Origin of the sequence: Nonomuraea sp. ZG12, assembly GCF_052068115.1 — a bacterium.
GTDB lineage: Bacteria > Actinomycetota > Actinomycetes > Streptosporangiales > Streptosporangiaceae > Nonomuraea.
The window spans coordinates 56,621-103,591 of record NZ_JBQHCW010000031.1; the positions used below are offsets into that span (position 1 = coordinate 56,621).

The window sequence follows — 46,971 nt, forward strand, 5'->3', positions numbered from 1 at the left end:
CGGGGCTTCGACCCGGCGAGCGCCCGCGAGCAGGGCGGCGTGGGCCTGGCCTCCATGCGGGAGCGGGCCGCGCTGCTCGGCGGCCGGGTCGTGATCTCCAGCACGCCGCGCGGCGGATGTCTGGTCGAGGTGTTCATCCCACTCAAAAGGCAAAACGGTGGACCCGACGACGGCTGAGGCGAGCATCTCCATCGCGCTGGTGGACGACCACGCGCTGTTCCGGGAGGGGCTGCGCGAGATCCTCGAGTCCGTCGGCGACATGCGGATCGTCGGTGAGGCCGGCGACTCGATGGCCGCCGTCGCCCTGGTCACCGGCGCCCGCCCCGACGTCGTGCTGCTGGACGTGGAGATCCCCGGCGACGAGGTCACCGAGACCGTCTCCCGGATCCGCGCCATGTCACCGGAGACCCGGATCATCATCCTGAGCATGTACGACGGTCCGCAGCTGCTCAGCAGGCTGCTGGCCGCGGGGATCCGCGGTTACCTGCTCAAGAGCGTGCACCGGCACGAGCTGATCGCGGCGGTGCGCAGCGTGCACGAGGATCCCTCCAGGGTGGTGCTCGCCGTCTCGCGCAACAGCGTCGCCCAGGTGGAGGCCGCGGCCGCGCCGACGCTGTCGGAGAAGGAGCTGGAGGTGCTCCAGCTCGCGGCGCAGGCGCTGAGCAACAGCCAGATCGCCCGCAGGCTCGGCCTGGCCGAGGCGACGGTGAAGCGCCACATGCGCAACATCTTCGTGAAGCTCAACGCGGTCTCGCGGATCGACGCGGTGAACAAGGCGCTGGCCGCCTCCCTGATCATGCCGCAGAGCAGGGCCGACCTGGACTGACTCGCCGTGTCAGATCAGCGGGACGGGTGAGTGCGCCAGCTCGGCGGGGAAGCGCCCGGGGAACAGGCCGGTCAGCCGCTCGCGGACCTCCGGCGGCAGCTCGACCGCCGAGGCCGCGATGTTCATCTCCAGGTGCACCTGGTCACGGGTGCTGGGCACCGGCACGATGTGCTCGTCGCGCGTCAGCAGCCAGGCCAGCGCGAGCCGGCCCGTGCCCAGGTCGAGCCGTGCGGCCACGGTTTCGAGCCGCTGGAGAGGCCCGGCGTGCAGCCGCAGCCGCTCGGGCCTGAACCTTGGGTCGGAGCGCCGCCAGTCGCCCGGGGCGAGCCGATCGTGGGTCCTGATCCGGCCGGTCAGGAAGCCCCGGCCGAGCGGGCGGACCGCCACGATGGAGACGCCCAGCTCGCGCGCCGTGGCCAGCAGTGACGCGTCGATACAGGTGCCCCAGAGGGAGTATTCGATGGCGAGCGCGGCGATCGGGTGCACGGCGCAGGCCCGCCGGAGCTGCTCGGGCGTGGCGTTGGACAGCCCGATGTGCCGGATCTTGCCGGCCCGCACCAGCTCGGCCAGCCGGGCCACGCTGTCCTCGATCGGCACGTGGGAGCCTCGGCACTGCAGGTAGTAGAGCCCGATGTGGTCGATGCCGAGGCGGCGGAGCGACGACTCGCAGGCGCGTTCGAGGCAGCCGGGCCGGTCGTCGAACTCCACCGGCTCCTTGGGGCCGCGTACGCGCACCCCGCCGCGGGTGGCCACCACGATCTCCGCGGACCGCCCGGCGACGGCCCGGCCGACCAGCCGTTCCACCTCGCCGGCCGCGTAGAAGTCGGCCGTGTCGAAGAAGGTGACGCCCGCGTCGAGCGCCCGGCGGACCAGCCGGCTCGCCTCGGTGGCGTCGACGTGGCCGTAGGCGCCGCTCAGAGCCATCGAGCCGAGTCCGATTGCTGAAATGACCGGCCCGGTTCGGCCTAGCCTCGTGTAACGCACCGAATTCCCTTCACGAGTCCCCCCGGCGGTTGACTGCTCCAGTCAAAGTGCGTTGAGCCGTCAAGTCAAATGGGACTGTTTCGATGGGTGCCTTGCCGACGAACCCGCTGTCATGATACGGCCGTGATGTGCAAAAGCACGATTTCCCCCTACGCCGTCGTAGGGGTTCCAGGGGTACTACGTAGATTGTCATGGGTCCGGACCCCTGGTGACCCTTAATTCCCGCAAGAGTGGCCCGCGTATTTCTTTCAGGGCGACATGGAATTGTGGAAATTAGTTACTGTGCGAGTGAATCCCGCACGAGGAGACGCATGGTGAACACGGAGATCCTGCCCGTGACGGTCCCGGCCCTCCGGTTCGGCGTGGTGCTCATCACCGAGGACTGCTCCAGAGCCGAGTGGGTGGCCAAGTGCCGACGGGCGGAGGCGCTGGGTTACGACGTGATCGCCGTGCCCGACCACCTGAACCTGCTCTCGCCCTTCCCGTCGGCGATCCTGGCCGCCGAGGCCACCGAGCGGACGACCATCGGCACCTACGTGCTCAACGCCGCGTTCCACCACCCCGTCCTGCTGGCCAGGGACGTCACCACCACCGACCGGCTCATCGGCGGACGGCTGGAGCTCGGACTCGGGACCGGCTACGTCACATCCGAATTCGCCGCCCTGGGCCTGCCCGACGACCCGGCCTCGCGCACCCGCCGCCTGGTGGAGCTGGTCGGCGCGCTGGAGACGCTGCTGACGCACAAGGGGCCACCGCTCATGATCGGCGGCCACGGCGACCGCGTGCTCCGGCTGGCCGCCCGGCGGGCCGAGATCGTCAGCTTCACCGGCGCCCCCTACCGGGCGGAGTACGGCAGGACCGCCCTGGTCGACGCGGAGGAGCTGCTCGGGCGGGTCGAGTTCGTCCGCGCCGCGGCCGGGCCGCGCGCCGCACGGATCGAGCTGAACGTGCTGTCCAAGGCCACGGTGCTGACCGGCGACCGGCGGGCCGGCGCCGAGAGCCTCCGCCGATACGCCCCGGATCTGGCGCCCGAGCGGCTGCTGGAGCTGCCGACGCTGTTCGTGGGGACACCGGCGCAGATCGCGGAGCAGGTGCGCGGGCACCGGGAGAGATTCGGCCTGTCCTACTTCACCGTGATGGAGTCGGCCATGGAGGACTTCGGCAGGGTCATCGAGCTGCTGCGGTGAGCCGGTCGGCGTGCGCCAGGCCGTGCAGGCAGCTGACCAGGGTGCGCGCCTCGACGTTCAGGTAGTAGCTGTGCCGGAGCAGCTCGTCCAGCTGGTGCAGCGCCACCCAGCGGAAGCCGGGGTGGCCGGGCAGCGGGTCCTCGGCGGTCTCCACCACGAGGTAGCGGTTGCGCGCGTGGTAGAAGCGCCCGCCCTCCTCCGCCAGCACCGTGTCGAAGCGCACGCTGTCCGGCCCGGCGCTCAGCACCTCCGCCAGCAGCGGCGGCCTGGCCCGGGGCGGCAGGTGGTCGTAGTTGCCGGGGGTGCACTGCACGGTCGGCGCCAGCTCCACCACGTCGGTGTAGCCGGGATCGACGCGCGCGTGCGCCAGGGCGTGCAGCACCCCGCCGATCCGCCTGACCAGGAACGCGGCCACCCCGATGCCCACCGGCGCGATCATCGGCTGGTCCCACCCGCCGACCTCGCGCCCGCGCGCCCGCACGCGTACGCCGATGACCTCGAAGAACCTGCCGGTGTCGTGCGTGATGCGGCCCTCGGCCCGTCGCCACGCGCGCAGCCGCCCGAGCGCGAGCGGCCGGGCCTGGATGTCGACCGTGGAGCGCAGGCCGCTCAGCCAGCTCAGGATCTCGCCCGTGGCGTGCACGGCGGGGCCGCCGGGCAGGCGGGAACGGGCTACGAGCGCGCCGAAGCCTCTGAGGCCATCGGACGGCGGCCGGGGCTGGGGCGGCAGGCAGGCCAGCACCGTACGGGCGTCCATGTTCACCAGCTCCGGCACGGACAGCAGCTCGTGCACCCGCCGCAGCGGCAGCCAGCGGAACCCCTCGGCCGCCTCGACGTGCGCGCCGACCTCGACCACCATGTTGCGGTTGCGCTTGCGGTAGAACCACGCCCCCTGCTCGGACTGGCGCACGTCGGCGAGCACCCGGCCGCGCGGCTCCCGGAAGAAGTCGAGGTACGGCACCGGCCGTCCCTCGTGCACCCGCGTGTAGTTGCTCCTGGTGGCCTGCACGGTGGGCGAGAGCTGCGGCCCGTCGGGATTGCCCGGCTCGTTCTTGGCCTGCATCAACAGGTGCGGCTCGCCGTCCACCCGCTTGAGCAGGATGCCGAGGATGCCCGCCTCGGGCTGGTTGATGATGGGCTGCGTCCAGGCGGTCACCGGCCCCGCGGGATGCCGGACGTCGAGGCCCTCGACGGTGAAGAACCGCCCGCTCCGGTGCCGGATGTCGCCCGTCACCGGGTCCGCCCGCCACCCGGCCAGCTCCTCCAGGGGCACCCGCGTCACCTCCATGAAGGTGTGGCCGGCGACCTCGTCGAGCCAACCGCGAACGTCGATGATGGCAGCCTCCTCAGGGCTCCTGATCACGGTCCGTCATGGCCGAACCTGCCACGGGGCCGCCACCCCGCTCAACCCCTGCCCCCGGCCTGGAACCCCTGTGGAATAGGGGTTTCTGCGCCGGTACGACCTTCATAGGCTTCTAGGGTGGACGCCATGACCGAGCAGCCGGACATGCGAGCAAGTGACCAGGATCGCGAGAGGGTGGCCGAGATGCTCCGCGTCGCGGTCAGCGACGGGCGGATCACCCTCGACGAGTTCAACGAGCGGGTCGACCGCACCTTCACCGCCCGCACCCGAGGGCAGCTGGACGTGCTGGTGGCGGACCTGTGGCAGACCAGGGCCGTGCCCCCCATGGCCCCGGCCGTCCCCACGGCCGCCATGGCCGTGCCCAGCGCCACCGGCGCGCTGGAGCTGCACACCCGCAGCGGCAAGGTCGTGCACGACGGGCGCTGGACGGTGCCGCCGTACATCAGCGCCCGGGCGGGCCGGTTCGGCACGGTGAGGATCGACTTCACCAGGGCGGACTGCCCGCACCAGGAGGTCGTGATCGACATCGGGGTCACCTCCTGGTTCGGCGACGTCATCCTCATCGTCCCGCCCGGCTGGATCGTCCGCGACGACGAGGTTGTGCGGCGCTGGATGGGTGCGGTCTTCAACCGCCCGCCCGTGGCGCTGGCCCCCGACGGCGTGGTGATCCGGCTCACCGGATACGTGAAGACCGGCGACGTATGGGTGAGGTACCGCCACCCCTGACGCGGGCCGCACGCTCTAGGAGGATCGCATGGAGTGCCGGATCTGCTCCGGAACGCTGCACCAGGTCGCCGACTTCGGGCGGCAACCGATCTCCGACGCCTTCGTCACCCCCGGCGACACGGCACCGGAGTTCTTCTTCCACCTGGCCGTGGGGGTCTGCGCGGACTGCTCGATGGCGCAGCTCCTGCACGAGGTGGACAGGGAGCGGATGTTCCACGACGACTACCCGTACCTCTCCTCCGGGTCGGCGGTGATGCGCGCGCACTTCGAGGCCATGGCCAAGCGCCTGCTCGCCACCGAGCTGGCCGGGCCCGACCCGTTCGTGGTCGAGCTGGGCTGCAACGACGGCACCATGCTCACGACCGTCGCCGACGAGGGCGTCCGGCACCTCGGCGTCGAGCCCTCCGGCGGCGTGGCGGACGTGGCGGCGGCCCGGGGGGTGCGCGTGCGCAAGGACTTCTTCGAGGCCGGCGTCGCCGCCGAGATCCGCGCCGCCGACGGGCCCGCCGACGTCGTCTACGCGGCCAACACGCTGTGCCACATCCCCTACCTGGACTCGATCATGAGCGGGGTGGACACGCTGCTGCGGCCCGGCGGCGTGTTCGTCTTCGAGGACCCCTACCTCGGCGACATCGTCGAGCGGGCCTCCTTCGACCAGATCTACGACGAGCACTTCTACTTCTTCTGCGCCACCTCGGTCCGCGCCATGGCCCGCCGCCACGGGTTCGAGCTGGTGGACGTGGAGCGGCTGCCGGTGCACGGCGGCGAGGTCCGCTACACGCTGGCCCGGCGCGGCTCGCGCACGCCGAGCGCGGCGGTGGCGAGCCTGCTGGCGGCGGAGGAGGCCGGAAGCCTGACGGAGCCGGCGACGCTGCGCGACTTCGCGGCGCGGGTCGCCGCCAACCGCGACGACCTGGTGGCGCTGCTGACGAGGCTGCGCGAGCAGGGCGCGCGGGTGTACGGCTACGGGGCCACCGCCAAGAGCGCCACCGTGCTCAACTACTGCGGCATCGGGCCGGACCTCGTCTCCCTCGTCTGCGACACGACCCCCGCCAAACAGGGCAGGCTCACGCCCGGCTCGCACATCCCGGTGCGCGGGCCCGAGGCGTTCGCCGCCCCCTACCCCGACTACGCCCTGCTGCTCGCCTGGAACCACGCCGAGGAGATCATGGCCAAGGAGACGGCGTTCCGCGAGGCGGGCGGCAACTGGATCCTGTACGTCCCCGAGGTCCACACCGTAGGGCACTGACGGCCATGACCGGTTTCTGCGGGGCGCGGCCGTGAAGCACCGCGAGCTGGCCGTGACCGGCGCGTACGCCTTCGACCCCGCCGTCTTCGGCGACGAGCGCGGCACCTTCGCCTCGCCGTACCAGGAGAGGGCGTTCGTGGCGGCGGTCGGGCGGCCGCTGTTCCCCGTCGCGCAGGCCAGCCGGAACGTCTCCCGGCGCGGCGTGGTGCGCGGCATCCACTACACGCTCACGCCGCCCGGCACCGCGAAGTACGTCTACTGCTCGGGCGGCCGGGTCCTCGACCTGGTGGTGGACCTGCGCGTCGGGTCGCCGACGTTCGCCCGGTGGGACGCGGTGGAGCTGGCCGCCGACACCGGCCGGGCCGTCTACTTCCCGCCCGGTGTCGGCCACGCCTTCGTCGCGCTGGAGGACGACAGCGTGGTGTGCTACCTGCTCTCGGCGGAGTACCGGGCCGAGAACGAGCTGACGCTGTCGGTGTTCGACGAGGAGATCGGGCTGCGGCTGCCCGGCGGGCCGCCGCCGATCCTGTCGGAGCGCGACCGGACCGCGCGCACGCTGGGCGAGGCCGCCGCGTGCGGCCTCCTGCCCGAGTACGTCCGCTGAGCCGGACGGCCGGTCACAGCACCTCGCGGAGCGCGGCGATGACCTTCTCCTGGACGCCGAGCGGCAGCGACGGGTACATCGGCAGCGAGAAGATCTCCCCGGCCAGCGCCTCGGTGACCGGCAGGCTGCCCGGGGCGTAGCCCAGACGCGCGAAGCCCGTCATGGTGTGCACCGGCCACGGATAGCTGATGTTGAGGTGGATGTCGTGCTCGCGCAGCGCCTCGATGATCTCGTCGCGGCGCGGATGCCGCACCACGTACAGGTAGTAGGCGTGCTCGTTGCCCTCGGCGGTCTCGGGCAGCACCAGGCCGGTGCCGGCCAGGCCGTCGGCGTAGCGGGCGGCCACCGCCCGCCGCCCCGCGACGTAGTCGTCGAGCCGGGTCAGCTTGCGGCGCAGGATCTCGGCCTGCACCTCGTCCAGCCGCGCGTTGTGGCCGGGCGTCTCCACCACGTAGTAGGTCCGCTCCATGCCGTAGTAGCGCAGCCGCCGCAGCGCGCGCTCCACCTCGTCGTCGGAGGTGATCGCCGCGCCGCCGTCGCCGTACGCGCCCAGCACCTTGGTCGGATAGAACGAGAACGCCGCCGCGTGCCCCATCGAGCCGGCCGTCCGCCCGTGGTGGCGGGCGCCGTGGGCCTGCGCGCAGTCCTCCAGGATCACCAGGTCGTGCCGGGCCGCCAGCCGCTCCAGCGGCGCCATGTCCACGCACTGGCCGTACAGGTGGACGGGCAGCAGGCACCGCGTCCGCGGCGTGATGGCGGCCGCCACCTGGGTCACGTCCATCAGGTACGTGCGCGGGTCGACATCGGTGAAGACCGGCGTCGCCCCCACGGCGTCGATGGCCACCACGGTGGGCGCGGCGGTGTTGGAGACGGTGATGACCTCGTCACCCCTGCCCACGCCGAGCGCCTGCAGGGCCAGCTTGATGGCGTTGGTGCCGTTGTCCACGCCCACGCAGTGGCGCACCCCGTGGTAGGCGGCGAACTCCGCCTCGAAGGAGCGCACGCTCTCTCCCAGCACGAGCTGCCCGGAACGGAACACGGTCTCGACCGCGTCGAGAATGTCCTGGCGCTCGGATTCGTATTCGGGCAGATAGTCCCAGACGCGCGTGGGCATCGTCGTCCTCCTCATGATTGCCGCCAGGGTAGGCATGGCCGGCCATCGCGCGGAACCCCTAGAACGGACATCGGATCAGGGGGAGATTAGGGGTCCTTCATCGCGGCCGCCGTTAATAGTTTGAGGTGGCTACCTATACGTGGATCCAGCGAAAGACTTCACATGACACGACACTATCTTTTTATGTGTCAGCCCGATCACGGCCATGTCATTCCGCATCTCGCCGTGGTCGCAGAATTGGTTCGCAGGGGAAACCGGGTCACCTATTTGACCGCGCCCGCGACGGCGCGGCACGCCGAGGGCGCGGGCGCGACCGTGCTCAGCTACGACTCGGCCTATCAGTCCGTGGACCTGCGCAAGCTGGAGGACGACCCGCTGGGGCTGCTCTCTCTGTTCCTGGACGAGAGCGCGGCGATGCTGCGGGCGGCCGAAGGGCTGCGCGACCGGCCGGACCTGATCGTCTACGACATCTCGATCCTGCACGCCGGGCGCATCCTGGCCAGGAAGTGGGGGCTGCCGGCCACGCAGCTCATCCCCGTGTTCGCCTCCAACGAGCACTTCTCGTACCTGTCCGCCATCTACGGCGGGCAGGAAGCCGCCCGCGAGCTGCCCGGCTGGGTGGACGGGATGCTCGCCAGGACCCGGGAGCTGGCCCTCGCGCACGGGGTGCGGGCCGACCCCGCCGAGCTGTGGTGGGAGGTCCAGGATTCCAACCTGGTCAACCTGCCGCGCTCGTTCCAGTTCGCCGGCGAGACCTTCGACGAGCGCTTCGCCTTCGTCGGCCCGTGCCTGGGCGAACGCGCCTTCCTGTCCGGATGGGAGCCGCCGGGCGACGGGCTGCCGGTCGCGCTGCTGTCCTTCGGCACTGTCGCCAGCGGGCGGCCCGACCTGGTGCGTACCTGCGTGCGGGCCTTCGCGGAGCTGCCCTGGCACGGCGTGGTCACGCTGGGCGACGGCATGGACCCCGCCGACCTCGGCCCGCTGCCGCCCACGATCGAGGTCCACCGGTGGGTGTCCCACATGGCGGTGCTGGCGCACGCCTCGGCGTCGGTCACCCACGGTGGCATGGGCACCGCCATGGAAGCCCTGTACTGGGGCTGCCCGATGGTCGTGGTGCCCGCCACCGCCATCGACCGGCCGCCCGCCCGCCGGATCGCCGAGCTGGGGCTGGGCCGGGTCGTCGAGCCGGCCGAGCTGACGGCGCGGCGCCTGGTCGACTCGGTGCTCGCGGTGGCCGCCGACCCGGAGGTGCGGCGGAGCGCCGAGGCGATGCGCGCCGACGTCCGGGCCGCCGGAGGCACCCCGCGGGCCGCCGACGAGCTCGAACGCCACCTGGCACGGGCGGCCTGATGAGCGCGCCGACCACCGGGCAGGCGCCGGGATCCGTCTTCGAGTTCCACGTCCTGGGGCCGCTCAAGGTGCTCAAGGACGGCGCCGAGCTGCCGATGAGCGCCAACAGGGAGCTGGCCATCCTGGCCTGCCTGCTGCTGAACGCCAACCGGGTGATGAGCGTGGAGCGGCTCGTCGAGGCGGTGTGGGCCGGCTCCGCCCCGAGCAGCGCCTGGCGGCAGATCGCCATCTGCGTGTCGCGGCTGCGCCGCAGGCTCGGCGCGGGCGTGATCGAGACCTCCAGTCCCGGCTACCTCCTGCGTGCCCCCGCCGACAGCATCGACTGGCTCAGGTTCAGCGCCATGGTGACGCGGGCGCGCGAGCAGGCCGCCCACGACCAGGAGGGCGCCGTCGCGCTGCTGCGCGAGGCGCTCGCGCTGTGGAGCGGCACCCCGTTCGAGGACCTCAGAGGCCTGCGGTACGACGTGGCGCGGATGGCCGAATGCCGGCTGGAGGCGCTGGAGACCTGCCTGGAGCTGGAGATCGGGTTGGGCAGGCACCACCAGGTGATCCCCGAGCTGCTGGCCCTGGTGGCCGAGTCGCCGTTCCGCGAGCGGGTACGCGCCCAGCTCATGCTGGCCCAGTACCGTGCCGGCCGCCGGGCCGAGGCGCTGCGCACCTACCAGGAGACGCGGCGGTTCCTGCTGGAGCAGATCGGCCTGGAGCCCGGACCCGCGCTGCGCCGGCTGCACGAGCAGATCCTGCGCGACGAGGCCGTGCTGATGCGCTCGCCCACGCCGCGCCCCGCACCACGGCCCGCGCCGCCCGCCCTGGTGGTGCCGTGCCAGCTGCCGCCGCAGGTGCTGCCGTTCGTGGGCCGCGCCGCTGAGCTGGCCGGGCTCGACACCGCCCTGCGGCCCGACCCGGAGACCGCGACGCCCGGCGCCATGGTGCTCAGCGGCGCGCCGGGTGTCGGCAAGACCACGCTGGCGCTGCGGTGGGCGCACGCCCGGATCGACTGGTTCCCCGACGGACAGCTCTTCGCGGACCTCGACGGCATCGAGCCGCACGACGGACCGGACCGCCTCCTACGGGCGCACGACGGACCGGACCGCCTCCCGCGGGCGCACGCCGCACCTGACCGCTTCCTGCGGGCGCACGCCGTGTTGGACCGTTTCCTGCGGGCGCTCGGCGAGCAGGACCTGCCCGCCGACCCTGCCGAGAAGCTGGCCCTATACCGCAGCCGGACCGCCCGCCGCCGGCTGCTCGTGGTGCTGGACAACGTCCGCGACGGTGACGAGGTGGCGTCCCTGCTGCCGGGCGGGCCGGGCTGCCGGGTCGTGGTGACCAGCGCCGATCCGCTGGACGAGCTGGTCGCCAGGCAGGGCGCGCACCGCGCGTTCCTCGCGCCGCTGGAGGAGGACGCGGCCCGGGAGCTGGCCGACATGCTCGTGGGCGCGGCGGGCCCCGCCCTCGGACCGCAGGCGGTGACCGACCTGGTGGCGACCTCCTGCGGCAACCCGCTATCCCTCCGCCTGGGCGCCGCCCGCCTCCGCTCCCGCGTCGCCCACGCCTGACCCCCGGCCGGCCCCTCACCCCCGGGAGGCCGGCGGGGCCTCCCGCCGTCAGATGCTCGTCGACCTGCTGGTCAGCCAGGCGGCCGGTGGGTCAGGCGGTGGCGAGGATGGTGGTCAGGGCTGTGGTCAGGTCGTGTTCGGGGGCGGTGGAGGGGAGCGGGGTGCGCCAGGCGACGTGGCCGTCCGGGCGTACCAGGACCGCGCCCGCCGCGCCGACGCCGTACTCCACGGCCCAGGTCGCGGAGGTGTACGTGCCCCGGTCGGGGAGGATCTCGACCGCCGTCAGGTCGCACCCGGTGCGGTGGGCCGCCGGGAGGGCGGCCCGCGCCCAGGCGGGGCTCGCCGTCATGAGGGTGAAGCGGGGACCGAGCAGGTCCAGGGTGGACACGGGACCGTCCGGGCCCGCCAGCCACACGTGCGGGGCGCGGTGGCCGGGCCGGGCGGACGGGACGTAGACGCGGTAGGGGTCACCGGGGGCGGGGGCCGGCGTGCCGTCCGGGATGACCGCGGCGGACTCGTAGCCGAAGCCGAGGACCAGCCCCTCGCAGCTGCGCCGGCCCGCCTGCTGGTCGACGGCCTCCCGCATGGACAGCCGCCCCTCCATCATCCGGAAGGTGATCAGCGCGTTGTTCAGGCTCTCGTCCACGGTACGGGCGGCGATCGGCCGCCGCTCGGCGGTGTAGGTGTCCAGCAGCGCCGGCCCGGCCGCGCCGCGCAGGACGGCGGCCAGCTTCCAGGCCAGGTTGTGGGCGTCCTGAATGCCGCAGTTCATGCCGAACCCGCCCTGCGGGGTGGCCACATGCGCGGCGTCCCCGGCCAGGAAGACCCGGCCCGACTGGAAGCCGTCGGCGACCTTGGCCTGCTGCAGCCAGGGCAGCACGCCGAGGATGCGCACGGGCAGGTCCGGCACCCCGACGGCGGCGCGCACGGCGGCCAGGCACGCCTCCTCGGTGAAGTCGGCCGGGCTGCCGCCCTCCTCGGGCTCGTACCCGGTCTGCACCATCCACCGCCGCCCGTGATCGACCGCCTCCACGGCGCACGGCGGATCGCGCAGGAAGGACAGCGCGGCCCGCCGCTCGGGCGGCAGGAAACCCAGGTCGGCCTCGAACATGATGCTGATCATGTGGCCGAGCACCGGCGGCCCTTCGACCTTGATGCCGAGCCGCTCGCGGACCCCGCCGCGACTGCCGTCGGCGGCCACCAGATAGCGGCAGCGCACCAGGACCTCCCGGCCCCCGGCGGACACGACGGCCTCGACGCCGCCCGCGACCTCGCGCATGGCGGTCATGGTGGCCCCGAACCTGACGTCCGCGGCCGGGCCCGCCTCAGCGCGCCGGCGCAGGATGACCTCCAGCAGGTCCTGGGAGCAGAGGAAGGTGTAGGTGGGGCTGTGCGGGGCGTCGCGGTGCAGCGCCGCCGCCGACCTGACGAAGTCGTCCGCCGTCAGGGAGCTCCCGACGCCCACCGCGAGGAACTCCTCGCGCGGCATTCCGGCGCTCTCCACCTCGTCCTGAATTCCCCAGGACCGGAGAATCTCCATGGTCCGGGTGGTGATGAGCCGGGCTTTCGGGAAAATCGCCGTGCCCGCATGCTTTTCGACCAGCAGCGTGGATATTCCGTGGCGGGAAAGTTCGATGGCGGTGGACAACCCGACGGGCCCGCCCCCGACCACCAATACATCCACCTCATGCTGATCCATGGCGTCAGGATCGAATATGCCGATTACCTCAGTCAATACGAGGATATCCGCATGATGTAGGCGTGATATCCCGACTTAGTAGCTTATGTAGGGAAGATCCAGATAAGTCATTTCTGCGCTTGCCGAATTCCTGGAGACGCTGATGCTGTTCACCCAAGGCTCCGTGGCCCTGGTCACCGGCGGGTCGCGCGGGATCGGCCGGGCCGTCGCGCTCGACCTGGCCAGGGAGGGCGCCCACGTCATCGTCAACTACGCCAACTCCGAGCAGGACGCCAAGGAGGTCGTCGCCCGGATCGAGGAAGCGGGCGGCAGCGCGACGAGCGTGCGGGCGGACGTCACGGACGAGGAGTCCGTACGCCGCGTGTTCCGCGACATCCGGGCCGACCACGGCCGCCTCGACGTGCTGGTGACCAGCGCCGGCATCACCCAGGACCGCTTCCTCATCGCCATGAGCCTGGAACAGTTCCGGGCCCCGGTGGACACCAACCTCGTCGGCACCTTCCTCGCCTGCCGGGAGGCGCTGAAGCTGATGCAGCACCAGCGCAGCGGATCCATCGTGACCCTGTCGTCCTCCAGCGGCCTGGACGGCGGCTTCCCCGGCCAGACCAACTACGTGGCGTCCAAGGGCGCGATCATCGCCTTCACGCACGCGCTGTCCAACGAGGCGGCCCCGCACGGGGTGCGGGCCAACGTGGTCGCGCCCGGGTTCGTCGCCACCGACATGACCCGCAGGGTTCCCGCCGACATCAGGAAGCAGTACGAGTCGCGCATCCGCCTCGGCCGGATGGGACGCCCCGAGGAGATCGCCTCGATCGTCACCTTCCTGGCCTCCGACAAGGCGTCGTACATGTCCGGCTCGGTGGTGGTCGCCCACGGCGGCGGCCTCGGGTGAACCACCCACCTCTCCCTCTCGCAAGCCCCGAGGCACCAGGAGGAATCATGACCATCGACGAGCTGCGCGCGAAGGCCGCCGAACGGCAGCAGACCTGCAGCCAGATCAAGAAGATGATCGTCTCCCGGCTCGACCTGGAGATCGAGCCCGACTGGATCACCGACGACCAGCCGCTGTTCGGCCGCGGCCTGGAGCTGGACAGCCTCGACGTGCTGGAGCTCTACGTGGCCATCGAGGCGGAGTTCGGGGTCGCGCTCTACGACAGTGAGATGGCCGTCTTCGGCTCGGTCTCGCGACTCGCGGACGAGGTCAACCCGGCCCTGCGGGCCCAGGGATGACCGTCACGCAAGCGCAGCCCGCCGCCCTGCCGGTCGTCTCCGGGCTGACCCACGACCAGGTGCGCGCGGTCCTGCCGCACCGCTGGCCGATGCTGCTGCTGGACCGGGTCGGCAAGGTCGAACCCGGCGTGAAGGGCACGGCCACCAAGAACGTCGCCGGCACCGAGCTGTGGTTCCAGGGCCACTTCCCGAACGAGGCGGTGCTGCCCGGCGTCGTCATCACCGAGGCGCTGGCCCAGCTCGCCGGCGTGGTCTTCGCCCTGGCCGGGGCCAGCGAGATCAGCTACCTGGCGGGGATCAAGTCGATGCGCTTCCGGCGCCCGGTCGTCCCCGGCGACCAGCTCACCCTCACGGCCGAACGCGCCGGAGGCGGCGGCGGATTCGCGGAGTTCCGCGTGTCGGCCCGGGTGGCGGGTCAGGTGGCCGCCGAAGGAATCCTCACGATCGCCGATCCGGCCGGTCAACGTTCTGTGCGAAAGGTGTGAACCATGGTCAACGTCCTCGCGGCCACCCATCCTGAGGGAACCGTCTACGGCGAGGTCGGCGATGTGACCGTACCGCTGCGTTTCTCGGCCGCGCCCGGCGCGCTGTCGGAGGAGTACGCGGCACTCAGGGAACGCGCCGCCGTGATCGACCTCAGCGGGCACCGGCTCATCGAGGTCACCGGCCCCGACGCGCTCGGGTACGCGCAGCGGGTGCTGGCCCGCGACGTGGAGTACCTCACCTCCGACCGCTGCATGATGAGCCTCGTCCTGGACGACGCCGGACAGGTCGTGGACCAGGTGCTCGCCTTCGGCCGGGAGGACGGCATCCTCCTGGCGAGCTCGTGCGGCGCCGGGACACGTCTGCTGGAGCACCTGCGGGCGCAGGCCGGCGACGGCATCGAGATCGCCGACCGCTCCCCGGAGCTGGTGCTCGTCGGGCTGGAGGGCCCGTACGCCTGGGGCGTGGTCGGCCGGCTGATCGACGGTGAGCTGGCCTCGCTGCCGTTCGAGTCCGTGGTGGAGACCACCTGGGACGACGTGGACATCGTCTTCGCCAGGACGGGCTTCACCGGCGAGTACGGCTACCAGATGATCGTCCCCCGGGAGGCGGCAGCCGGTCTGTGGCGGCTGTCCCTGGAGCACGCCCGCCCGGCCGGCCAGGAAGCCCTGGAACTGGCGATGCTGGAGGTACGCCAGCCGATGCCGCGCCACGAGGCCACTCCGGGCGCCACGGTGATCGAGATCGGCGCCAACTGGCTCGTCGACGTCACCAAGGAGGCGTTCGTGGGCCGCGAGGCCGTGCTGGAGGCGTTCGAGTCGGGGACCGGGCGGCGCACCGTCGGATTCACCTGCGCCGACGGCGTGCCCCTGGCCGGCACCCGGGTCATGGCCGGCGACCAGGTCATCGGCGAGGTCGTGCACGCCGTGCACAGCGTCGGCCTCGGCACCACGCTCGGCCTGGCCCGTGTGGACCGCGACCTGGCCGCCGCCGGGCTGGAGCTGTCGGCAGGCGGCGTCGGGGTCACCACGCTGACCAGCCCCTACATCGTGCCCAAGAGCTGGAGCATCCCGATCATCTGATCGGCCTGCCCGCTTCTCGCGAGAAGGAGACAAGCATGGCGCTGCGGCCCGTCGTCGTCACCGGCCTGGGCATCATCTGCGCGGCCGGCCGCGACCCCGCGGACTTCTGGTCGCGGCTCACCACCGGCCAGGGGGGCCTCACCCCCGTGCTGGACGAGGCGTACGCGGTCTTCGAGGCCAGGCACGCCGGCCAGGTGCCCGAGGAGTGGATCACCTCCCAGCTGCCCGGCGCCGACGCCGGGCTCGACCGGACGGCCAAGCTGGCGCTCGTCGCCGCGCGCCAGGCGATCGCACAGGCGGGCACGGTGACCGCCGAACCCGAGCGGTTCGGGATCATCCTCGGCAAGTGCCAGGCGACCCCGGACGTCGCGGGCCGCTACCAGCCCATGCACCGCACCGGCGACGTGCTGGCCGAGCGGCTGGAGCTGCGCGGGCCCCGCATCCTCGTCTCGACCGCGTGCGCGGCCGGTGGGAACGCGGTCGGGCTCGCCATGGACAAGATCCTGACCGGCGAGGCGGACGCCGTCCTGGCCGGTGGCGTGGACCCGCTGCTGTTCGGCACCTACGCGGGCTTCGCCGGGCTGCAGGCGCTCAGCACCGGCCCGTGTCGCCCCTACAGCCGCTCCGACGGGCTCAACCTGGGCGAAGGGGCCGCCTTCCTGCTCCTCGAACCGCTGGACCTGGCCCTGGCGCGGGGCGCGGTCCCGCTGGCCGAGGTCGCGGGCTACGGCCTGTCGGCCGACGCCTACCACGCGACCGCGCCCGACCCGACCGGCAGGGGAGGGGCCGCGGCGGTGCGCCGCGCGCTCGCCGCCGCGGGCCTGTCACCGCAGGACGTGCACTACGTCAGCGGCCACGGCACCGGCACCCCGGCCAACGACGCCATGGAGGCCAAGGTCATGCGCCTGGCCTTCGGCGAGCGTGCCGGGCAGGTGCCCACCAGCAGCATCAAGTCCTTCCTCGGCCACACGCTGGGGGCGGCGGGCGCGGTCGAGGCGGTGGCCGCAGTGCTGGCGCTGCGCCACGGCGTCGCCCCGCCCACGATCGGCTTCGACACCGAGCCGTCCGCCCCCGACCTGGACTTCGTGCCGAACGTGGCCCGTCCCATGACCATCGAGACGGTCGTGTCCAACAACTACGCGTTCGGCGGCAACAACGTCTCTCTCGTGCTGACCCGGCCACATGTCCAGGGCGGCCCGCGCCCGTACGAGGACCTGCCGCGCCGTGACGCGGTGATCACCGGGCTCGGGCCGGTCACCGGCGCGGGCACCGGCATCGCCGAGGTGAGCGCGGCCATCGCCGCCGGACGGCGGGCCGCCGGGCGCGCGCCCTCGCTGGACGGCCGGACCTACGCGCCCCGCTCGCTGTGGCGGCACATGAACCACCTGTCCCGCATGGCGATCGCCGCCTCCCGCCTGGCCTGGGAGGACGCCGGGCTGAAGCTGCCCAGGAAGGCGCTGGACGACGTCGGGCTGATCTTCGCCACCGGCGCCGGCTCGACCGAGAGCACCGGCGGCTTCGACCAGAGCATCGCGCTCAACCCGAACAAGCCGGCCGTGCTGAGCTTCTCCAACGTCGTGCTGAACGCCACCGGCGGGGCCGTCTGCCAGACGCTGGGCCTGCGCGGGCCGACCACCACGATCTGCAACGGCGGCGCCTCGGCCTCGATCGCGCTCGACTGCGCCCTGGAGCTGATCAGGGCGGGCAAGGCCGAGGTGGTCCTGGTGGTCGCGGCCGACGAGCGAGCCGGCGGCACGCCCGCGTACGAGGACCAGGAGAACGTGCCGACCCCGTACGAGACGGGCGCGGCGGAGCCGGTGCCGGGGTCCGCCGCGGTGGCCTTCGTGGTCGAGTCGGCCGACCACTGCGCGGAACGCGGCGGCCGGGCATACGCCCGAGTGCTGGGCACCGCCCACGCCACCCACCACCCAGCGGTTCGTCACGCGGTGGCGCGGGGCATCGCGGCGCTGCCGGAAGCGGCTCCCGGGGTGGTGGTCGGTGCGGGTCAGGACGGCGAGGCGGCGGCCGTGCTGGCGATGGCCTCCAGCGCGGCGCTCACCTCGTCCGCCGCGCTGATCGGCGACTGCCAGGCGGCGAGCGGGGCGATGAACATCGCCCTGGGCGCGCTGGCCGTACGCGACGGGATCGCGCCCGCGCTCGACGGGCTCACCCGGCCGGTCGCCGGCGACCCCGGCCACTATCTGACCGACCCCGCCCTGCCGGAGCCGGTGGCGCAGGCGCTCGCGCTGACCGCCGCGCCCGGCTCGGTGTGCGGCGCCGTCCTGCTGGGGGCGGCATGAGCACCCTCCCCTTCGACGTCGCCGAGACCGACCGCCTGCTGACGACCACGCGGTCCGTGCGCCGCCGGCTCGACCTGGACCGGCCGGTCCCGCGTGAGGTCATCCTGGAAGCGCTGGAGGTCGCCGTCCAGGCGCCGACGGCCAACAACCACCAGAACTGGCGCTGGCTGGTGATCACCGACCCGGCCGTCAAGCTGAAGCTGGCCGAGATGATCCGCTCGTCCTGGACGTTCCACCGCAACGACATCTGGACCAACGCGGGCCGCCGCCGCAACGACGCGCAGGCCAAGCGCAACTACGCCTCGGCGCACGCGCTCACCGAGACGCTGGAGGCGGTGCCGGCGCTGGTCATCCCGTGCGTGCTGGGCCGCCCGCCGAACGTCACGGCCATCAACGAGGCGTGGCGGACACGGATGGCGGACAAGCCCGACGAGGACCCCGGTCACCTGGTGCGCCACGGCGAGACCAGGGCCAGCATCTTCTACGGCTCGATCTTCCCCGCCATCTGGTCCTTCCAGCTCGCGCTGCGCAGCCGGGGCCTCGGCAGCACCATCACCTGCCTGCACGTCCCCCACGAACGGCAGGTCGGACAGCTGCTCGGCATCCCCTCGGGGGTCACGCAGGTGTGCATGATCCCGGTCGCCTACACGCTGGGGACCGACTTTCGCCCGGCCGACCGCTACAGCGCGGAAGAGCGCACCTACTGGGAGAGGTGGGGGAGTTGACGCAAGTGTTCGAGCAGCCCGACGTCGTCATCGTCGGCGGCGGCATCGCGGGCGCCTCGGCGGCCTGCAAGCTGGCCGCGGGCGGACTGTCCGTGGTGCTGCTGGAGAAGCAGGACGCCTACAAGGATCTGGTACGCGGTGAGTGGCTGGCGCCCTGGGGCATCAGGGAGGCCGGTCGCCTGGGCGTGGACGAGTGCTTCTGGAACGGCGGCGGCTGGGAGATCCGTGAGTGGATGACCTGGGACGAGGCCGTCACCGAGGACGAGGTCGAGGCCGTGGACATGACCGGGTTCATCCCCGGCATCGGCGGCCCGATGTCCTTCCCGCACCACGCCGTGTGCGAGCTGATGTCGGAGCAGGCCGTACGGAGCGGTGCCCGCCTGGAGATGGCCGCCTCGAAGATCGACGTGACGCCGGGCCCGCGCCCGGTCGTCTCCTACCGCACCCCCGACGGCCCGCGCGAGCTGCGCCCGCGGATCGTGCTCGGCGCGACCGGCAGGGGCTGCACGGTGGGCCGCCAGGTGGGCATCACCATGCGCAACTCCATGCACCACTGGGGCGGCGGCATGATGGTCGAGGGCCTGGACGCCTGGCCGCCCGACGTGCAGGCCATGGGCACCGAGGGTGACCGGATGTTCATGGTCTTCCCCCAGGGCTACGGCCGGGCCCGGCTCTACCTCAACTTCCCCACCGTGAACAAGCACCGCTATCGGGGCCCCGGCGGCGTGTCGCGGTTCCTGGCCGCCTTCGAGCTGGAGTGCCTGCCCGACCGGGGCAAGGCGGTGACCGAGGCGATCCCGGCCGGGCCGCTGTCGGTGTGGCCGTCGGTGTCGAGCGTCCCCGAGGGGCCGCCGATGACCGAGGGCGTGGTGCTGATCGGCGACGAGGCGGGCAACGCCGACACCGTGCTCGGCACCGGCCTGTCGTGCGCGCTGCGCGACTCCAGGACCGTCTGCGACATCCTGCTCGGCTCCGCCGACTGGTCGCCGTCGGCGTTCACGCCGTACGCCGAGGAGCGGGCCTTCCGGATCGAGCGGCTCGACTTCGGCGCCTCCATCATCAGCAGGCTGCACGTCGAGTTCGGGCCCGCCGCCGTCGAGCGCAGACGCCGGGTCCGCAAGCTGATGGCCAAGAACTTCGCCGCGCAGGTGACCGGGCTGCTCAACATGGTCGCCCCCGAAGAGGTACCCGAGTTCGGCTTCAGCGAGTTCTTCGCTGAGCGGTTGTTCAGGGAGACGGCATGATCGAGAAGAAGACGGTTCACGTCAACGGCGTCGACATCGCCTACGTCGACGAGGGCGAAGGCGACCCGGTCGTCCTGCTGCACGGCTTCCCCGACTCCTCCTACCTGTGGCGGAACCAGATCCCCGCGCTGGTCGAGGGCGGCTTCCGGGTCATCGCGCCCGACATGCGGGGCTTCGGCGACTCCGGCAAGCCGCAGGAGGTCGAGGCGTACGGGATGCAGACGATCGTCAACGACATCGTGGCGCTGACCATCGAGCTCGGCGTCCGGCGGCCGCACCTCGTCGGCCACGACTGGGGAGCGGCCATCGCCTGGATGTACGCCTTCCTCATGCCGCGCAGGCTCGATCACCTGGTGGCGCTGTCGGTCGGGCATCCCGGTGTCTTCGCCACGCCGTCGATCGAGCAGCGGGCGGCCTCCTGGTACATGCTCTTCTACCAGTTCCCCGGCGTGAGCGAGGAGCTGCTGCGCCGCAACGGCTGGCGGCTGTTCAAGGAGATCATGGGGCGCGACGGCGACCACGACCGCTACGTACGCGACCTGGCCAGGCCGGGCGCCCTGACCGCCGGACTCAACTGGTACCGCGCCAACCGCTCGCCCGCCTCCGAGCTGCGTACCTCCCGCCCCTTCCCGCCGGTTTTGGCGCCGGCGCTGGGCATCTGGGGCGCGGGCGACAAGGCCCTGCTGGAGGAGGGCATGGCCGGGTCCGGCAAGTTCGTCAAGGGCCCCTGGCGCTACGAGCGGATCGAGGACGCCGGCCACTGGCTGCCCCTCGACGCCCCCGACGAGGTCAACAAGCTGCTGCTCGGCTTCCTCGGCACCGAGCGCCCGGCACACGAGGAACGCCGGCCGCGCCGCCGCCTGTGAGCGAAAGGGAGTGCATGTCATGTTCGGCTATCTCTTCCCCGGCCAAGGCACCGTGCGCGTCGGCCTGGGCGCCTGGCTGCGCCGCAGGCCGGTGGCCCGCGACCGGCTCGACGAGATCGACGCGCTGCTGTCGCGGCCGATCTCCCCGCTGTGCGCGCGCGGCCCGCTCGACCGCCTGGTGTCCACCGAGCACGCCCAGGTGGCGGTGACCGCCTGCAACCTCGCGGCCCTGGCCGTGCTGACCGAGGAGGGGTACGAGCCCGCCGTCGTGGCCGGGCACAGCGTGGGCGAACTGACCGCGCTGCACGCGGCGGGCGTGCTCGACCTGGCCGGGACCGTACGGCTGGTGGAGACGCGCTCGCGGCTCATGGCGGCCGCCGCCGTGGCCGGCAGCGGCGGCATGCGCGCGGTGATGGGCCTGGCCGTCGAACGGGTGGAGGAGCTGGCCGCCGACGCCGCCGCGCCCGGCGAGCCCGTCGTGGTGGGGCTGGAGAACGCGCCCGGCCACGTGGTCGTCTCCGGCGCGGCCCCCGCCCTGGACCGTCTCGAGAAACTCGCCACCGATGCCACCAAGATCATTGCGCTCAAGGTGGGGGACGCCTACCACTCCCCGCTCATGGCCGCCGCGGTCCCCGCGTGGGCGGCGGAGGTCGCGGCGGCCGCGATGCGCGAGCCCCGCGTCCCCGTCGTGCCGAACGTCACCGGCGAGCCCACCACCGACCTCCGCACGCTCCGCGAGGCGCTGGTCGCCCAGCTCACCGGCAGGGTCCGATGGACCCGTACGATCGGCGCGGTCGACGCGATCGCCCCCGGGGTCGAGGTCGGCGACAGCAAGGTGCTGGCCGGGCTGTCCCGCCGGGCCGGGGCCCGCTGCCTGAGCATGGCCGATCCCGGCACCCTCCGCCGCCTGGCCAAGCAGGTGGCCGCGTGAACCGCTGGGGCAGCGCCGCCGTCGCCTACACCGGGCTGACGCGGCCGGTCGAGCTGCTCGGCGGGCTGCGGGTGGCGGACGTCTTCACCCCCGCCGAACGCGTCAGGTCCACGGCGGGCACGCTGGAGCACTGGGCCGGGCGGCTGGCCGGCAAGCGAGCGGTGCTGCGCCTGCTCGGCCTGCCGCCCACCGCCGGGCACCTCGGCCGGGTCGAGATCCTGCCGCGGCCCACCCCGGCCTGCCGGGGCGACGCCGCCTGCCTCGACGGCCACCCACCGGCCGTACACCTGAGCGGGGCACCCGCCACCCGGGCCGACCCCCACCGGCACATCCGCGTGTCGATCACCCACACCCGCGACCACGCCCTGGCCGTAGCCCTGGCCTCAGCCCTCCTCCCAGAGGACGCACAGCGTGCTGTGGTCCTTGCCTCTTCTCGCCTTTCCGAGGGTGCGGTGGGCGTGCGGGGTCGAATGGGGCATGGGGGAGGGCGTCGTGGGTGACCTGGACGTACGGAAGATCGCGGAAGAGCATCTGGCGGCGTGGAGCGCCGGCGACCCGGACGGGGTGGCGGCGAGTGTCGCGTCCTACGCCGACCCCGACTCCGGGGGCGTGCTGGCCGGTGACGCGCTGGTGGCGTACGCGGCGGGTGTGCTGGCACGTTTCGCGGGGCCGCGCTTTCTCGTGGACAGGGTGACGGGCGGGGAGGACGCGGTCACCGTCTCGTGGACGCTGCGGGCCGACCACCGGGGCGCGTATCTGGGCATGCCGGCGACGGGCGGGACCGTCGCGGTGTCCGGCACCGACCTGGTGACGCTCGCGCGGGACGGCGCGCACGTCCATCGGACCTACGACAGGCTGGCCCTCGCGGAGGCGCTGGGGTACGCGGCGCGGTTCGTGCCGGCCGCCGACGAGACGCGCGAGTACGGACTGAGCGCCCGGGTCGCCGCCGGGCGCACCGAGCGTCCCGGCGCGCTGGTGCTGACCTGGCTGGAGATCCGAGACGACGCCGAGGCCGCCGACGTGGACCTGCTCAGCGTGGAGATCGTCAAGTCGCTACGGGCGTCCCGCGGCTTCCTCGGCGCGACGACCTTCGACGCCGGGGACCGCAAGTTCACGCTGAGCGCCTACGACCGGCCGGAGTCGCTGCGCGCGGTCCATGCCCGGCCTCATCAGCGGGCCATGCGCCGCTTCTTCAAGGGCGGCCTGTGCACCCGCGTGCACACCAGCGTCTGGTACCCCGCCTCCGCCCGCGACTACGCCCGCTGCCCCACCTGCGCCACCGTCATCGCCACCGAAACCGACACCACGTGTCCATGCGGCTGGACCCCCGAAGACGCCGCCACCTTATGACCCCGCCCCCGCCCACGCCCGGGACCCCGACCCCGCGTCTGCCCCCCACCCAGTGTCTGCCCCCCGACCGAGTCCTCCGCCCCCGCGCCCGCCCTCCTGCCCACCGCGCCCCTGTGTTCCGCATTGCCCCCCGCCCATCGAGCCCCCGCGATCTGTGACCCCGAAGACGTAAGTGACTGGAGCGTTGATGATCGACTTCACCGCTGAGCATCGGCTCGGCGACAGCGCCAGGCCGGCCGTGGTGTTCATGTCCGCGCTGTTCGCGGGTGGCTGGATCTGGGAGCACCCCTACCGCCGGCTGGAGGCGGCCGGCCGGCCGGTGTTGCGTACCAATGAGGCGATCTGCGCGCTCGACCGCCGGGTCGCCGGCTCGATCGAGCAGCTCGGCGACGCGCTGCTGCGCGCGTGTGACGCGGCCGGGGTGGCGGAGATCGTGCTGTGCGCGAACTCGCTGGGCGGTCTGGTGGCCATCGACCTGGCGGGCCGCCGCCCCGACCGGGTGCTCGGCATCGTGGTCAGCGGCGCACCCGGCCTGACCGCCGACCCCGACGTCGGGCTCAGCTTCGATCGGAGGGGGAGCGTGCGGCCGTTCGGTGACGAGTTCGGCGAGCGGATGATGGCCGCGCTGTTCCACGGCGGGCAGAGCCTGTTCTCGGCTGAGCGCATGACGGAGGTCGGCGACATGCTGCGGCGTCCGGAGTCGATGGTCAGCATGGCCCGAAGCCTCAAGGCGACCCGCAGGTACCAGGTCAGGGCCGCGCTGGACCGAGTGGCCTGCCCCGCCATGTACGTCTGGGGCAGGCACGACCGGATGACGCCCGTGGATCCGTGGCTGGAGGTGCTGGCCGAGTACCCACGCAACGAGGTACTGCTCGTGGAGGACAGCGGGCACATCCCGATGGTCGAGCGGGCCGAGGAGTACACCGCCGTGCTGGAGCCCTTCGTGGCCCGCTGCGCCGGAGCGCCGGTGTGAACGCCGCCGTGGCCTTGGGCGCGAACGGCGCGGTGCCGGTGGGTGCCGATGGTGCCGTGGTCCTGGACGTGGACGTGGACGTGGACGGTGCGGTGCTGGTGGGTGTGGACATCGTGGAGGTGGATCGGATCGTCCGGGCGGGCCGGCGGGGTGGTGGCGTGTTCGACCGCCGCCTCACCACCGCCGCCGAACGTGACCTGGGCCTCGGGCCGGCCGCGTTCTCGGTGAAGGAGAGCCTGATCAAGGCCGTGGGTGGCCGCCCGCCGGGGTTCGCCTGGCACGACTTCGAGGCCGCGTCCCGGCCGCCCGCCGGTCGGGGCGCTTCGTTGCTGGAGGAGGCAGCCGGGGAGCTGGCCGCTTCGACCGGGCTGTCGTTGACCGAGGGCGCCGCGTACACCGTGCGTGGCGCGAGCGGCCGGGCGGCCCTGCGCCGATTGCGTCCCGAGGGCGGCGCGGACGGGACTGTGGCCGGCGCCGCCCGCTGGGGGATCGGCGACGGGCTGTTCGTTTCGCTGGCGATCGTGTACGTGGAGGGGAGCGTGTGATGTCGCGGATGGTGACCGTACGACCCGGAGAGTCGATCCAGCGGGCGCTGGACGAGGCGGGCCCGGGGGCACGAATCGTGCTGGAAGAGGGCGTCTACCCGCAGAACGTGTGGATCAGGCACTCGGGCGTGACCCTGGTCGGCGCCGGACCGGACCGGACCGTGCTGGTCCCCGGCGAAGGCGGGCCCGCGGGCGTGCCCCGGCTGCACGACGCGGCCGAGGACGTGGTCAGCGGCGTGACGGTGCACGGCGAGGGCACAGGCGGAGGCACAGGCGAGGGCAGCGGCGGGGGCACAGACGAGGGCACCGGCGCGGGCATCGGTGACGTGCGCGTGGAGGGGCTGTCCGTGCGCGGCTTCTCCGGCGCGGGGATCTACGCCCACACCGTCGCCGGCGTCACCGTGCGCGAGGTGACCGCCGAGGACAACGCCGTCTGGGGCGTCTACCTGCGCGAGTCGAGCGGCTGCGAGGTGGTGCGCTGCCGGGCCTCGGGCAGCCAGTACGGCGGCGTCGCCCTCAGCTTCTGCGCCCGCTCCGGCGGCCTGATCTCCGGCAACGAGACCTTCGCCAACGCCTTCGGCATCTTCGTGGACAACTCCTCCGGCGCGCGCGTCGTACGCAACGACTGCCACGGCAACGCGATCGGCGTGCTGCTGCTCAACCAGGTGTACGAGGGCGAGCCCGAGGGCGGGGTGCGCGACTGCCTGATCGCCGGCAACGAGCTGCACGGCAACGACCTGGCGAGCGGCGCCGAGCCGGACGGGCTCGGCGCGGCGGGGCCGCCGATCTCCGGCGTCGGCCTGGCGCTGATCGGCACCCACCGGGTCAGCGTCGTCGACAACCACATCCACGACAACCACCCCAGCGGCGAGTCCGTGATGGGCGCCGGCTTCGTGATCGGCTCCTCCAAGGAGTGGGGCGGCGACGACGCCCTGGACAACCACGTGCTGTGGAACCGGATCACCGGGAACAGCCCGCTGGACTTCCAGCTCGGCGCTGACCTGACACGGCAGGCGTTCGCCGGCAACATCGCCGACAAGGGCGACCCGCCGGGGCTGACGGCCGCGGCGGGCTGGGGCCCGCGATGATGCCCACGCTGGCCTGCGAGGGCCTGTCCAAGAGGTACGGCGACGTGGTCGCGGTCGATGACGTCGGCTTCGCGATAGCGCCCGGCCAGGCGTACGGACTCCTCGGACCGAACGGCGCGGGCAAGACGACGACGATCTCCATGCTCGTCGGGCTGCTGCGCCCGGACGCCGGGACCGTCCTGGTCGGCGGCACGGACCTGGCGGCCGATCCAAGGCGGGCCAAGGCCCGGATCGGTTACGTGCCGCAGGAGATCGCCCTGTACCCGGAGCTGACCGGTCGCGAGAACCTGCGCTTCTTCGGCAGGCTGTTCGGCCTGCCGCGACGCCGGCTGGCCGGGCGGATCGAGGAGGTGCTGGACCTGATCGGGCTGACCGACCGGGCGGACGGCCGGCTGGACACCTACTCCGGCGGCATGCGGCGGCGGATCAACATCGGCGCCGCCCTCCTGCACCGCCCCGACGTGCTGATCCTGGACGAGCCGACCGTCGGGGTGGACCCGCAGAGCCGCAAGGCGATCCTGGACGGGCTGGAGCTCCTGGTTCAGGACGGCATGTCCCTGCTGTACACCTCCCACTACATGGAGGAGGTCGAGCGGGTCTGCGAGCGGGTCGCGATCATCGACCACGGGCGGATCGTCGCCGACGGCACCAGGCGCGAGCTGGTCGCCATGGTCGGCAGCGCCGACAAGATCGAGCTGGTGCTCGACGGCGACGTGGAGGCGGCCTTCGCCAAGCTCCGCACCGTCGAGGGCGTCATCGAGGCGGCCAGGACCGGCGCCGGCTCCGTACGGCTGATCGCCGAGGGCGGCAGATACCTGCTGCCCGCGCTGATCACCGCCGTCGAGGGCAGCGCCACGGTCACCGCCACCCAGGTCATCGAGCCCGACCTCGAGGCGACCTTCCTGCACCTCACCGGCACCACCTTGCGGGACTGACATGTGGCGGGCGATTGTCACGGTGAGCGCGCTCGAACTGCGCACCCGGCTGCGGGACGGCACCGCGATCGTCATCGCGCTGATCGTGCCGGTGACCCTGGCCACCCTCTTCGGCCTCGCGCTCGGCGGCGACGACCCGCCGCTGCGCGCCACCGTGGGCTTCGTGGACCTGGACGGCGGCGAGTTCCCCGCCTCCGTGCGCCGTGAGGTGCTGGCCTCCGACGAGCTGAAGGAGGCGGTGACCCTGCGCGACCTGCCCGGACAGGAGCAGGCGCGCCGGGCGCTGGACGCGGGCGAGATCGGCTCGGCCATCGTGTTCCCCGCCGGGTTCAGCCAGAGCGTGGGCGCCGGGCGCGGCGGCGGCGTCTCGGTGCTGACCTCCCCGGAGGCGCCGCTGGCCGGGGTGGTGGCGAGCGCCATCGTGGACCGGATCTCGGCGGTGGTGGACGCCAGGACCCTCGCCGTCCGCGCGGTCCTGCGCGCCGGAGTGCCCGGCGAGGAGGTCAAGGAGCTGGTGGAGCGCAACGGCGCGGCCGGCCCCGCCCTCACCCTCGCGGAGGACCCGCTCTCCGGCGGCAAGGTGGATCTGTCGGTCTACTACGGCTCCGGCATGGCGGCACTGTTCGCCTTCTTCGTCGTCGGCGCTTCTTTCCGGGGCCTGCTCACCGAGCGCAAGCTCGGCACCCTCGACCGCATCCGCGCGGGCCCGGTCGCCGCCTGGGTGCCGGTCGCCGGCAAGGGGGTCGTCGGGGTCGCGCTGGCGGTGGTCAGCGTCTGCGTCTGCTGGGGCTCCTCCACGCTCATCTTCGGCACCACCTGGGGCGAGCCCGTCGCGGTGTTCGCGGTGCTGGTCGCGCACGTGCTGGCCGCCGCCGCGATCACCATGCTGGTGGCCAGCCGGGTGCGGACCGACGCCCAGGCCGACGGCGTGATCATGGTCGTCTCCTTCGTGGCGGCGTTCTTCGGCGGCAGCCTGGTCCCGCTCTACGACCTGCCCGAGCCGCTGCGCGCGGTGGCCATGCTCACCCCGAACGGCTGGACCTCCACGGCGCTGACCGAGCTGGCCGGCTCCGGCGCGGCGGGGTCCGTCGGCGCGGTGGCCGGGCCGATCGGCGTGCTGTGCGCCATCACGCTGGTGGCGGGCGGGCTGGCCGTCGCCGGGTTCAAGAAGGGACTGCTGCTTTGAGCCCGTTCCCCGGAGGCCGGCCGCGGCCGGTGCTGGCGCTGGTGGCCGCCAACCTGCGACGTCACACGCGTGACCGGGTCGGCCTGTTCTTCATGGTGATCATGCCGTTCGTGTCCATCGTCTTCGTCGGGATGGCGCTCGGCGGTGGCACCACCGGCTCCGCCCGGCTGCCCGTGGGGGTCGTCGCCGAGGGCTCCGACCCGATCACCACGGCCGTGCTGGCCGAGCTGCGGCGCCACCCGGATCTGGAGGTCCTGCCGATGGACACGGCGGCCGAGCTGCGCTCCGGCGTACGCGAGGGCGCCCTGGCCGCCGGCCTGATCATCCCCGCGGCCTCGACCCGGCTGGAGCTGGTCATGACGCAGACCAACGGCAGCGGCATGGCGGCCCGCAGTGCCGTGGACGTCGCGGTGGGCAAGGTGGCGGCGGTCCTGGAGGCCACCCGGGCGGCCGGCGTCGCGGGCGCCACCCCCGCGCAGGCCGCGGAGTACGTGCGCCAGGCCCAGGCCGAGGGGGGCCGGGTCGCGGTGACCGACTCGGCGACGGCCGCCGGCGACCCGCACGGCTTCGCCTACACCGCCCCGGCCAACCTGCTGCTGTTCACCTTCATCAACTCCATGGCGGTCGCCGCGGCGCTGGTGGAGAGCCGCAGGCTGGGCATGCTGCAGCGCTCGCTGACCGCACCCGTGCACCAGCGGTCGGTGCTGCTCGGGGAAGCGCTGAGCAGGTTCCTGGTCGCGGCCGCCCAGGCCGTGCTGATCATGGTGGTGAGCTCGCTCGCGTTCGGCGTGACGTGGGGCGACCCGCTCGCGGTGGCCGTCGTCGTGGGCGTGTTCGCGCTGGTCGCCACCGGTGCCGCGATCCTGGTCGGCACGCTGCTGCGCTCACCCGACCAGGCGCCGGCGATCGGCCCGCCGCTCGGGGTCGTCCTGGGCATGCTGGGCGGTTGCCTGTGGCCGCGCGAGGCCTCCGGCGAGCTCATCAACGCCATCGGCCACGCCTTCCCGCACGCCTGGGGCATGGACGCGCTGCTCGCGCTCACCAAGCCCGGCACCGGGCTCGGCACGGTCCTGCCCGAGGTGGCCGTGCTCTCGGGGATGGCCGTCCTGCTGCTGGGCGGCTCGCTGATCCTTTTCGACCGGCGCACTCGGGTCACCTGATCGCCACAAGGGGGATGGTTCGGATGAAGGGGATACTTCTCGCGGGAGGGCGCGGCACCCGGTTGCTGCCGGCGACGCTGGCGGTCTCCAAGCAGCTCCTGCCCGTCAACGACAAGCCGCTGATCTACTTCCCGCTGTCGGTGCTGATGCTGGCCGGGATCCGCGACATCCTGCTGATCACCACGCCGGAGGACCTGCCGCAGATCCGCCGGCTGCTCGGCGACGGCTCCCGGCTCGGCCTGCGCCTGGACTACGCCGAGCAGGCCGAGCCCAACGGCATCGCCGAGGCGCTGGTGCTCGGCGCCGACCACATCGGGGACGACCCGGTCGCGCTGATCCTGGGGGACAACGTCTTCCACGGCTACTCCTTCCAGGAGCGGCTGCGCCAGGAGTGCGACACCGTCGACGGCTGCGTGCTGTTCGGCTATCCGGTACGCGATCCGCACCGGTACGGCATCGCCGAGACCGACGCCGACGGCCGCCTGCTGTCCATCGAAGAGAAGCCGCGCACACCCCGGTCCAACCGGGCGATCGTCGGCCTCTACCTCTACGACCCCGACGTCGTGGACATCGTCAAGAACATCACCCCTTCGGCGCGCGGCGAGCTGGAGATCACCGACGTCAACCGCGCCTATCTGGACCGGGGGAGGGCGAGAGTGGTCGACCTCGGCCGCGGCTTCGCCTGGCTGGACGCCGGCACCCCCGAGTCGCTGCTGCAGGCGAGCCAGTACGTCCAGCTGCTGGAGCAGCGGCAGGGCGTACGCATCGCCTGCCTTGAGGAGATCGCCCTGCGAATGGGCTACATAGACGCCGAGGCCTGTCACCGGCTCGGCGTCGAACTCGAGAAGTCCACCTACGGCCAGTACGTCATCTCGGTGGCCGAGCAGTTCATGAACAGGTGAGAGGAAGACCGATCCATGAGTGTGACCACATTATTCACCGGCAGATCGCCCGCCGACGGCGACCCTGTGACGGACATTTACCGCTATGCCGCGCGCAAAGGTGTGATCGAGGCGGTCGAGGTGGCCGCCGAGGATCTCGGCCTCAGCCTGCGCGAGGCGCACGAGGCGGTGGCCAACCTGGTGGAGAGCCGGCTGCTCAGAGTGGACGACAGCGAGGGACGCCGGTTCGTGCCGGTCGATCCCGAACTGGCCTCCGCCTCCCTCGTGTCCTCCGTGGAACGTGAGATCTACCAGCGCCGCGAGCTGATCGACCAGATCCGCGAGCGGATGGGGGCCTTCCGCTCGGAGTACGGGGACGCCGGCCGGAGCTCGGCCGCCAGCGCCGTGGAGTACCTCGTGGGCGCCATGGAGGTGCGCGGCTTCCTGAAGATGGCCGGGGACGCCTGCCGCGACGAGGTGCTGGCCATGCAGGCCGCCGGCGGCGACGTCGAGGACCTGTCGCAGATGTACCTGACATTGCTGGCCAGAGGGGTCACGGTGCGCATCATCTGCCAGCACCGCAGCCGCGCCGACGTGTCCACCCGCATGCTGCTGAAGCGGCTGACCGACGCGGGCGCGGCCGTCTTCACCGTCAGCCACGTGCCCAGGTCGGCGGTCGTCTTCGACCGGGCGCTCGTCGTCATGTTCGGCGTGGAGGGCGACGGGGAGGACGGTGTGGCGGACAACGGGGAGGCCAGCGTCGCCCGCGTGCACAACCACGGCATCGCCAAGTTCCTGCTGGACCTGTTCAACCACCTGTGGGAGACGGCCACGCCGCTGGAAGGCGTCGAGGTCGGCTACGCCAACGTGGCCGACGACCTCCAGCAGGCGATCGCCTCGCTGATGGCCAAGGGCTACACCGACGAGGTCGTGGCCAGGAAGCTCGGCATGTCGGTGCGCAGCTGCCGCCGGCACATCGCCATGCTCATGCGCGACCTGGACGCGACCAGCAGGTTCCAGGCCGGCGTGCAGGCGGCCCGCCGATATCTCGGGGCCGCCGGATGATCCCGCGTCCCCCGCGTCCCGCGAGCGGGACGCGGGGGAACCCGCTAGACGAGCGTTTCCGGTACGCGGTGTCCGTGCATCGCCACGACCACGTCGGCGAGGGCACGGGCCCGCTCCAGGACCAGCTCGACGCCCAGCACCAGGTCTTCCGTGGCCATCCCGGGGTCCAGGCAGAACCGCACGGAGCTGTTGGCGTCCTCGGCGGCCAGGCCGATGGCGGTGAGCACGTAGGAGGGCTCCTGGGAGCCGGAGTTGCACGCCGACCCGGTGGACAGCGCCACCGAGCGCAGGCTCGACACCAGGCTCTCGCCGCGCACGCCGGGCAGCACGACGTTCAGCACGTGCGGCACGCCGCCGTCCGGGTCGCCGTTCACCCGGACGCCGGGGAAACCGGCCATGAGCAGGTCCAGCGCCGTCGCGCGCAGCTCACGCGCCCGCCGCCACCCGGCCTCCAGCCCGGCCAGCGCCAGCTCGCACGCCTTGCCCATGCCGACGACCAGATGGGTCGGGATCGTCCCGCTGCGCAGCGCGTACTGCCCGCCCCCGAACAGCACCGGCCGCAGCCGGTGCCGGATCTCCGGCCGTACGTACAGCGCGCCGACGCCCTTGGGACCGTGCACCTTGTGCGCCGAGACCGACATCGTGTCGACGCCCGCCTTCCGCACGTCGATCGGGATCCGGCCCGCCGCCTGGGCGCCGTCGACGTGCAGCATGGCGCCGGCGTCGTGGCAGAGCGCGGCCATCCGCGCGACGGGCTGGACCGTGCCGATCTCACTGTTCACCCAGGCGGCGGTGGCCACCCGGGAGAACGGGTCCAGCAGGCCGGCCAGGTGGCCGAGGTCGACCTGGCCGTCCGGGCCCACCCGCATCGTCCCGACGTCCAGGCCGCGGGCGGCCAGGGCCCGGCCGATGGACAGCGAGGACTTGTGGTCGGTCGGGCAGACGGCGGCGTTGACCGGGGAGCGCTCGTCGTGGCCGAACATGCCCAGCAGTGCCAGGTTGTTGCTCTCGGTCGCGCCGGAGGTGAACACGAGGCTCTCGGGGTCGGCGCCGATCAGCCGGGCCACCGACTCGGTGGCGGCGTCCACCGCCCTGCGGGCGCGCTTGCCGAGCAGGTGCGGGGACGACGGGTTGCCGAAGTCCTCGCGCAGGAAGGGCAGCATCGCGTCGACCACCTCGTCGTCGACGCGGGTCGTGGCACAGTTGTCCAGGTAGATGACTTTCATGGCGGTCAGCTCTTGTAGGTACTGACTGAGACGAGATTGTGGTAGATCTCGTCCTGGGACATCTCCCCGCTGCCACCGGGGGCCGCGACGACCACCCGCATGCCGCGCAGGTCGTACAGATTGAGCGCGATCTCCACGCCCGTCTGCACCGGCACCAGGCACTCACCCGGCGCGAAGATCAGGATCGAACGGTGACCCGCCCGGTGCACCTCGGAGATCATCTCGGTGATCTCGCCCGCGCAGCCGGTGATCCCGCAGCTGATCAGCGTGCGGTAGTTGCCCTCGGCGTCGAGGAAGGCCACCTCGGTGTCCCGGCCGGACTCCCCGGCGTCGAGGAAGCGCTTCTCTAGGAGGCCCTGCTTGACGAACTTGTCGGCCGCCTTCTGGAACCGGTACTTCAGCCACGTCTCGGGGAAGGCGAGCGGGTGCTTGCGGCTGGGCAGCACGACGTCGGGGGACAGGCCCGCCTCGTCCAGGGCGCTCAGGTAGCCGGCGGGCAGCGCGGTGAACCCCTCGAAGAACTCGGCGCGCAGCGCGGAGGCCGGCCGGTCGGTCTTGGGCACGTACTGCCAGTCGTTGACCAGCAGCAGGAGGCGGATCGCGGCGCCCGCGTCGGTGTAGGCCCTGGCCAGGTCCGCCGCCAGGCGCCAGGTGTAGCCGGGGAAGACGCCCACGCGGCCGGCGACGCGGCGGCGCATGATGTCGTCCCGTTGCTCCTCGATGATGCCGGGGACCAGGCGGCCCGTGGCGTCGTCCTCGAAGAGCATGAAATGGCCACCCATGATGACCAGCTCGCCGAGGCCCGCGCCGGGCAGCTCGCGGCCGATCACCTCGCGGAGCTCCTGCTCCGAGGCCACGAGCCGGTGCGCCTTGGTCACCCGGTCGCTGACAACGTTACCCATGGTTCTTCACACTCCGAGTTTCTGGTTGGTCGTGAGGTCGGGCTCGGCGGTGCCGGTGGCAGGGGGGTGGGCCGGGGCCAGCAGGCCGGCCAGGACCTTCAGCGGCGTGGGCGCGGCGAGCAGGCGGGGCGTCAGGCCCTCCCAGCCTCGTTCGCCGAGCTCGGCCAGCACCTCGGAGGCGCGCAGGACGCGCCCTCCGGCGAGGACGTAACTGTCCGACGGATCGAGACGGGCGAGCCCGTGCACCCGGCACACCGCCTCCGCCAACGCCCGCACGGCGGCCTCGGCCGCCTCCGGGATGACGGCGGCGGGTGGCACCGCGGCGGGCAGGCCCGGGGGGTCGAAGCCGGCCAGTGCGGCCACCTGGCTGATCCGCAGGTCGGCCGCCGGGTCGTCGTGCGCGAGCACCAGGGCCTCGTGGCCGCGAAGGAACGCCTCCACCGCCCCGGCGTCCATGACCGAGGACGCCGCCTGGAGCGCGAGCACGACCGCGTCCCGCCACTCGTCGATCCGCAGGTACGTGTCGCCGCCGTGATGCGCCCAGGCCTCCGGCGGCCGGTTCCAGGTGAACGTGGTCCGCTTGCCCCGGTAAGTCAGGGTGCGCTGGTTGAGGAAGTTGACCTCCGAGCCCAGCCGTACGGGCTCGCCGCGCCGGGAACCCTCCCGGGACACCAGCTCGACCACCTCGTCGTAGGGCACGTACGAGTGCTGGGCGGCCTGCTCGGAGCCGCGCGTCACCCGCCGGATCAGCTCGCTGAACGGCGGGTCGTCCGAGCAGTCGACCCGCACCAGCATGGGGGAGAACATGCAGGTGAGCACGTCCTGGAAGGGGTGCGACTCACGGTTGCCCGAGAACGCGAGCTGGCCCACCGCCGGCTGTCCGGTGTAGGCGGCCAGCAGCGCGGTGTGCGCGGCCACGTGGACCGCAGACGGCCACACCTTGTGCCTGGCGGCGATCCGCCGGCCCGCGTCCAGCAGCGCCGGCGAGGTCAGCGTCGCGTGCCGCGCCTCGTGGGGCATCGCGGCCCGCTGCTGGGCGGCATCACCGGCCTGCCGCCAGGTGGCATCACCGGCCCGCTGGCGGGCGGCATCACCGGTCCGTCGGCGGGCGGTGAACGGGTCGGTGGGCAGGCGGGAGATCTGCTCCTCCCAGTACGCCATCGCGCGGGCGGCCAGGACGGCGGCGTCGGCCGACGTCTCCCACCGGGCCAGGTCCGAGGGCTGCTGCCGTACCGGGGGCAGCGAGGCGGGGCGGCGCGAGGTCATGCCCCGGGCCTGCGACCACAGCTCGTGCTCGAACTTCTCCAGCGTCCACATGTCGACGGCCAGATGGTTGAAGACGATGACGACCTGCTGCGGCGCGCCGTCCCGGGTGATGACGCAGGCGCGGATCGGCCACTCGGCGGCCAGGTCGAACGGCCGGGAGGTCAGCTCCTCGATGACGTCCGCCGGCCTGGGCGTCCCGTCCCGCTCCACGCTCGCCTGCACGATCGGCCAGGCGCCGGGAGCGTGCACCCGCTGCCGGGGGCCGCCGTCGAGGTGGAAGGTGGTACGCAACGCCTCGTGCCGGCGGGTCAGGGAGAGCAGGATCGCCTTGATGTTGGCGAGGGTGAGACCCGGATGTATCCGGAAGCGCAGCAGGATGTGCGACTCGTGCTGGTGCTCGGGCGGCAGCTGATTGATTCTCAGCCACATGTAGCGATGCCCCCAGCAGAGGTTCGCGGACTTCACAGCGGACAATTGGGGCCTCCACCGCCGCGTATGCGAGGACAGGTCGACAATATTGAGCATTGGCTTTCCGCCCACGTATGACAACCTGTCCACGCTGGCCGGAACAGGCCGCTATTTCCTGCCAGTGGGGTGCTGGGGGGTCGCCTTGACCGGTGCGGCGGGTGGCCGCGAAAATCGTTACGAGTACGCTCTTCTATGAGGTGCCTGGTGACGATGCTCGAAATACCTCACGAATTCCAGAATATTTTGCGGCCGCATTTGCCCTTCGCCGATTCCGGGATGCTGGCCGCGTTCGACGAGCTGGCCGGCCTCGGGCTCGACTCCATGGGCGTGGTGCGGCTGCTCGTGGACATCGAGGACGCCTACGGCGTGCAGGTGCCTGACGAGATCCTGGACGAGGCGACGTTCGCCACGGTGGGTTCACTGTGGGCGGCGGTCGCCCCCCTCGTGGCCCGCAGCTGATCCCGGCCCCGCCCGATCCAGCCCCGCCCGATCCCGTCCTGTCCGGCCCAGTCCTATCCGGCTTGTTCCGCCCGTATTGCCCGGTCTCTGTGGGTCGTCAGCCGCGCAGGGCGCCCGCGATGGCTCGACGGTCCACCTTGCCGTTCGCGTTGAGCGGCAGCGCCTCCAGCACCGTCACCGTGCGCGGCACCATGTACCCCGGCAGCACCTCGGCGACCCCCTTGGCCAGGGCCACGCCGTCCAGCCCGTGCCCGGTGCAGGCCGCCTCCAGCGTCGGCTCACCGTCCCGGTCCGGCAGCGCGAGCACGACGGCCTCGTGCACGCCGGGCAGCCCGCGCAGGGTCGCCTCGATCTCGCCCAGCTCCACCCGGTGACCGGAGATCTTCACCTGCTGGTCCAGCCGGCCGAGGTGCACCAGCAGGCCGTCCCGCCAGGCGACCCGGTCGCCCGTCCGGTACCAGGACTCCTCCGTCACCGCCTCGCCGTCGCGGGCCCGTACTCCGTCGAAGGAGACGAACCGGCCGGCGTCGTCGGCCGGGTCGGCGTAGCCGGGAAAGCGCTGGGCCCCGCGCAGGCACAGCTCGCCCTCCCTGGCGGGCCGCCCGTCGCCGTCGAGCACCACGTGCTCGACCCCCGGGTACGGCAGGCCGATGGGCACGGTGCCGTTGGCCGTGCTCGGCCAGGCGGCCGGATCGGCGGGCAGCCGGTACTGGGTGCAGCTGATGGTCAGCTCGGTCGGGCCGTACAGGTTCTCCAGCACGCTTCCCGGCGCCGCCGCCCGCCACGCGCCCGCCTGCCGCAGCGACAGCGGTTCCCCGCAGAACAGGCTCCAGCGCAGCGACGGCATGGACCCCGGCGCGAGGCGGCGCAGCCGCATGGCCAGCGACACCACCGAGGGCACCGAGAACCAGTGGGTCAGCCGCTCCCGGTTCACGAACGCCACCGGCTTGAGCAGGTCGTACCTGCCGGGGACGACCAGCGTCGCCCCGCCGCCCCAGGCGGCGAACATGTCGAAGACGGACAGGTCGAAGGTCAGGTCGAAGGTCTGGGAGACCCGGCAGCCGGGCGCCAGCTCGTAGCGCGGGACGACGTGCGAGAGGTAGGCGTCCACGCTGCGGTGGCGCACCGGCACGCCCTTGGGCGCGCCGGTCGAGCCCGAGGTGAACAGCACGTACGCCAGCCCGCCCGGGTCCACCGCACCGGCGGGGAGCGGTCCCGGCGCGGGCGGGTCGGCCGGGCTCACCGCCAGCACGGGGGCGGGAAGGTCCGGCGGCGGGCGCAGGTCCGCGTCGGCGAGCACCACGTCGAGCCCGGCGGTGGCGGCCACCGTGCGGTTGCGCGCGGCCGGCACGGCGGGGTTCAGCGGGACCGCGGTCGCGCCGACCCGCTGGATCGCCAGGTATCCGGCGAACGCGAGAGGTGTACGCGCCGCGTACAGTCCCGCCCTGGCCGGGGGGCCGCCGCAGGCGCGGACCAGCTCCGCCGCCAGGCGCGCGGACAGCGTGTCCAGCTCGGCGTACGTGAGCCGGACGCCGCCCGCCTCAAGCGCGATCCGGTCGCCGTGACGTGCCGCGGAGTCGGCGAACCACTGGTACAGGGTGCGTGCCACGGTCTCTCCCATCGTCGGTCGGGCTCGCGTACGTCATCGGTGCGGTCCGTGCGGAGATGCGGTCCGCGCGGCCGGCTCGCGTACGTGAGCGTTCGCGCGGTCGGCGCGGGTGCGTCGTGTGTGCGGTCAGCCGGCGGAAACCACCCGCTCGGGGAGCTCACGGGGGAACAGCGCCGGTGGGAGGTCCCGGGCGTGCCCGTTCCACAGGTCCTTCAGGCCGCGGCCGGGATCGGTCACCGCGAGCTGGACGCCGAGCGCCAGCGTGCGCATGATGTCGATCATCGCCTCGGCGGACAGCACGTCGGGGTCGGCCAGCATCAGCACCCGGGTCTCGCCGTCGTCCACCTCGACGCGCACCCGGAACGCCTGCCCGTAGCTCTGCGCCAGCGGAGTCCACGCCAGCGTCGCCGGGCTCTGGTCGGCGGGGTCGGCCGGCCGCCGGTCCACCTGGACGTAGTTGAACCAGGCCCGGAACAGGTGGTTGACCCAGCAGTCGTGGCCGGGATCCTCCCCGGCGGCCGCGGCCATGGCCGTGACCCGGTCGAAGTCGTAGGAGGAGTAGCGGTAGGCCTTGGCGCCGGCCCAGTGCAGGCGCTTGATGTGCTCGCCGAGCGTGGCGCCACGGTCCACGGCGGTGACGAAGGGGATGAGCTGGTTCATCGTGCCGATGTTGTGCTGGTCCTCCTGGGCGAACCTGTTGGAGGACATCAGGCTCATCGTGACCCGGTCGGTGTCCAGGTGGCGGGCCAGGCCGGCGGCGACGAAGGCCATGATCACGGCCGGAGGGGTGACACCGTGCGTCCGGCCGGCCTGCGCCGCCAGCCCGCCCAGGCGGCGGGAGGTCAGCGTCAGCTCCAGCCGTTCGCGCTCGACCCGTGACGGCAGCGTCGGCAACCGGTCCATCAGACCGTCCGCGAGCACGCCGCGCCAGTAGCGCTCGGACGCGGCCTGCCTGGGCTGCCAGGACGCCGTCCGCTGCCGCCGTGCCAGCTCGCGCGGGGTGAAGCCGAGCTCGGCCGCGCCCGGACGGCCGGCCACCAGGGCCTTGAACTGGTCCTGCAGATGATGGATCGACCACACGTCCACGATCAGGTGCGAGAAGGTCAGGCTCAGGTACATCGGCGCGCCCTCGGAGCTGACCATCAGGGCCCGCCAGTTGAGGTCGCCGGTCATCGGGAACGGGATCGCCAGTCGCTCCCTCTTGACCCGCTCGTGCTCGTGGGGGTCGGTGACCAGGCGGTCCACCCGCTCGACCGGCAGCCGTACGCTCTCGTGGACCAGCTGGACCGGCAGCCCGTCGCGCACCTCGTAGGTGGTGCGCAGCGTCTCGTGCCGGTCGACGAGCCGCCCGAGCGCCCGGTCCACCTGCGCCGGGGTCAGGCCGCGCAGGTCCCATGTCGCCGGGAGGTTCGCCTCGTGGCCCCAGCCCCGCGGATAACGCTCGATCTCCCGCCAGCTGAAGAGCTGGCCGTGACTCAAGTGTGCCTCGACCGTCATGTGATCTCCTCGAGCCGGCTTTCTCCGCTCGTTATTCATCGCGGACGGGAAGCGCGCGGGTCAAGGCCGCCGCCTCTCTCCGCGATGGCAACTAATGGCGGTAACTACGTGCCAGCAGCGGACCATGGGCTGGAACCGGAGTCGCCCCTAAAGTCGCAATAACTGAGCAACGGCCCGAGTATCGGCAACGCAATAAAGCCGAACAGGCGGGCTTCATGAAAGTCGTTCCAGACAAAGCGGCGGCGTCAAGATGCCAGAGGCTTGGGGTGGCGAATTGATGGGTGACGAGTCGATGCGGCCGGTGGTCACCGGCGGTCCGGACGCGATCGCCGTCGTCGGCATGGCCTGCCGTCTGCCCGGGGCCGCCGACCCCGCAGCGTTGTGGCGGCTGCTCCGCGACGGCGTGGACGCGGTCACCGAGGCGCCCGAGGGCCGGTGGCCGGAGGCGGCGGACTACCGCCGAGGCGGTTTCCTCCAGGACGTCGACGGCTTCGACGCGGCCTTCTTCGGCATCTCGCCGAACGAGGCGGCGGCGATGGACCCGCACCAGCGCCTGGTCCTGGAGCTGGCCTGGGAAGCTCTGGAGAACGCCCGTACCGCGCCCACCGGGCTGCGCGGCAGCGCCGGCGGCGTGTTCCTGGGCGCCATCTCGAACGACCACGCCGCGCTGCTGGCCCAGGCCGGCGCCGAGCCGGGCAGGCACGCCTACACCGGGGCGAACCGCGCCATGATCGCCAACCGGATCTCCTACTTCCTCGGCCTGCGCGGCCCCAGCCTCACCCTCGACGCAGGACAGTCGTCCTCGCTGGTCGCGGTGCAGATGGCCTGCGAGAGCCTGCGCCACGGCGAGACCGCGCTGGCGCTGGCCGGCGGCGTCAACCTCAACCTGAGCGGCGCGACCACCGACGCCATCGGCAGCTTCGGCGCACTGTCGCCGGACGGCCGCTGCCACGTCTTCGACAGCCGCGCCAACGGGTACGTGCGCGGCGAGGGCGGCGCGCTGGTGGTGCTGAAGCGGCTCGCGGACGCGGTGGCCGCCGGCGACGCGGTGCACGCCGTCATCCTCGGCGGGGCGGTCAACAACGACGGCGGCGGCGAAGGGCTCACCGTGCCCAGCCGGCGGGCGCAGGAGGAGGCCATCAGGCTGGCCTGCGCACGCGCCGGCGTGGCGCCGGGCGACGTCGGCTACGTCGAGCTGCACGGCACCGGCACCAAGGTCGGCGATCCGGTGGAGGCAGCGGCGCTCGGCGCGGCGTACGGCTCGGCCCGGCCGGAGAGCGAGCCGCTGCCCGTCGGCTCGGTCAAGACCAACATCGGCCACCTGGAAGGCGCGGCGGGCATCGCCGGGCTGCTCAAGGTGGTGCTCGCCATCAAGCACCGCGAACTGCCCGCCAGCCTGCACTTCGAGTCGCCGCCGCCGGAGATCCCGCTGCCCGACCTGCGCCTGCGCGTCGTACGCGAGACCGCCCCCTGGCCCGCGGCCGATCGCCCCCTGGTGGCGGGCGTCAGCGCCTTCGGCATGGGCGGCACCAACTGCCACCTCCTCCTCACCGAACCACCACCCACGCCGTCGCCGGCGCAGCCGGTTGCCGCTGGGGCTTCCGGCGCTGGACTGCCCTGGGTGGTGTCGGGGCGGAATCCTGGGGCGTTGCGGGAGGTGGCGGCGCGGCTGGCCGAGGTGGTGGCGGAGCCGCAGGCCGACCTCGCGGCCGTCGCGGCCAGCCTGGTTCGGAGCCGGGCGGTCTTCGAGCATCGCGCGGTGGTGCTCGGCCCGGACCGGCAGGCCAGGGTGGCGGGGCTGCGGGCGCTGGCCGACGGCCGGCCGCACGACGACGTCCTGCTCGGTGCCGCGACGAGCGGGCGGCGGGTGTTCGTCTTCCCCGGTCAGGGATCGCAGTGGCCGGGCATGGCCCGTGAGCTGCTGGCCGCGTCGCCGGTCTTCGCCGCGCGCGTCGCCGAGTGCGCGGACGCCCTCGCGCCCCACACCGGCTACTCCCTCGTCGACGTGCTGAACGAGCGGCCCGGCGCTCCCGGCCTGGACCGGGTGGACGTCGTCCAGCCGGCGCTCTGGGCGGTCATGGTCGCCCTGGCCGGGATGTGGCGCGCTCACGGCGTCGAGCCGGACGTGGTCGTCGGCCACTCGCAGGGCGAGATCGCCGCCGCCACCGTCATCGGCGCCCTCACCCTGCCCGACGCGGCCCGCGTCGTGGCCCTGCGCAGCCGCGCCATCGCCGGCATCGCGGGCCGGGGCGGCATGATGTCGGTCGCGGCCCCCCTCGACGTGGTCGAGCGAGCCATCGGCGACCAGGCGGACCACCTCTCCGTGGCGGCCTTCAACGGGCCGCGCTCGCTGGTCGTCGCAGGCCCTCGCGAGCTGCTCACCGAGCTGGCCGAGCGGCTGCCCGACCACCGCACCAAGCTCATCCCGGTCGATTACGCCTCCCACACCGCCGAGGTCGAGCAGGTACGCGACGACGTGCTCGCCGCGCTGGCCCCGATCCGGCCGGTGAGCGTGACGACGGCGTTCGTCTCCACCCTCACGGGCGAGCTGATGGACACCGCCGGGCTCGACGCCGGCTACTGGTACCGCAGCCTGCGCCACCCGGTCCGCTTCGCCCAGGCCGTACGGGTGGCGGCCGAGGAGCGCTGCGAGCTGTTCGTGGAGTGCAGCCCGCACCCGGTGCTGGCCACGGCCGTGGAGGAGACGGCCGAGGCCGCCGAGGTCGACGTGTCCGTGATCGGCACGCTGCGCCGTGGCGAGGGCGGGCCGGACCGCGTGCTGCGCTCGCTCGCCCAGGCGTACGCCGCGGGCGCTCCGGTCGAGTGGCCGGCCGTACGCGAGACGCCACGCGCCCACCTGGTGGACCTGCCCACCTACCCCTTCCAGCGGAGCTTGTACTCCCCGGCAGGAACGACCGCGGTCCCCGCGCGGCCCTCACCGGCAGTCCCCGAGCGGGAACCCCGCGCCGACGGTGGTGAGGCGGACTCGGGGTGGGCGTTGGACGAGGTGCGTGGTCTGGTGCGGCACGCCGCGGCCAAGCTGCTCGGGTATGAGGACGCCGCCGCGGTGGAGCTCGGTCGTACCTTCAAGGATCTGGGCTTCGACTCGGCGGCCTCCGTCGAGTTGCGCGACAGGCTGCGTACGGCGACGGGGCTGAAACTGCCGACCGGACTGCTGTTCGACCACCCGACGCCTGCTCGGCTCGCCGGCCACCTGCACGCCCTGCTCACCGGCTCGACGCCGGACCTGGCCGCCGGGCCCGCTCGGGCGGCCGGGCGGCAGGCGGAGGCGGACGACCCGATCGTGGTGGTCGGGATGGGATGCCGCTATCCCGGCGGCGTCTCCTCGCCGGCGGACCTGTGGCGGCTGGCCAGCACCGGCGCCGACGCGATCGGTGAGTTCCCCGCGAACCGCGGCTGGGACGTCGACGCCCTCTTCGCCACCGGCCCCGACCGCTCCGGCACCAGCGACACCAGGTACGGCGGATTCCTGCACGACGCCGACCGGTTCGACGCGGCCTTCTTCGGGATCAGCCCGCGCGAGGCGGCGGCCATGGACCCGCAGCAGCGGCTCCTGCTGGAGATCTGCTGGGAGAGCATCGAGCGGGCCGGGATCGACCCCGCCGACCTGCGCGGCTCGGCCACCGGCGTGTTCATGGGCGCGATGGCCCCCGACTACGGCCCCCGGCTGTACCGCACCGGCGGTGTCGCCGACGGCCACCTGCTCACCGGCACCGCGCTCAGCGTCGTCTCCGGCCGCATCGCGTACACGCTGGGCCTGTGCGGTCCGGCGATCACCACGGACACGGCCTGTTCGTCGTCGCTGGTCTCCATCGTCCTGGCGGTCCAGGCGCTGCGGCGCGGCGAGTGCGCGATGGCGCTGGCCGGCGGCGCGACCGTGATGTCCAGCCCGGGGATGTTCGTGGAGTTCAGCAGGCAGGGCGGGCTGGCCGCCGACGGGCGCTGCAAGGCGTTCTCCGCCGAGGCGGACGGCACGGGATGGGCCGAGGGCGCGGGCGTGCTGCTGCTGGAGCGGCTCTCCGACGCCCGCCGCCTGGGCCATCCGGTACGCGCGGTGATCCGTGGCGGCGCGGTCAACCAGGACGGCGCCAGCAACGGCCTCACCGCCCCCAGCGGTCCCGCCCAGGAGCGCGTCATCCAGCAGGCGCTGGCCGACGCGATGCTGAACGCGGGCGACGTGGACGTGGTGGAGGCGCACGGCACCGGCACCACGCTCGGCGACCCGATCGAGGCCCAGGCGCTGCTGGCCACCTATGGCAGTGCCCGCACCGCCGACCGTCCGGTGTGGCTCGGCTCGCTGAAGTCGAACATCGGCCACACTCAGGCGGCTGCCGGTGTGGCGGGTGTGATCAAGATGGTCAAGGCGCTGGAGCACCGGACGCTTCCGCCGACGTTGCACGTGAAGGAGCCGACGCCGCATGTCGACTGGTCGGCGGGTGGTGTCCGGCTGCTGACCGAGGCGGTGAGGCTGCCGGGCGATCGGCCGTTGAGAGCCGGGGTGTCGAGTTTCGGGGTCAGTGGTACGAACGCGCATGTCATCGTGGAGGGGGCGGCTGAGCCGGAGCGGGTGGCGCTCGCAGCGGGGGAGCCGCTGGTGTGGCCGGTGTCGGCCAAGTCCGCGGAGTCTCTGCGGGCTCAGGCCGCGCGGCTGCTCGCCTATGCCGGGGACGTCACGGTCGACGAGCTCGCCGGTGCCGGCCGGGTGCTCGCCCGGCGTGCCGTGTTCGAGCATCGCGCGGTGGTGGTGGCGCGGGACCGGGAGGAGTTGCTGGCCGGGCTGACCGCGCTGGCCGAGGGCGCGCCGCACGCCGCCGTCGCCACCGGCGTCGCGTACGCCGATGCCCGCCCGGTGTTCGTCTTCCCCGGCCAGGGCTCACAGTGGGCCGGCATGGCCGTCGACCTGCTCGGCTCCAACTCCGCCTTCCGCGAGCAGCTGGAGCGCTGCGACCGCGCCTTGGCGCGGCACACCGGCTGGTCGGTCGTGGACGTGCTGCGCAGCGCGGAGGGCGCGCCCGCGCTGGAGGGCTCGGACGTGATCCAGCCGGTGCTGTTCGCGGTCATGGTCTCCCTCGCCGAGGTCTGGCGCTCGCTCGGCGTGCGGCCCGCCGCGGTGCTCGGCCACTCCCAGGGCGAGATCACCGCCGCGTGCGTCGCCGGGGCGCTGCCTCTGGACGACGCCGCGCGGGTGGTCGTCCTGCGCAGCCGGGCGCTGATGCGCCTCGGCGACCGGGGCGGCATGCTCGCCCTGCCCGTCGACACCGAGCAGGCCGCTCGGATGCTGGAGCCGTGGGCCGGCAGGCTCTGGCTCGCGATCCACAGCGGACCGGCCAGCTCGGTCGTGGCGGGCGACGCCGACGCGCTGGACGAGTTCGCCGCCGCCTGCGGTGACGCGATGCGGGTCCGGCGGGTCGCCATCGGCTACGCCGCGCACACCCCGCACATCGACGCCCTGCGCGAGGAACTGCTGGAGACGCTCGACGGACTCCGGCCCCGCCCCGTGGACGTCACGTTCTGCTCGTCGCTGGCGGGCGGCCCCATCGACGTCGACAGGCTGACCGGCGACTACTGGTTCACCGGCCTGCGGCAACCGGTGCTGTTCCAGCAGGCGGTGGAGTCGCTCACCGGCTCCGGCGTCCCGGTGTTCCTGGAGGTCAGCCCGCACCCCGTGCTCACCGGGCACGTCGAGGACACGCTGGCCGCCACGGGAGCGCCCGGCGGCGCCACCGGCACGCTGCGGCGAGGCGACGGCGGCGCGGCCCGCCTGTTCAAGGCCGCCGCCCAGGCCTGGGTGCTCGGCGTGGACGTGACCTGGCCGGCGGTGCTCGGCCCGGCGGTGAGCCACGACGACGCGCTGCCGACCTACGCCTTCAAGGGCCTGCGGCACTGGCTCGACGCGGAATCGGCCGCCGCCGGCGGCGGGCTCGCGCCCTCACGCCACCCGCTGCTCGGGGCGAGCGTCCCGCTCGCGGCCGAGGACGGGTTCCTGCTGGCCGGGCAGCTGTCCCTGGCGAGCTCGCCGTGGCTGGCCGACCACGCGGTGGACGGTACGGTGCTGCTGCCGGGCACGGCCTTCGTCGAGCTGGCGCTGGAGGCGGCGGCCGCGACCGGGTGCGCCGAGGTCGAGGATCTGACCCTGGAAGCCCCGCTGCTCCTGCCCGATACGGGAGCCGTACACCTGCAGATCGCGGTCGGCGGGCCGGACGAGCAGGGGCGCCGGGCCGTGACCGTGCACAGCCGTCCGGCCGGCGACGCCGAGGCGGGCTGGACCCGCCACGCGACCGGCCTGCTCGGCGACGACCCCGGCTCCGGACCGGTTGCGCCGATCAGCTGGCCGCCCGCCGCCGAACCGGTGGACCTGGACGACCCGTACGGCCGCCTGGCCGCGCGCGGTTACGCCTACGGCCCGGCGTTCCAGGGGCTGCGAGCCGCCTGGCGAGCGGACGACGCGGCGTACGCCGAGGTGGCCCTGCCCGAGCCGGTGCGCGGTGACGCCGGTCGCTTCACGCTGCACCCCGCGCTGCTGGACGCGGCGCTGCACCTGGTGGTGCTGGAGTCGGCGGACGACGCCGGGCTGCTGCTGCCGTTCTCCTGGAGCGGGGTGCGGGTGGCCGCGGTCGGCGCGCAGACGCTGCGGGTCAGGCTCGAATGGCTGGGCGACGATCGCGTGTCGCTGACCGTCTTCGACGGCGCGGGGCAGTGGATCGCCGACGTGGACACGCTGGTGCTGCGCCGGATGTCCAAGAACGACGCCGCCGGGCCCGCCGACTCCCTCGCGCACGCCGTCGAGTGGACCGGGTTCGCCGGGGCCCCGGCCGACAAGTCCGGGCTGCGCTGGGCGCTGGTCGGCGCCGACGAGCTGACCGACGAGATCGGCGCCGAGCTGGCGGCGGCCGGGATCGACCCGCCGCGCTACTACGACCTCGCCTCGCTGGCCGAGATGACCGCGGACCGCGTCCCCGACCTGGTCCTGGCCCCCTGTCACGCCGACCCCGGTGACCTGCCGTACTCCGCGCACGACGCGGTGGGGCAGGCGCTCGACCTGGTGCAGGGCTGGCTCGGTGACGAGCGGTTCGCCGGGTCGCGGCTGGTCTGCCTCACCCGGGCCGGGGAGCCGGCGGTCGCGGCGGTTCGCGGGCTGGTGCGGTCGGCGCAGAGCGAGCAGCCGGGCCGGTTCGTGCTGGCCGAGGTGGGAGCGGGGTTCTCCGGCTGGGGCCTGGTGGCCGCCGCCATCGCGGCCGGCGAGACGGAGCTGACCGCCCGGGGCGACACCGTCCTCGTGCCCCGCCTGGTCCGCCGCGCACTCACGACTCCCCCTCCCACCTCCGTCCCAGCTGGGGATGGGGCGGTGCTGGTGACCGGCGGGACCGGTGGGCTGGGTGCGCTGGTGGCGCGGCGGCTGGTGGAGTGTCATGGGGTGCGGGATCTGGTGCTGGTGTCGCGTCGTGGGGTGGCGGCGGCGGGGTTGGTGGCCGGCCTGGAAGGGGCTGGGGCGCGGGTTCGGGTGCTGGCCTGTGATGTGTCGGATCGGCGGGCGCTGGCTGACGTGGTCGGGTCGGTGGGGCCGCTGGCGGGTGTGGTGCATGCGGCCGGGGTCCTGGACGACGGCGTGGTGGGGAGTCTGACGCCGGAGCGGGTGGACGTGGTGCTGGGACCTAAGGCGGACGCGGCCTGGTTCCTGCATGAGCTGACCGAGGGGATGCCGTTGCGGTTCTTCGTCCTGTTTTCCTCGCTCGCCGGGGTGGTGGGGAACGCGGGGCAGGGCAACTACGCTGCGGCGAACGCGTTCCTGGACGGGCTGGCTGTTCATCGGCGGGATGCGGGGTTGCCGGCGGTGTCGGTGGCCTGGGGCCTGTGGGATGTCGAGTCGGGGATGACCGGTGGCCTGGACGTCGCCAGGCTGGCCCGCGCCGGGATCGCCCCGCTGCGGGTGGAAGAGGGACTGGGCCTGTTCGACGGCGTCCTGACCGGCGAGGTGGAGCCGGTCGTGGTGGGTGCTCGCTGGGACGCGGCCGGGTTGCGCGCTCGGGCCGAAGCGGGCGACCTGCCGGGAGTGCTGCGCGGTTTGGTACGCCTGCCGCGCCGTACAGCCGCCACGACCGTACGCGCCGCGGCCGGTCCGGCGGGACCGGCGGGCCTGACCGAGCGACTCGCCGTGCTCGGCGAGGCCGGTGCGCTGGCCCACCTGACCGAGCTGGTCCGCTCGCACGTCGCCGCCGTCCTCGCGCACGGCGACCCCGACCAGGTCGACCCCGACCTGGCCTTCAACGATCTCGGCTTCGACTCGCTGACCGCCGTCGAGCTGCGCAACCGGCTCACCACGGGCACCGGGCTGCGGCTGCCGTCCACCCTGATCTTCGACCACCCGACGATCCGCTCGCTGGCCGAATACCTGCTCCGCACCCTCGCCCCCGAGACACCCTCCGCCGAGGACGCCCTCCGGACGGCGGTGGACCAGGCCGAATCCATGATGCAGGCCGCCAACGGCGAAGCGGACGCCGTACGCGGCCGGCTCGTCGCCATCCTGCAGAGCGCGCTCACCAGGATCGGCACCTCACCTGTCAGCGTCGCCGCGCCGAACGGATCCAACGGCGCCGCTGAGGAGATCGTTTCCGCCTCCGACGAGGAGATCTTCGCCCTGATCGACAACCGGGCGATGACGTCTCCCCTGAGGTCACCGCAGGAAAGGCCAGACCATGGCGAATGAAGACAAGCTGCGAGCGTATTTGAAGAAGGTCCTGGTGGAGCTGGCGGAGGCTCGTCAGCGTCTGTCCGAGGATCAGGGGCGCAGGCATGAGCCGATCGCGATTGTCGGTATGGCGTG

At 73.0% G+C, this 46,971-nt stretch carries 40 protein-coding genes (1 of these 40 running past the window's edge); 31 read left to right on the forward strand and 9 right to left on the reverse strand.

Annotation, left to right across the window (positions count from 1 at the left end):
• Positions 1-177, forward strand: partial view of a sensor histidine kinase gene (locus ACTMTF_RS43455; RefSeq protein WP_397003735.1) — the 3' portion only. It extends 588 nt beyond the left edge of the window; 177 of the gene's 765 nt are visible here — the last part of the coding sequence; its start codon lies beyond the left edge, outside the window; it ends in the stop codon at positions 175-177.
• On the forward strand, positions 158-826 hold the full coding sequence (locus tag ACTMTF_RS43460) for a response regulator transcription factor (RefSeq protein WP_441115948.1): 669 nt from the start codon (positions 158-160) through the stop codon (positions 824-826). Before ACTMTF_RS43455 ends, ACTMTF_RS43460 begins: the two co-directional genes overlap by 20 nt.
• A 9-nt stretch (positions 827-835) precedes the next feature.
• On the opposite strand, the gene ACTMTF_RS43465 is transcribed toward ACTMTF_RS43460, so the two are convergent.
• A complete protein-coding gene (locus ACTMTF_RS43465; RefSeq protein ID WP_441115949.1) occupies positions 836-1,810 on the reverse strand; it encodes an aldo/keto reductase in 975 nt (324 codons plus the stop codon).
• 311 nt (positions 1,811-2,121) lie between these two features.
• Here ACTMTF_RS43465 and ACTMTF_RS43470 point away from each other — a divergent pair, with 311 nt between their 5' ends.
• Positions 2,122-2,997, forward strand: coding sequence for a TIGR03621 family F420-dependent LLM class oxidoreductase (locus ACTMTF_RS43470; protein ID WP_441115950.1), 876 nt, complete (start codon positions 2,122-2,124; stop codon positions 2,995-2,997).
• Here ACTMTF_RS43470 and ACTMTF_RS43475 read toward each other — a convergent pair.
• Positions 2,978-4,360, reverse strand: a complete 1,383-nt coding sequence (locus ACTMTF_RS43475) for an NDP-hexose 2,3-dehydratase family protein (RefSeq protein ID WP_441115951.1) — start codon at positions 4,358-4,360, stop codon at positions 2,978-2,980. The two genes, ACTMTF_RS43470 and ACTMTF_RS43475, sit on opposite strands and share 20 nt — an antisense overlap.
• Before the next feature lie 126 nt (positions 4,361-4,486).
• On the opposite strand from ACTMTF_RS43475, the gene ACTMTF_RS43480 reads away from it, so the two are divergent.
• The 3 genes from ACTMTF_RS43480 to ACTMTF_RS43490 are packed head-to-tail and all read left to right on the forward strand — an operon-like array spanning position 4,487 to position 6,939.
• Positions 4,487-5,086 (forward strand): DUF1707 SHOCT-like domain-containing protein, encoded by a 600-nt coding sequence (locus tag ACTMTF_RS43480; RefSeq protein ID WP_441115952.1) that lies wholly within the window; start codon positions 4,487-4,489, stop codon positions 5,084-5,086.
• A gap of 28 nt (positions 5,087-5,114) precedes the next feature.
• On the forward strand, positions 5,115-6,335 hold the full coding sequence (locus tag ACTMTF_RS43485; protein ID WP_441115953.1) for a methyltransferase domain-containing protein: 1,221 nt from the start codon (positions 5,115-5,117) through the stop codon (positions 6,333-6,335).
• 31 nt (positions 6,336-6,366) lie between these two features.
• A complete protein-coding gene (locus tag ACTMTF_RS43490) occupies positions 6,367-6,939 on the forward strand; it encodes a dTDP-4-dehydrorhamnose 3,5-epimerase family protein (protein ID WP_397003721.1) in 573 nt (190 codons plus the stop codon).
• Between the two features lie 13 nt (positions 6,940-6,952).
• Here ACTMTF_RS43490 and ACTMTF_RS43495 read toward each other — a convergent pair whose 3' ends face one another.
• Positions 6,953-8,053 carry a DegT/DnrJ/EryC1/StrS family aminotransferase gene (locus ACTMTF_RS43495; RefSeq protein ID WP_441115954.1) on the reverse strand — a complete coding sequence of 367 codons (1,101 nt, stop codon included), beginning with the start codon at positions 8,051-8,053 and terminating at the stop codon, positions 6,953-6,955.
• Positions 8,054-8,236: 183 nt separating this feature from the next.
• Between ACTMTF_RS43495 and ACTMTF_RS43500 the strand changes: the two genes are divergently transcribed.
• Both ACTMTF_RS43500 and ACTMTF_RS43505 read left to right on the forward strand, forming a co-directional pair.
• The gene (locus ACTMTF_RS43500) at positions 8,237-9,403 is read left to right on the forward strand and encodes a macrolide family glycosyltransferase (protein WP_441115955.1); all 1,167 of its coding nucleotides are present in this window, start codon (positions 8,237-8,239) and stop codon (positions 9,401-9,403) included.
• A complete protein-coding gene (locus tag ACTMTF_RS43505) occupies positions 9,403-10,959 on the forward strand; it encodes a BTAD domain-containing putative transcriptional regulator (RefSeq protein ID WP_441115956.1) in 1,557 nt (518 codons plus the stop codon). The genes ACTMTF_RS43500 and ACTMTF_RS43505 overlap by 1 nt, the downstream gene beginning before the upstream one ends.
• A 91-nt stretch (positions 10,960-11,050) precedes the next feature.
• Here ACTMTF_RS43505 and ACTMTF_RS43510 read toward each other — a convergent pair whose 3' ends face one another.
• Positions 11,051-12,607 (reverse strand): FAD-dependent monooxygenase, encoded by a 1,557-nt coding sequence (locus ACTMTF_RS43510; protein ID WP_441115978.1) that lies wholly within the window; start codon positions 12,605-12,607, stop codon positions 11,051-11,053.
• Between ACTMTF_RS43510 and ACTMTF_RS43515 the strand changes: the two genes are divergently transcribed.
• From ACTMTF_RS43515 to ACTMTF_RS43610, 20 genes are all read left to right on the forward strand, one after another.
• Positions 12,548-12,718: a hypothetical protein gene (locus ACTMTF_RS43515; protein WP_441115982.1), complete on the forward strand. Its 171-nt coding sequence runs from the start codon at positions 12,548-12,550 to the stop codon at positions 12,716-12,718. The two genes, ACTMTF_RS43510 and ACTMTF_RS43515, sit on opposite strands and share 60 nt — an antisense overlap.
• An 82-nt stretch (positions 12,719-12,800) precedes the next feature.
• Positions 12,801-13,550: a 3-oxoacyl-ACP reductase FabG gene (fabG, locus tag ACTMTF_RS43520; RefSeq protein WP_397003713.1), complete on the forward strand. Its 750-nt coding sequence runs from the start codon at positions 12,801-12,803 to the stop codon at positions 13,548-13,550.
• Positions 13,551-13,597: 47 nt separating this feature from the next.
• Positions 13,598-13,888, forward strand: coding sequence for an acyl carrier protein (locus ACTMTF_RS43525; protein ID WP_189144725.1), 291 nt, complete (start codon positions 13,598-13,600; stop codon positions 13,886-13,888).
• Complete coding sequence (gene fabZ / locus ACTMTF_RS43530) at positions 13,885-14,373, forward strand: 3-hydroxyacyl-ACP dehydratase FabZ (protein WP_441115957.1); 489 nt, start codon at positions 13,885-13,887, stop codon at positions 14,371-14,373. Before ACTMTF_RS43525 ends, fabZ begins: the two co-directional genes overlap by 4 nt.
• 3 nt (positions 14,374-14,376) lie before the next feature.
• Positions 14,377-15,453, forward strand: a complete 1,077-nt coding sequence (locus tag ACTMTF_RS43535; RefSeq protein WP_441115958.1) for an aminomethyltransferase family protein — start codon at positions 14,377-14,379, stop codon at positions 15,451-15,453.
• A gap of 35 nt (positions 15,454-15,488) precedes the next feature.
• Positions 15,489-17,753, forward strand: a complete 2,265-nt coding sequence (locus ACTMTF_RS43540; protein ID WP_441115959.1) for a beta-ketoacyl synthase N-terminal-like domain-containing protein — start codon at positions 15,489-15,491, stop codon at positions 17,751-17,753.
• Positions 17,750-18,478: a nitroreductase family protein gene (locus ACTMTF_RS43545; protein ID WP_441115960.1), complete on the forward strand. Its 729-nt coding sequence runs from the start codon at positions 17,750-17,752 to the stop codon at positions 18,476-18,478. Before ACTMTF_RS43540 ends, ACTMTF_RS43545 begins: the two co-directional genes overlap by 4 nt.
• 5 nt (positions 18,479-18,483) lie before the next feature.
• Positions 18,484-19,722: an NAD(P)/FAD-dependent oxidoreductase gene (locus ACTMTF_RS43550; protein ID WP_441115979.1), complete on the forward strand. Its 1,239-nt coding sequence runs from the start codon at positions 18,484-18,486 to the stop codon at positions 19,720-19,722.
• On the forward strand, positions 19,719-20,588 hold the full coding sequence (locus ACTMTF_RS43555; protein WP_441115961.1) for an alpha/beta fold hydrolase: 870 nt from the start codon (positions 19,719-19,721) through the stop codon (positions 20,586-20,588). Before ACTMTF_RS43550 ends, ACTMTF_RS43555 begins: the two co-directional genes overlap by 4 nt.
• Positions 20,589-20,607: 19 nt before the next feature.
• Entirely contained in the window at positions 20,608-21,519 is a 912-nt protein-coding gene (locus ACTMTF_RS43560) for an ACP S-malonyltransferase (RefSeq protein ID WP_441115962.1), read from the forward strand.
• The gene (locus tag ACTMTF_RS43565) at positions 21,516-22,019 is read left to right on the forward strand and encodes a phosphopantetheinyl transferase (RefSeq protein ID WP_441115963.1); all 504 of its coding nucleotides are present in this window, start codon (positions 21,516-21,518) and stop codon (positions 22,017-22,019) included. The genes ACTMTF_RS43560 and ACTMTF_RS43565 overlap by 4 nt, the downstream gene beginning before the upstream one ends.
• Entirely contained in the window at positions 22,012-22,869 is an 858-nt protein-coding gene (locus ACTMTF_RS43570) for an ester cyclase (protein WP_441115964.1), read from the forward strand. Before ACTMTF_RS43565 ends, ACTMTF_RS43570 begins: the two co-directional genes overlap by 8 nt.
• A 187-nt stretch (positions 22,870-23,056) precedes the next feature.
• Positions 23,057-23,842, forward strand: a complete 786-nt coding sequence (locus ACTMTF_RS43575; protein WP_397003697.1) for an alpha/beta fold hydrolase — start codon at positions 23,057-23,059, stop codon at positions 23,840-23,842.
• Positions 23,839-24,387 (forward strand): hypothetical protein, encoded by a 549-nt coding sequence (locus ACTMTF_RS43580; protein ID WP_441115965.1) that lies wholly within the window; start codon positions 23,839-23,841, stop codon positions 24,385-24,387. The genes ACTMTF_RS43575 and ACTMTF_RS43580 overlap by 4 nt, the downstream gene beginning before the upstream one ends.
• Complete coding sequence (locus tag ACTMTF_RS43585; RefSeq protein WP_441115966.1) at positions 24,387-25,475, forward strand: right-handed parallel beta-helix repeat-containing protein; 1,089 nt, start codon at positions 24,387-24,389, stop codon at positions 25,473-25,475. Before ACTMTF_RS43580 ends, ACTMTF_RS43585 begins: the two co-directional genes overlap by 1 nt.
• Positions 25,472-26,410 (forward strand): ABC transporter ATP-binding protein, encoded by a 939-nt coding sequence (locus ACTMTF_RS43590; RefSeq protein ID WP_441115967.1) that lies wholly within the window; start codon positions 25,472-25,474, stop codon positions 26,408-26,410. Before ACTMTF_RS43585 ends, ACTMTF_RS43590 begins: the two co-directional genes overlap by 4 nt.
• Position 26,411: 1 nt before the next feature.
• Positions 26,412-27,596 carry an ABC transporter permease gene (locus ACTMTF_RS43595; RefSeq protein ID WP_441115968.1) on the forward strand — a complete coding sequence of 395 codons (1,185 nt, stop codon included), beginning with the start codon at positions 26,412-26,414 and terminating at the stop codon, positions 27,594-27,596.
• A complete protein-coding gene (locus ACTMTF_RS43600; protein ID WP_441115969.1) occupies positions 27,593-28,756 on the forward strand; it encodes an ABC transporter permease in 1,164 nt (387 codons plus the stop codon). Before ACTMTF_RS43595 ends, ACTMTF_RS43600 begins: the two co-directional genes overlap by 4 nt.
• 23 nt (positions 28,757-28,779) lie before the next feature.
• Positions 28,780-29,658: a glucose-1-phosphate thymidylyltransferase RfbA gene (gene rfbA / locus ACTMTF_RS43605; RefSeq protein ID WP_441115970.1), complete on the forward strand. Its 879-nt coding sequence runs from the start codon at positions 28,780-28,782 to the stop codon at positions 29,656-29,658.
• A 15-nt stretch (positions 29,659-29,673) separates the two neighbouring features.
• On the forward strand, positions 29,674-30,702 hold the full coding sequence (locus tag ACTMTF_RS43610) for a hypothetical protein (RefSeq protein WP_441115971.1): 1,029 nt from the start codon (positions 29,674-29,676) through the stop codon (positions 30,700-30,702).
• A gap of 44 nt (positions 30,703-30,746) precedes the next feature.
• Here the strand turns inward: ACTMTF_RS43610 and ACTMTF_RS43615 are convergent, their stop codons facing one another.
• The 3 genes from ACTMTF_RS43615 to ACTMTF_RS43625 are packed head-to-tail and all read right to left on the reverse strand — an operon-like array spanning position 30,747 to position 34,561.
• Entirely contained in the window at positions 30,747-31,928 is a 1,182-nt protein-coding gene (locus ACTMTF_RS43615; RefSeq protein ID WP_441115972.1) for a cysteine desulfurase family protein, read from the reverse strand.
• Between the two features lie 5 nt (positions 31,929-31,933).
• Positions 31,934-32,830, reverse strand: a complete 897-nt coding sequence (locus tag ACTMTF_RS43620) for an LPD16 domain-containing protein (protein WP_441115973.1) — start codon at positions 32,828-32,830, stop codon at positions 31,934-31,936.
• Between the two features lie 6 nt (positions 32,831-32,836).
• A complete protein-coding gene (locus ACTMTF_RS43625) occupies positions 32,837-34,561 on the reverse strand; it encodes a condensation domain-containing protein (protein WP_441115980.1) in 1,725 nt (574 codons plus the stop codon).
• A gap of 258 nt (positions 34,562-34,819) precedes the next feature.
• Here ACTMTF_RS43625 and ACTMTF_RS43630 point away from each other — a divergent pair, with 258 nt between their 5' ends.
• Positions 34,820-35,023 carry a phosphopantetheine-binding protein gene (locus ACTMTF_RS43630; RefSeq protein ID WP_397003677.1) on the forward strand — a complete coding sequence of 68 codons (204 nt, stop codon included), beginning with the start codon at positions 34,820-34,822 and terminating at the stop codon, positions 35,021-35,023.
• Between the two features lie 97 nt (positions 35,024-35,120).
• Here the strand turns inward: ACTMTF_RS43630 and ACTMTF_RS43635 are convergent, their stop codons facing one another.
• Both ACTMTF_RS43635 and ACTMTF_RS43640 read right to left on the reverse strand, forming a co-directional pair.
• The gene (locus tag ACTMTF_RS43635) at positions 35,121-36,632 is read right to left on the reverse strand and encodes an amino acid adenylation domain-containing protein (protein WP_441115974.1); all 1,512 of its coding nucleotides are present in this window, start codon (positions 36,630-36,632) and stop codon (positions 35,121-35,123) included.
• 126 nt (positions 36,633-36,758) lie between these two features.
• Positions 36,759-38,129 carry a condensation domain-containing protein gene (locus ACTMTF_RS43640; RefSeq protein WP_441115975.1) on the reverse strand — a complete coding sequence of 457 codons (1,371 nt, stop codon included), beginning with the start codon at positions 38,127-38,129 and terminating at the stop codon, positions 36,759-36,761.
• A 277-nt stretch (positions 38,130-38,406) separates the two neighbouring features.
• Here ACTMTF_RS43640 and ACTMTF_RS43645 point away from each other — a divergent pair, with 277 nt between their 5' ends.
• Both ACTMTF_RS43645 and ACTMTF_RS43650 read left to right on the forward strand, forming a co-directional pair.
• The gene (locus ACTMTF_RS43645; protein ID WP_441115976.1) at positions 38,407-46,854 is read left to right on the forward strand and encodes a type I polyketide synthase; all 8,448 of its coding nucleotides are present in this window, start codon (positions 38,407-38,409) and stop codon (positions 46,852-46,854) included.
• The coding region (locus ACTMTF_RS43650; protein ID WP_441115981.1) for a polyketide synthase docking domain-containing protein at positions 46,844-46,971 on the forward strand (128 nt) is incomplete at its 3' end. The genes ACTMTF_RS43645 and ACTMTF_RS43650, both read left to right, overlap by 11 nt.

What these genes read in the sequence shown, in the direction of transcription:
- ACTMTF_RS43470 (WP_441115950.1), top strand. Translation starts at nt 2,122, where the DNA reads ATGGTGAACACGGAGATCCTGCCCGTGACGGTCCCGGCCCTCCGGTTC.
- ACTMTF_RS43480 (WP_441115952.1), top strand. Translation starts at nt 4,487, where the DNA reads ATGACCGAGCAGCCGGACATGCGAGCAAGTGACCAGGATCGCGAGAGG.
- ACTMTF_RS43485 (WP_441115953.1), top strand. Translation starts at nt 5,115, where the DNA reads ATGGAGTGCCGGATCTGCTCCGGAACGCTGCACCAGGTCGCCGACTTC.
- ACTMTF_RS43495 (WP_441115954.1), bottom strand. Translation starts at nt 8,053, where the DNA reads ATGCCCACGCGCGTCTGGGACTATCTGCCCGAATACGAATCCGAGCGC.
- ACTMTF_RS43500 (WP_441115955.1), top strand. Translation starts at nt 8,237, where the DNA reads ATGTGTCAGCCCGATCACGGCCATGTCATTCCGCATCTCGCCGTGGTC.
- ACTMTF_RS43505 (WP_441115956.1), top strand. Translation starts at nt 9,403, where the DNA reads ATGAGCGCGCCGACCACCGGGCAGGCGCCGGGATCCGTCTTCGAGTTC.
- ACTMTF_RS43515 (WP_441115982.1), top strand. Translation starts at nt 12,548, where the DNA reads ATGCTTTTCGACCAGCAGCGTGGATATTCCGTGGCGGGAAAGTTCGAT.
- fabG (WP_397003713.1), top strand. Translation starts at nt 12,801, where the DNA reads ATGCTGTTCACCCAAGGCTCCGTGGCCCTGGTCACCGGCGGGTCGCGC.
- ACTMTF_RS43525 (WP_189144725.1), top strand. Translation starts at nt 13,598, where the DNA reads ATGACCATCGACGAGCTGCGCGCGAAGGCCGCCGAACGGCAGCAGACC.
- fabZ (WP_441115957.1), top strand. Translation starts at nt 13,885, where the DNA reads ATGACCGTCACGCAAGCGCAGCCCGCCGCCCTGCCGGTCGTCTCCGGG.
- ACTMTF_RS43535 (WP_441115958.1), top strand. Translation starts at nt 14,377, where the DNA reads ATGGTCAACGTCCTCGCGGCCACCCATCCTGAGGGAACCGTCTACGGC.
- ACTMTF_RS43540 (WP_441115959.1), top strand. Translation starts at nt 15,489, where the DNA reads ATGGCGCTGCGGCCCGTCGTCGTCACCGGCCTGGGCATCATCTGCGCG.
- ACTMTF_RS43545 (WP_441115960.1), top strand. Translation starts at nt 17,750, where the DNA reads ATGAGCACCCTCCCCTTCGACGTCGCCGAGACCGACCGCCTGCTGACG.
- ACTMTF_RS43555 (WP_441115961.1), top strand. Translation starts at nt 19,719, where the DNA reads ATGATCGAGAAGAAGACGGTTCACGTCAACGGCGTCGACATCGCCTAC.
- ACTMTF_RS43560 (WP_441115962.1), top strand. Translation starts at nt 20,608, where the DNA reads ATGTTCGGCTATCTCTTCCCCGGCCAAGGCACCGTGCGCGTCGGCCTG.
- ACTMTF_RS43575 (WP_397003697.1), top strand. Translation starts at nt 23,057, where the DNA reads ATGATCGACTTCACCGCTGAGCATCGGCTCGGCGACAGCGCCAGGCCG.
- ACTMTF_RS43585 (WP_441115966.1), top strand. Translation starts at nt 24,387, where the DNA reads ATGTCGCGGATGGTGACCGTACGACCCGGAGAGTCGATCCAGCGGGCG.
- ACTMTF_RS43590 (WP_441115967.1), top strand. Translation starts at nt 25,472, where the DNA reads ATGATGCCCACGCTGGCCTGCGAGGGCCTGTCCAAGAGGTACGGCGAC.
- ACTMTF_RS43595 (WP_441115968.1), top strand. Translation starts at nt 26,412, where the DNA reads ATGTGGCGGGCGATTGTCACGGTGAGCGCGCTCGAACTGCGCACCCGG.
- rfbA (WP_441115970.1), top strand. Translation starts at nt 28,780, where the DNA reads ATGAAGGGGATACTTCTCGCGGGAGGGCGCGGCACCCGGTTGCTGCCG.
- ACTMTF_RS43610 (WP_441115971.1), top strand. Translation starts at nt 29,674, where the DNA reads ATGAGTGTGACCACATTATTCACCGGCAGATCGCCCGCCGACGGCGAC.
- ACTMTF_RS43615 (WP_441115972.1), bottom strand. Translation starts at nt 31,928, where the DNA reads ATGAAAGTCATCTACCTGGACAACTGTGCCACGACCCGCGTCGACGAC.
- ACTMTF_RS43620 (WP_441115973.1), bottom strand. Translation starts at nt 32,830, where the DNA reads ATGGGTAACGTTGTCAGCGACCGGGTGACCAAGGCGCACCGGCTCGTG.
- ACTMTF_RS43640 (WP_441115975.1), bottom strand. Translation starts at nt 38,129, where the DNA reads ATGACGGTCGAGGCACACTTGAGTCACGGCCAGCTCTTCAGCTGGCGG.
- ACTMTF_RS43645 (WP_441115976.1), top strand. Translation starts at nt 38,407, where the DNA reads ATGGGTGACGAGTCGATGCGGCCGGTGGTCACCGGCGGTCCGGACGCG.